This window comes from Streptomyces sp. NPDC054813 (assembly GCF_053611365.1).
This window is the reverse complement of record NZ_JBSHAF010000015.1, coordinates 73,617-128,051: the sequence shown is the minus strand read 5'-3', so window position 1 is coordinate 128,051 and position 54,435 is coordinate 73,617. Positions and strand designations below refer to the sequence as shown.

Below are 54,435 nucleotides of genomic sequence, written 5' to 3'. Positions count from 1 at the left end.
GCTGCTGCTGATTGCCGGGCACGAGACCACCGCGAACATGATCGCGCTGGGCACCCTGGCCCTGCTGCGGAACCCCGGCCAGCTGGCCCGGCTGCGCGAGAGTGACGACCCGAAGCTGGTCGCTTCGGCGGTCGAGGAACTCCTGCGCCACCTCACCATCGTGCACAGCGGACGGCGCCGGGTGGCCCTGGAGGACATCGAGGTCGGCGGCGTGACCATCTTGGCCGGCGACGGGTCGTCCTCGCCAACGACGTCGCCAACCGCCAGGGGAGCGAACAGGGGGACGAACAGTGAAGCGCATCGCCGTCGTGGGAGCCTCGGCCGCCGGCCTGGCCGCGGCCGAGACCATCCGCCGCCGAGGCTGGGGCGGCACCCTCACGCTGATCGGTGCGGAGTCCCGTCCGCCGTACGACCGGCCACCGCTGTCCAAGCAGATCCTGACCGGCGCCGCCAGGTGCGCACGCTGCGCCGTCTGGTCGTCGACCGCACGCCTTGGACAGCGTTCCGGGCCGCCCCCGCGCGCAGTCCGGCCATCGTGAACTGACCGCCGGTTTCTCATAGCACCACGCTCGGCGTGCTGATCGCGAGCATCAACACCTCGATCGCTCTGATCTCACTGCCCGCTACTCGCCCTTGGTGAAAGTGCGCCGGTAGTCGCTCGGCGTCGTACCGAGGATCCGCTGGAAGTGGAGGCGCAGATTCGCCCCGGTGCCGAGACCGACGTCGTCGGCGATCTGCTCGACGCTCCGCTCCGACCGCTCCAGCAGTTCCCGGGCCAGATCGATCCGGGCGCGCATCACCCACTGCATCGGTGTGTACCCGGTGTCCTCGACGAACCGCCGCGAGAACGTGCGTGCTGACACCCCCGCATGCCGGGCGAGTGCGTCGAGGGTGAGCGGCTCGCCGAGCCGGTGCAGTGCCCACTCGCGGGTCACTGCGAACCGCTCACCCAGCGGCTCGGGCACACTGCGCGGCACGTACTGCGCCTGGCCGCCGCTGCGGTAGGGGGCCGCGACCAGCCGCCGGGCCGCGTGGTTCGACGCGGCCACCCCGAGGTCACCGCGCAGGATGTGCAGGCACAGGTCGATGCCCGAGGCGGCGCCGGCCGACGTCAGCACGCTGCCCTCGTCGACGAACAGCACGTTCTCGTCGACCTTGACCAGCGGATGTCTCTCGGCGAGCGCGCGCGTGTAGTGCCAGTGCGTGGTGGCGCGCCGGCCGTCGAGCAGTCCCGTCGCGGCGAGCGCGAAGGCCCCCGTCGAGATGGCTGCCAGCCGCGCGCCCCGCTCGTGCGCGGCGAGCAGCGCGTCGACGACCGCCCGCGGCGGGTCCTCCCGGTCCGGGAACCGGTAGCCGGGAACGAACACGATCTCCGCCCACTCCAGCGCGTCGAGGCCATGAGCGACGTGGTACGACAGCCCGTCGCCGCCGGTGACCAGACCGGGCGCCGCACCGCACACCCGTACCTCGTACGGCATGCTCGCCCGGGTCGTGAACACCTGCGCCGGGATACCGACGTCGAGGGGCTTCGCCCCCTCCAGCACGAGGACGGCGACATGATGCAGGCAGGTGGGGGGCACGTCGAACAGGGTACGAGGACGCGACCGACGCCCGGTACGGCCCGCGCACCGGGCTCGACCGAGTCAGAGCTCCTCGTCCATCCGGATCACCTTGCGCAGCTCCGCCGCCGCTTCCTGCGGGGTGTCGCCCGCACGCTGATCGAGCAGCGCGGCGGCGATGCTGTCGAGCTTGCGCTGGATGGCGTGTTCCGCGCGGCGCTCGGAGTTCTTCAGCAGGGCGAGCAGCAGCAGGTTCAGGGAGGTCATGACATCACCGACGAGGAGCTGCCAGCTCAGGTCGAGGCCCGCGACATGGACGGCGACGAAGGCCGCGACCAGAGCCAGGCAGAGACACATGAACAGCAGGGAGCTGGTGACGTTCGAGGCCACCTCCGCCAGCCGCTCGAACCAGCCCCGCCCGTTGCGGGTGCGCTCGGCAGGATGCGTCGTGGACATGGGGGCTGCGATGCCTGACCTTCCACGTCCGTGCGGTGCCGGTCACCGCGTTCGGCGGCCGGGTACCCCGCACCGCGTACCTCACCCGCCCCTCGGCCGCCGCGCCACGAACTCGAACTCCCGCCCCGGCGCGTCGGGCGCACCCCGAACCCCGCCGACCTCGATGCCCTGATCGGCGAGGCGCTGATGGGTGAAGCGCTCGTCAGCCACGATCGCGAACGCCGGTGCAGCCGGCCTCCTGCGCGGCCACGACCTCGTCACCGTGCTCGAATGCCCACGCCCCGACGGCGTCGATGGGCCCGAGCAACGACCGCCCCAGGCCCGTCAGACCGTACTCCACACGCGGTGGCGCCCCGGTCATGGCCCGCCGCGTCACCAGCCCGTTGAACTGTAGGCGCCGCAGGGGCTCGGTGAGCACCTTGGAGCTGATGCCGCCGATCTGCTCGCGCGGTTCGACCGGACGTCGGTGCCACGCCCGACGCCCCGCGAGCACGGCCGACCGGTACCGCCTGAGCCGGCCGGGGAGCCGATGCGACGGCGGGTCATCCGCGGCCCGGTGAACTGCGCGGCGGCGCGGTGCTGTCCCTGACCACCAGACGGGCCGGGACGAGATCGGTGCCGGGACGGGAGTCGTCCCGGGTGCGGATCTGGCGCAGGACGCCCTGGACGCAGCGGCGGCCGACCTCGGCGAAGTCCTGGTGGACGGTGGTCAGCGGCGGGATGAAGAAGGCTGCGTCGGGCGTGTCGTCGAACCCGACGACACTCACGTCGGCGGGCACGGACCGGCCCTGTTCGTGGAAGGCGCGCAGCAGACCCAGGGCCATATGGTCGTTGGACGCGAACACCGCGGTGCAGTCGGGCTCCCGGGCGAGCGCGAGCCCGGCCGCGTAACCGGACTCGGCCGACCAGTCGCCGTGCAGCGGCGCCGGAACCGGGCGTCCGGCCTCCTCCAGCTCGGCCCGCCAGGCCTGGGTGCGGCGCTGGCCCGCGTACGACGTCCCGGGACCGGTCACATGCCACACGGTCCGGTGGCCCAGCTCCAGCAGATGCCGTACGGCCTTCCGGGCGCCGTCGGCCTGGTCGGTGTCGACCACGCTGTAGCGGTCCCCGGCGTCCGAGTCCACGACCACCACATGGACGCCGGGGGGCAGTTGGACCGTGCTGGTGTCGAGCAGGTGGATCTCCATGATGACGATCACGGCGTCCACCGCCAGCTCGCCCATCCGCGTGAAGGCCCCCAGCACGTTGTCCTGCGTGGCCACGTCGATGGGGATGAGGGTGATCGCGTACCCCTCGGCCGCGGCATGGGTGGCGATCGCCTCCACGGTACGGCTGCTGCCCGTCGAGGAGAGGCTGAACAGGATCACACCGATGGTGTTGAACCGGCCGTAACGCAGGGCGCGGGCCGCGCTGTTGGGCCGGTAGCCGAGCTCCCGCATCGCGGCCAGCACCTGCTCCCGGGTGGAACTGATCACTCCGGCATGGCCGTTGGAGACCCGGGAGACCGTCTGCGAGGAGACACCGGCGAGCTTGGCGACGTCCGCCATCGAGACCCGCTGCTTCCGGCGTCCGCCCGGCACCCCGGAACCGCCCCGCTGCGCACCGCCCGTGGCCGACGGGACAGGTGCCCCCGGCTCGTTCAACTCCATCGGCTCACCCTTCAAGTCTCCTTCACGTACCGGATGTTACGGAGCGGGAAACCTTGACGGCCGCAGGAGCGGATGCCACGATTCCGACGCTTTCGAGTTTACGTAAACATCGCCGTGTGACCAGCCCGGAGGGTGATCTCCTCGCCGCGTCGCGCAGTGGATGTTCACGTAAACACGCCCGGTCGATGTTTACGTGAACATGCGACCGGGGCAACGAGCCGCCGCGCCGAGCCGCCGTCTCCTGAAAGGGCACGTTGATGCGCAAGACCCCCGCCGGAACCCGGATCACCCCTCGCAAGCGCGCCGCCCTGGCGGCGGTCGCGATCGCCGCCGTCGGTGCCACGACCCTCACCGGCAGCCCCGCCTCCGCCTCCGCCGCGGTACCGGGCCATGGCACCAGCCAGTTCAAGGGCGTCAACTGGGCCGACCCGCGCGACAACTACGCCGATGACCCGGTGGTCCTCTCCGGCCTGTCGCTCTCCGACAGCTACGCGCAGACCTACGCCAAGGCGACCCGGGTGATCGCGGCGTTCCGCGCCAACCTCGGGGCCAACACCGTACGGCTGCCCATCAACCCCTACACGGTGAACGGCTCCTACTGGAAGTCGTACCGCGGAGTCATCGACGCGGCCTCGGCACAGGGCTTCAAGGTGATCGTCTCCTACTGGGAGGGCACCGGCGCGAACAAGGACGGTTTCATCGACGACGAGGCCACCTACTGGCCGATGTGGAACACCGTCGTGAAGGCCTACCGGCACGACCCGCACGTCTACTTCGAGCCGATGAACGAGCCGCACGGCTACACCGACGCGGAGTGGGCCGACCTCGCCGCCAAGTGGCTGGCGACCTACCCGTACGTCCCGCACGACCGGGTCTTCGTCAGCGGCGCCGGCTACAACGACCACGTCACCACCGTCTGCGCCGACCCGCGCCTGAAGGGGACCTACCTCTCCCTGCACCACTACGGCTTCTGGAAGAGCTACGCCACCTATGACCAGTGGGCGGCCGACCTGAAGGAGCGGCTCGGTGACTGCGCGGGCCGGACCGTCGCCGACGAGTTCGGCGCCCCGATGACCACCGGCCTCGACTACAACGTGCCGACGCCCGACGACAACTCCGTCAACTTCATCCAGGCCGACACGGACCTGTTCCGCAAGCTCGGCATGGGCTCGGTGTACTGGCCCGGCCTGCGCACCGACGACACCTACTCGATCCAGAAGCTGATCGGCGACACCTCCCGCCCCTGGCTGGCCACCACCAACCAGTCCGGCGCCGACCGCCTCGCCTGGGCGTGGGGCCGCGGCAGGCCGGTGAGCGGCTGACGGACTCCGGGAGGGCCGCGGTGCTCACGAGCACCGCGGCCGGCCCGGCGGCGCGTCCTACCGGCCCCGGCGGCCCGCAGCCGAGGCGAACCCCAGCCAGGTGTGCCGGTTACCGGCCCAGCACCAGCCCACCTTGGGCGCGTTGCGGCGCTCACGGCCGTCCCGTCCGGTGCCGTTGCTGATCCAGATCGCCGGAGTGCGCGAGTCCAGGGCGCCGTTGGCCTTGCGCAGCCGTGAACCGATGGTCATGAAGCAGTGGTTGCGCTCCAGGACAGCGGGCTGTTGCAGCACCCAGTGGATGCCCTCGCTGAGCAGCAGCGGGGTGCGGTCCTGCGCGGTGAGCGCGGGGAGCGCCTCGTCAGGGCTCCAGTTCGCCATCCGGTCGCCCCGGTCCAGGCCGGTGAGGACGTAGAGCGGGGCGTCGGGCAGCGCGATCGTGTCGAGCGGGGCGAAGAGGTCGGCGTCGGTCATGTCGGTGACGACGAACCCCGGCCTGCCGTCGTGCCGGAGCAGCGGCGCGAGCGTGGAGGCGGGGGCGCGCTCCGGATGTACGGCGAGCAGGGCATCCTGCCCGGCAGGGGTCGCGGCGACGGCGCGGACCTCGGCCGCGGACAGCCCGGCGATCTCGTGCACCCCCGACTCGATGAGCCGCTCGGCCTGCGTGCCGAGGGACGGGAGTGCGGGGAGGACGGTGGAGGTGACGGACGCGGATGCGGGCACGATGCTCCCAGGGTCGGGGACGGGATCGGCCCCGGGACAACGAGGCGGCCCGCCGGGATGTTCCCGCAAATCCCCTACAGACGGCGCAGATACGTCAGACCGGGGAGGCCGGAGAGCCGCGTCTCGCCGGTGACGGTGAAGCCGGAGCGGGCCAGGACGGTCCGGGACGCCGTGTTGACGAGGGTGGTGGCGGCCCGCAGGAAGGTCAGTCCGTATCCGGTGGCGGCGAGGCCGCAGATCTCCCGCACGGCCGAGGTGGCCAGGCCCCGGCCCGCGGCCCGTTCCGCGATCCGGTAGCCGAGGTCGGCGCCGCCGTCCGCAACATCCACCAGATTGACCCGCCCCAGCACTTCGCCCGCATCGCCGACCACCACATGGAAGTAGCAGATCCCGGCCGCCTGTTCGGCGAGCAGCGCGCGGTGCCGCTCCTCGAACCGGGCGAAGTAGTCGTCACCGCGGTCGGGGACGGTCGCCGCGAAATAGGCGCGGTTCTCCTGCTCGAAGGCGAGGAGCGCCGGGACGTGGTCCGGACGGAGCAGGTGCAGCTCGGGCATGCCCAGGACAGTAGGCACCCCGGCCAGCCGTCCGCCAGCGTATTAACCCTTGCGCAGGTCCTTGACCCGGCGGAGTTTGCCGAGCGAACGCTCCAGGGTCTCCGGGTCGACGATGTCGACCTCCACGGTGACGCCGACACCGTCCTTGATGCCCTGGGCGATCGTCCGCGCGGCGGCCTCACGGTCGGCGGGACTCGCGTCGGGCCGGGCCTCCACACGGACGGTCATGTGGTCCATCCGGCCGCGCTGACTGATCTGGATCTGGAAGTGCGGAGCCACGGCGGGCGTGCGCAGCACGATCTCCTCCACCTGGCTGGGGAAGACGTTGACCCCACGCAGGATGATCATGTCGTCGCAGCGGCCGGTGATCTTCTCGATCCGGCGCAGTCCGGGACGCGCGGTGCCCGGCAGCAGCCGCGTCAGGTCCCGGGTGCGGTACCGGATGATGGGCAGCGCCTCCTTCGTGAGCGAGGTGAAGACCAGCTCACCGCTCTCGCCCTCGGCCAGCACCTCGTCGGTCAGCGGGTCCACCACCTCGGGGAGGAAGTGGTCCTCCCAGACGTGCAGTCCGTCCTTGGTCTCCACGCACTCCTGGGCGACACCCGGGCCGATGACCTCGGACAGTCCGTAGATGTCGACCGCGTGGATGTCCAGGCGCTCCTCGATCTCGCGGCGCATCTCCTCCGTCCAGGGTTCGGCACCGAAGATGCCGACCTCCAGGGAGGTGGAGCGGGGATCGATGCCCTGACGCTCGAACTCGTCGAGCAGGGTCAGCATGTAGGAGGGCGTGACCATGATGATCTCGGGACGGAAGTCCTGGATGATCTGCACCTGACGCGCGGTCATGCCGCCGGAGGCGGGGATCACGGTGCACCCGGCGCGTTCCGCGCCGTAGTGGGCGCCCAGACCGCCGGTGAACAGGCCGTAGCCGTAGGAGATGTGCACCTTGTGCCCTGGCCGGCCGCCGGCCGCCCGGATGGAGCGGGCGACGACGTCCGCCCACATGGACAGGTCGTTCTCGGTGTAGCCGACCACGGTGGGGCGGCCGGTGGTGCCGCTGGAGGCGTGTACGCGCCGCACCTCGGACATCGGGACGGCGAACATGCCGAAGGGGTAGGTGTCCCGCAGGTCCGACTTGGTCGTGAAGGGGAAGCGGGCGAGGTCCGCGAGGGTCCGGCAGTCCTCGGGCCGCACACCGGCCGCGTCGAACTTCTCGCGGTACAGCTCCACGTTGTCGTACGCGTGCCGCAGCGTCGCGCGCAGCCGGGTGAGCTGGAGCGCCGTCAGCTCCTCGCGGGACATCCGCTCGGCGTCGTCCAGGAGCGCCTCGGGGAGCGGCTCCCCCCGGCGGGTGGCCCTCGGCTCGGGCGCGATCACTTCGCTGCTCATCACGGCTCCTCAATCCGCGCGCGGAGGGTGCGACTGCGGCCGCGGAACTCCGCGATCACTTCGTCTCCGCGCACAACGCTCACGTCGTAGACACCGCTGCGGCCGAACCGAACGCGCTCCCGCGCCGTGGCCACCAGCACATCGCCTTCGTACGCGGGCGCGATGAAGTCGATGTCGGCGCCGGCGGCGACGGTCACGGGACCGTGGCTGTTGCAGGCACAGGCGAACGCGGTGTCGGCGAGGAGGAAGAGATAGCCGCCGTGGGCGATCCGGTGCCCGTTGACCTGCGAGGGTGCCACGGTCATCCGCAGGACGGCAGTCCCCTCGCCGTGCTCCAGCAGCTCGATGCCGAGTCCTCGTGACGCCTCGTCCGCGGCGAACATCGTCTCGACAGGGCCAGGCGTCGTTTCCGGTACCCGGGTCGTCATTTCCACCACCTTGTGGACCGACCGAACATTCGGTTAGCGTGCGGTGTGGTCAAGGTAATCCAGCGAGACCCCCGCATGTCAAGAGGTGTACCGCATGCCGCAGAAGACCCCTGAGAGGCCCGGCTGCCTCGCCCGTCACCGCACGCCGATGGAGCGTGCCGAGGGCGCCGTCGCGAGCCGCGATCACCGGTCCCCGCAACCGGAGTCACCGAGCAGATCCGTCTACGGCGAGTACGCCGCGCAGGGCAGGGAGGCCGCCTGATGCCGGACGTCTACCTGATCGACGGGGCCCGCACCCCGCAGGGCCGCTACGGCGGTGCCCTGGCCGCCGTCCGCCCCGACGACCTCGCCGCCCTCGTCGTCGCCGAGGCCGTGCGGCGCGCCGGAGCGCCCGGCGAGGCCGTGGACGAGGTCGTTCTCGGAGCCGCCAACCAGGCGGGCGAGGACAACCGGGACGTGGCCCGGATGGCGGTGCTGCTCGCCGGCCTGCCGCACACCGTGCCCGGCTACACCGTCAACCGCCTGTGCGCGTCCGGCCTGACCGCGGTGGCCTCGGCGGCCCAGACGATCCGCGCCGGGGAGGCCGGCCTGGTGGTCGCCGGGGGAGTGGAGTCCATGACCCGGGCGCCCTGGGTGATGGAGAAGCCCGGCACTCCGTGGGCCAAGCCGGGGCAGGTGCACGACACCGCCCTGGGCTGGCGGTTCACCAACCCGCGCTTCACCGCCGCCGACCGTGCCGTCCCCGGGGACGCCGGACCGGAGGCGGTCAAGGTCACGCTGTCCATGGGCGAGACCGCGGAGGAGGTCGCGGCCCTGGACGGCATCACCCGCGCCGAGTCCGACGCCTTCGCCCTGCGCAGCCACCAGCGGGCCGTCGCAGCCCAGGAGGCGGGCCGCTTCGACCGCGAGATCGTCCCCGTCCCCGTGCGGGACGGTGAGGTGACCCGGGACGAGGGCCCCCGCCCCGGCACCACCCTGGAGAAGCTGGGCTCCCTGCGGACCGTCTTCCGCGAGAACGGCATCGTCACCGCGGGCTCGTCCTCCCCGCTGTCCGACGGCGCGGCGGCCCTGACGGTCGCCAGTGCCGAGGCGGTGGAGCGCTACGGCCTCACCCCCCGGGCCCGGATCGTCGCCTCGGCCTCCGCCGGGGTGCAGCCCAACCTCATGGGTCTGGGACCGGTCCCCGCCACCGAGAAGGCGCTGGCCCGGGCCGGCTGGCAGGCCGGCGACCTGGACGCCGTGGAACTCAACGAGGCGTTCGCCGTACAGGCCCTGGCCGTCATCCGCCGTCTCAAGCTCGACGAGGACAAGGTCAACGCCGACGGCGGCGCCATCGCTCTCGGGCATCCGCTCGGCTGCTCCGGCGCCCGCATCCTGCTCACCCTCCTCGGCCGCCTGGAACGCGAGAACGGCCGCCGCGGCCTGGCCACGCTCTGCGTGGGCGTGGGCCAGGGCGTCGCACTGCTGGTGGAGCGGGTGTGACCACGTCTTCGTCGTACGACACGCTGCTGGTGGAGGAGCGGGCCGACCGGGTCGTCGTCACCCTCCACCGCCCCGAGGCCCGCAACGCCATCAGCGGCCGCATGATCAGCGAACTGCACCAGGTGTGCGAGCGACTGGAGCGCGAGCCCAGGCTGCTGCTCCTGACCGGCCACGGCGGGGTCTTCGCGGGCGGCGCCGACATCGCCGAGCTGCTGGAGCGCGGCCGCGACGAGGCGCTCCAGGGCATCAACAGCCGGCTGTTCGAACGCGTCCGGCGGCTGCCCATGCCCACCCTGGCCGCCGTCGAGGGCTGGGCGCTGGGCGGCGGGGCCGAGCTGGCCTACGCCTGCGACCTGCGGATCGCCGGCCCCGGTGCCGTCTTCGGCAACCCCGAGCCGGGCCTCGGCATCCTCGCCGCGGCCGGCGCCTGCTGGCGGCTGCCCGAACTGGTCGGGGAGTCGATCGCCAAGCAGATCCTGCTCGCCGGCCGCAACCTCGACGCCCAGGCCGCGCTCGCCGCGGGCCTGGTCATGGAGGTCGTCCCCGCCGAGGAACTGCTGGAGTGCGCCCACGCGCTGCTCGACCGCATGGCACGGTCCTCGGCCACGGCCCTGCGGCTGACCAAGCTCGTCGTCGACTCGCCCGGGGCCCACCCGGTCGCCGACGACCTGGCGCAGGCCGTGCTGTTCGAGAGCGCGGACAAAAAGGACCGCATGACACGTTTTCTCGAGAAGAGGAGTCGCGCATGACCTCGGCACCCGACACCGTCGCCGTCATCGGCGGCGGCCGGATGGGCGCGGGCATTGCCCAGTCCTTCGCCACCGCCGGCTCCGCCGTGACCGTGGTGGAGAGCGGGGCGGAGGCCGCCGCCGCGGCGCTGGAGCGGATCGGCGGCAGCCTGCGGCGGGCCGGGGAGCGCGGCCATCTGAGCGAGCCCGCGGAGCGGGTGGCCGGCCGGGTGACCGTCGTACCCGCGGTGGACGCCCTGCCACCGGGGACCGAACTGGTCGTGGAAGCGGTACCGGAGGACGCGGCGCTCAAGGCCCGCCTTCTGAAGGCCGCCGAAGAGGCTGTGGGCGACACGACCGTCCTGGCCACCAACACCAGCTCCCTGTCGGTCACCGACCTCGCCGCCGCGCTCCGACGGCCGGAACGGTTCCTCGGGATGCACTTCTTCAACCCGGTGCCCGCCTCCGCACTCGTCGAGATCGTCGTCGCCCCCGACACCGCCGAGCACACCGTGCGGGCCGCTCTGGAGTGGACCAGGGCGCTGGGCAAGCAGGACGTCGTGGTCAAGGACTCGCCCGGCTTCGCCAGCAGCCGGCTCGGCCTGGTCCTGGGGCTGGAGGCGATCCGCATGGTCGAGGAGGGCGTCGCCGCGCCCGAGGCCATCGACGACGCGATGCGGCTCGGCTACAAGCACCCCATGGGGCCGCTGCGCCTGACCGACCTGGTCGGGCTCGACGTCCGGCTCGCCATCGCCGAACACCTGCACGCCACCCTCGGCGACCGCTTCGCACCGCCGCGGCTGCTGCGCGAGAAGGTGGCCCGCGGCGAACTCGGACAGAAGACCGGCCGGGGCTTCTACGCCTGGTGACCGGCGCGGGCCGCGGCGGCACCGTGCGCGCCGTCCCCGGCGGACGGTGGCCCTGCGCGGGCGGTCGGTCTTTTGCCGGACACCGATCCGGTGCGGCCCTTGCCAGATCAGGGAGGGCATACCTTATGATGAACCGAACGAATGGTCGGTAGGGAGTGGGTGGAGATGACTGAAGCGGCCGGAAGGGACGCCGAGCACGACCTGGAGTCCCATTTCGAGGCGACGATCTCGCGCGACCAGCGGATCGAACCGCGCGACTGGATGCCCGAGGGCTACCGCAGGACGCTGGTCCGGCAGATCGCCCAGCACGCGCACTCGGAGATCATCGGCATGCAGCCGGAAGGCGAGTGGATCACCAGGGCGCCCTCGCTGCGCCGCAAGGCGATCCTGTTCGCCAAGGTCCAGGACGAGGCCGGCCACGGCCTGTACCTGTACTCGGCCGCCGAGACCCTGGGCGTCGACCGGGCTGACCTCACCCAGCGCCTCCTCGAAGGCCGCCAGAAGTACTCGTCGATCTTCAACTACCCCACGCCCAGTTTCGCGGACGTCGGGGTCATCGGCTGGTTCGTCGACGGCGCGGCCATCTGCAACCAGGTCCCCCTGTGCCGCAGCTCGTACGGGCCCTACGCCCGCGCGATGGTGCGGATCTGCAAGGAGGAGTCCTTCCATCAGCGGCAGGGCTACGAGCTGCTGATGACCATGATGCGCGGCACCGACGCCCAGCGGGAGATGGTGCAGGACGCGGTGGACCGCTGGTGGTGGCCGTCCCTGATGATGTTCGGTCCGCCCGACGACGCCTCGCCCAACTCCGCGCAGTCGATGGCCTGGAAGATCAAGCGGCACAGCAACGACGAACTGCGCCAGCGCTTCGTCGACATGACCGTGCCCCAGGCGGCCAGGCTCGGCGTCACCCTGCCCGACCCCGAACTGCGCTGGAACGAGGAGCGCGGCCGGCACGACTTCGGCACCCCCGACTTCTCCGAACTCAAGGAAGTCATCAGCGGCAACGGCCCCTGCAACGCGGAGCGGATGCAGCGCAGGCGCGACGCCCACGAGGAAGGCGCCTGGGTGCGTGCGGCCGCCGGCGCGCACGCCGCCAAGCAGGCCGCCCGGGCACGTAAGGAGGCAGTCGCATGAGCGACTCGGAGAACTGGCCCCTGTACGAGGTGTTCATCCGCGGCAAGCGCGGCCTCAACCACGTCCACGTCGGCTCGCTGCACGCCGCGGACGACGAGATGGCCCTCACCCACGCCCGCGATCTGTACACCCGGCGCAACGAAGGCGTCAGCATCTGGGCCGTGCGCTCGGACCACATCGCCGCCTCCAGCCGGGACGAGAAGGACCCCTTCTTCGCCCCCAGCGCCGACAAGGTCTACCGGCACCCGACCTTCTACGACATCCCCGACGATGTCCCGCACATCTAGGAGCCGGTGATGAGCGACGACCACGTCTACCTGTCGCTGGCCGAGGGCCACGACGAGGGCGACGCCCGCTGGGCCTTCGGCACCGGCTTCGAAGACCCGCTGTACGGCGTCGACACCGTCGTACCCGAGGGCGTCGACGCCGCCGCACTGGCCGCCCACTGCCTGGCGCTCGGCGACGACGCCCTGGTCCTGGCCCAGCGGCTCGCCGAATGGGTCACCCGCGCCCCCGAGCTGGAGGAGGAGGTGGCGCTGGCCAACATCGGGCTCGACCTGCTCGGCCAGGCACGCCTGCTGTACGCGCGCTGCGGGCAGGTGGACGGCACCGGCCGTACGGAGGACGCCTACGCCTATTTCCGCGACGCCGGCGACTTCCGCAACGTACGCCTCGCCGAACTCCCCAACGGCGACTTCGCCTTCTCCGTCCTGCGGCTGCTGGTGTTCGCCAGCTGGCGCCTCGCCCACTTCACCGAACTGGCCTCCGCACCCGACCCGGTGCTCGCGGCGATCGCGGCCAAGGGCGTGAAGGAGCTGACCTACCACCGGCAGTACGCCGCCGAATGGGTCGTACGCCTGGGCGACGGCACGGAAGAGTCCCACGCGCGCATGCTGACCGCCCTGGAATCACAGGCTCCGTACTGGGAGGAACTGTTCGCCGCACAGGACGTGCGCGAGGCGGTCCTCGCCGATCTCCAGCAGGTCCTCGACGCGGCCGGGCTCCCCGTGCCGCACACCGCACCCCTGCCCGGCCACGGCCGGCACGGCGGACACACCGAACACCTCGCCCCGCTCCTGGCCGAGCTGCAGAGCGTGGCCCGCGCCCACCCGGAGGCGACATGGTGACCGTCCTGTCCGACGTCCGGCGGGCCCGGGACCTCGCCGAACAGGTCCCCGACCCCGAGCTGCCCATGCTCACCCTGGCCGACCTCGGGGTGCTGCGGACCGTGACGATCGAGGCCGACGGCACGGTGGTCGCCGGTCTCACCCCCACCTATTCGGGCTGCCCCGCCATGGCCGAGATGCGGGCCGGGGTCGCCGCGTGCCTGCGGGACGCCGGGTTCGACCGGGTCGAGATCCGTACGGTCCTCGACCCGCCGTGGACGAGCGACTGGATCACCCCCGAAGGGCGCCGCAAGCTCGCCGCACACGGCATCGCACCGCCCGCGACAGCACCGCGGCACCCCACCGGTCCCGTCCCGCTGAACCTGTCACCGACCCGGCGCACGGTCACCTGCCCGCGCTGCGGGTCGGCCGACACCGAGGAGACCTCCCGCTTCGCGGCCACCTCCTGCAAGGCGCTGTGGCGGTGCCTGGCCTGCCGCGAGCCGTTCGAGTACGTCAAGGAGATCTGATGGCAGAGCTGATGGCACCGACCGCCGGTGCCCCCGCGACGACAGTCCGCCGGCGCCGCCCAGCCTTCCATCCCCTGCGCGTCGCCGCCGTCCAGCGCCTGTGCGAGGACGCCGTGGCGGTCACCTTCGACATCCCCGAGGCCCTGGCGGAGGAGTTCGCCTTCGGCCCCGGCCAGTCGCTCACCCTGCGTCGCGAGGTCGACGGGCGCGACGAGCGGCGCTCCTACTCGATCTGCTCGCCGGTCGGCGCACCGCCCCGCATCGGCGTCCGGGAGGTGCCCGGCGGGCTCTTCTCCTCCTGGCTGGTCCACGAGGTGCGGCCCGGCGACACCGTGCAGGTGATGGCCCCCACCGGAGCCTTCACCCCCGACCTCACGGTGCCCGGCCACCATGTACTGATCGCCGCGGGCTCGGGCATCACCCCCATGATGTCCATCGCCGAGTCCGTCCTGGCGGCCGACGACCGCTCCAGGGTCACGCTGTTCTACGGCAACCGGCGCACCGACACCGTGATGTTCGCCGACGAACTGGCCGACCTGAAGGACGAGTACCGCACCCGCTTCCACCTCGCCCACGTGCTGTCCCGTGAACCCCGCGAAGCCGAACTCCTCTCCGGCCGTCTCGACGGCGACCGCCTCGCCGCCCTCGTCGCGGGACTGATCGACGTCTCCGCCGCCGATCACTGGTGGCTGTGCGGACCGCACGGCATGGTGCTCGACGCCCAGCAGGTCCTGGCCGGGCTGGGTGTCCCCGGCGGGCGGATCCACCAGGAGCTCTTCTTCGCCGACGAGCCGATCGAACCCGTCCGTCACGAGGAGGCGGCGGCGACGGGCCCGGCCAGCGAGGTCACCGTCACCCTCGACGGCCGCTCCACCACCGCCCGGCTGCCGCGCGGCACGGCACTCCTCGACTCCGCCGCCCGCATCCGCCCGGACCTGCCCTTCGCCTGCAAGGGAGGCGTCTGCGGCACCTGCCGGGCACGGATCACGGACGGCGAAGCCGACATGCGCCGCAACTACGCCCTCGAACCCGCCGAGGTGGAGGCCGGCTATGTGCTGACCTGCCAGACGTACCCGGTCTCCGAGAAGCTGACGGTCGACTACGACAGCTGACCGGCAGCGGCCCTGGGCCGCCCGCTCCAAAATTCGTCGCGCCCCGTGCCGACGAGTCGTTAGTCTCCGTCCGGGCGTGGCAGGGCAGGAGACCGCACAGGGAGCGACGCATGGGGACCGGCCGTTCGGGCTTGCTGCTCGACCAGTTCGACCGCGCCAGGGAGTTGGCCCAGGTGCGGCTGACGGGGCTCGGCGACGAGGAGTACCTGTGGGAGCCGGTGCCCGGTTGCTGGTCGGTCCGGCGCCGGGAGGAGGCGACGACGCCAGGGGCGTACGGCCTCGGTGACTGGGTGCTCGACCAGGGCGCCCCCGACATCCCGGCCGGCGAGTACGCCGAGGTCGCCCGGCAGGTCGCCGCGGGCATGCCCGTCGCCAAGATCGCCGAGGACTGGAGCGTCGGCGTCGGGCGGGTCGAGGAGATCCTCGGCCGCACCGGTCCGCCGGAGCCCGACCGGACCCCGGTCACCACCATCGCCTGGCGGCTCGGACATCTGCATTCGGGCTTCGCCGGCCGCTGGGAGTGGACCTTCGGAGACCGGCGGCGGCACCCGAAGCTGCTGGTCGACTTCACCCCGGACGCCGCGTCGGCACTCGACCGGTTCTGGGCGACGGTGGACCGTTGGCGTACGAGCGTCGCCGCCGTCACCGACGAGCAGCTCGACACGGTCGGCTTCTCGCAGTACCCGTCCGGCTCCGACCCCGACGATCCGTTCGTCGACGTGCTGTGGGAGACCAACCTCGAACTCGTCCACCACATGGCCGAGATCGCACTCCTGCGCGACCTGTGGCAGGCCCGGTTCGGCGGCGGAGCGTAGCTCGAGGCCACCGACCCGAGGGCGATCTCGCGCTGCTGTGGGGTGAGGGACGCCGGCCCGGTGGCGCCGGTGGCGCTGGCGGACAGCCCGGTGGCCCGCAGGTTGTTGCCGGCGCGGGTCGCTCTCGAACTCCCCACCGACGTCCGAACCCCAGCCGCGACGCCACCCCGGGCATACCGCCGCGGCCGGGATCGCGCGGGCTGCCCGGATCCCGGCCGCGCGCAGGACGCCGCAGGGTCAGTGAGCGGCGGCGGCCTGCTCGATCAGGTCGGCCACCGCGTCCGGCCGCGACACGTACACGGAGTGGCTGCCGGGAACCTCGACGACGGTCGAGCCCGCCCGCTCCGACATCGCCCGCTGGGCCGGCGGCGGGATCATGCGGTCGTCGGTGGCGACGAGGTACCAGCTCGGCTTCACCCGCCAGGCCGGCTCCGACACGGCGCCGTTGAGGGCGTCGAGGCCCCACGGGACCTGCGAGTCGGCCATGAACGCCGCCAGGTCGGCGGGCACGTCACCGGCGAAGGAGTCCGCGAACTTCTCGCGGTCCAGGAACAGGAAGCCGTCCCTGGGCGGCAGGATCGGCGGCACGGGGGCGCCGGGCGGCGGGTCGGCGATGAGCGTGCTCACCGACTCGCCCTTGTCGGGCGCGAACGCGGCGATGTAGACGAGCGCCGCGACCTTCGGGTGACTGCCCGCCTCGGAGATCACGGCACCGCCGTAGGAGTGCCCCACCAGGACGACCGGGCCGTCCTGCGCGTCGAGGACCATCCGCGTCGTCGCGACGTCCCCCTCCAGCGACAGCGTCGGGTTCTGGACGATGCTGACGTCGTACCCGTCCCGCTTGAGGACGTCGTAGACCCCCTGCCAGCCGGATCCGTCCACGAAGCCTCCGTGGACGAGAACGACGTTCCGCGATTCCGCACTCATGGCTTCTCCCTCGGCGTGTCCGACCGTCGCGGCCACGCGGAGAAAGCTAGACGGCTGCCGCCAAGACCGATTCCGTCAATTGACGTAGTTCGCGGGGAGCACCGTGCGGCCTCTCGCCCCGTGCGGAGAGACGCCCAGGACACCGCTGTGCCGGTGCCCTTGCGGCTTCACGCGGATGTTGCCACGCTGGACGTTCAGGTTGTCTGCTCCAGCTCTCTGCGCGGCGTTCGCGAGATCGCCGGCCCGACCAGTCCCGGCCCGAACGTTCGTGCGCGCTGCTCTCCTCCCCGGCGCTGACGCGCGTACCCCGCGCCCACACCACAGTGACCGGCCGGACAGCCGCCGCCTCACCTGGGGAGCACACCATGGACACGAACGAGGAGGCCGCCCGCGGCCTGACCGACATCCAGGACTTCCTCTACCAGCAGGCTCACCTGCGGGCGGCACGCCGGCGGGTCGCGGACTTCACCGCGCAGGAGCCGGGGCTGACGCAGGACCAGCGGACGGACATCGAACGCTGGTACCTCGCGGAACAGACCTATGTGGCCCGCATGGTGACGGAGCACATCGCCGCGAGCATCGACGTGGTGGAACAGCGGCACCGCGCCCGCTTCGGACACTGGCTGCGCGGGACGCTGACCGCGATGATCCTGATCACCGTGACGATGGCGCTGTGCGTCACCGCGGTACTGGTCGGCGCGTCGTAAGCCGCGGCGGGCAAGGCCTGTGCAGAGCGAAAACGCGCGGGGCCGTGGAATCCGCAGGGTTCTTGAGTGCGCTCGGCAGCCGGGAAGCGGCCCCCCCTCCTCCTTCCCACGGGGGCCACTACCCGTCGACGCCTACCGCTGCCGCGCGAGCCAGTCGGTGAACCTGACCTCGCCGAGGCTCGCGTCCGGACCGGGCAGCAGCGTGTTCTCCCGCAGCTCGGCTCCCCAGTACCGCGCCTGCGGGTCCGTGACGACCTTGCGGGGGTCGTTCGCCGCGTCCAGCGCGATCCGGACGAACTCCTCGAGCTGGAACGCCTCGGGCCCGCCGACCTCCACCACGCCGTTGACCGGCGCGCCCACCGTGGCGCGAGCCACGGCCGCGGCCACGTCGTCGGAGACGAGGGGCTGGATCCTGGCGTCCGGCAGGCGCACGGTGTCGCCCTCGGTCACCCCGTCGGCCAGCCCCTTCGCGAACTCGAAGAACTGGGTCGCGTGGACGATGGAGTACGGGATGCCGGACGCCTTGATCAGATCCTCCTGGGCCTTCTTGGCCCGGAAGTAGCCGCTCTCCTGGAGCCGGTCGGTGCCCACCACCGACAGCGCCACATGGTGCCGCACGCCGGCGTCCGCCTCGGCCTGGAGGAGGTTGGCCGTGGAGGTGCGGAAGAAGTCCAGGACCGCCCGGTCCTCGAACGAGGGGGAGTTGGACACGTCGACCAGCACCGAGGCGCCCTCCAGGACCTCGGACAGCCCCTCCCCGGTGAGGGTGTTGACGCCGGTGCTGGGCGCGGCCGCGACCGCCTCGTGCCCGGTTTCGCCGAGCCTGCTGACGAGCTTCGAACCGATGAGTCCGGTGCCACCGATCACGACGACCTTCATGACGGAGTTCCTCTCGGAGACTTTCTGGTGTCTGCACCAGAAGAGACCGGGCAGCCCTTCCGCCTGTGACAGCCCGTCCGGGAAGTCGAGGAAAATCATCTGTTGCCGCGTCGGGATGCGGCCTGTTGGGCGAGTGGCTCAGTTCTCCAGCGAAGCCACGTAGGGGGCCAGCTTGGCCGGGTTCATCACCCACATGATGCGTTCGATGCCACGCTCCGACACATCGACCGACAGCAGCGCCACCGGGTTCCCGCCGGTCGAGATCAGTGCCGCCGGCCTGCCGTTGGCCTCGACCCAGCGGACGTCCGTCCGGGGCCAGAAACGCGGTGCGAAGGCGACGAGGTACCGGGAGACATGCGGGAGCCCGATGACCGGAATCCTGGACGCTCCGCGCATTCCGCCGCCGTCGGCGTAGCTGACCACGTCCTCGGTGAGAACCTGTTCGAGCACCGAGAGGCGGCCGTTCTGCGCGGCGGCGAGAAACACCTCCAGGAAACGCCGGTGCTCGGCGGAGTCCACCGGTTCCCGGCGCTCCGCCGTCAGATGCCTGCGGGCACGGCTCACCAGCTGGCGAGCGTTGGCCTCGCTGGTCTCCACGATGTCCGCGATCCGCCCGTACGTGTAGTCGAAGGCTTCCCGCAGCACGTAGGCGGCCCGCTCCACCGGGTTCAGCTTCTCCAGGACGAGGAGAACCGCCAGGTCGAGTGCCTCCGCGCGTTCCGCGCCCAGCTGTGGGTCCGTGCTCGTGTCGACGGGCTCGGGAAGCCAGGGGCCGACGTACGACTCCCGGCGTACCTTGGCGGACTGGGTGAAGTTGATCGCCAGCCGGGTGGTGACCGTGGCCAGGAACGCGGCCGGCTCACGGATGCCGGCCCGGTCGGTGTTCTGCCACCGCAGCCACGCCTCCTGGACGATGTCCTCCGCCTCCACGGCGCTGCCGACCACGCGATAGGCGATACCGAAGAGCTGGGGACGAGCCGCGAGGAATTCCTTCGTCGCCTGGTCGAGGGAGCCCGAGCCCCCGTTCTCACCGCCGCGCATGGATGTCCTCCAGAGTTGGATCAGCATGCTACAAGCTGGCACCTCGCAGAACGGCACGAAGGGGTACGAACCGCTCCCGCCGTGTCACAGATCCAGCATGTCCTCGGTCATCCGTGGCGAAGGCCGGTACCGAGGGACGACGAATCCATGGAGGTGCCCCACCATGTCGGACAAGAACGCAGCGCACGGGCCCGGCGGGCAGCCCCGTCCGGAGGGGTGGAAGACGGCGGTGACGGTGTTGCAGGACGCCGCACCGATCACCGTCCCCGAGGGGGCCTCGGCGATGACCATCTACGTCGAGTGGGAGCCCGGAGACCCGGGAACCCCGCCGCACCGCCACTCGGGACCCGCGTTCGGGTACGTCATGGAGGGCGCCGTCCGCTTCGAGCTGGAGGGCGAGCCCGAGCGGGTGGTCGAGGCCGGCGGGACGTTCTGGGAGCCGGGCGGTGACGTGATCCACTACCAGGACGGCAACGCCCTCACGGACGCGCGGACCCGGTTCGTCGTGACCATGATGTGCGCGCCGGGCAAGCCGATGCTGGAGCTGGTCGACGAGGGCGAACTGGCCGAGCGGGCCCATCTGCGCGCCCCACGCCCCACCGCGGGCTGACGGGACGACGGACCGGCTGTGCCTTCCCCCTCCCGCGGAGGGGGAACGCGCAGCCGGCCCGCTGGCGGGCGCCGGTCACCCGAACTGGCCGGGCTGGTAGTCCCCGGCGGGCTGCTGGTTGATGACGTTGATGCGGTTATAGGCGTTGATGACGGCGACCAGGGAGATCAGCGCGACGAGCTGTTCCTCGTCGAAGTGCTTGGCGGCGTTGGCCCACACGTCGTCGGAGACGCCCCCGGCCGCGTCGGCGGTCCGGGTGCCCTGTTCCGCCACCTCCAGCGCGGCACGCTCCGCCTCGGTGAACACCTTCGCCTCACGCCAGGCCGCGACCAGGTTGAGGCGCTGCACGGTCTCCCCGGCCACCGCGGCGTCCTTGGTGTGCATGTCGGTGCAGAAACCGCAGCCGTTGATCTGGCTGGCGCGGATCTTCACCAGCTCCTGGATCGTGGCCGGCAGCGTCGAGTCCGAGACCGCCTTGCCGGCCGAGTTGATGTGCCTCAGCACCTTCCCGGCGAGCGGGTGGCCGAAGTAGTCGAGTCGCGATTCCACGATGATCTCCTTGCTGTGCGGCGGTTGCACACGATTGACCGGAGCGGACCGCGATGTGTGACAGGAAGCCGTGTGTGACATGGGTCTCACCTGATTGGCTCGGGGGAGCGGGATCGGTCAAGACCAGGGCGGCTTCCGGTAAAGGCGAGGGCATGGGCCGGTCTTGGCGACCTGATGCCTGACGCGTGATGGCCGTGTGGTCATGTGGTGTTCATGTGGGGGCAGTTGGGCTGGGTCAGGGTGCGGTCGTTGTCAGCTCAGCTGTTCGTCGGGAGGGCGTCATGACCACACAGGCAGACTCAACAGAGGACAGATCGGCGGAAGGTTCGGAGGGGTTCAGTCGTCGTCACGCGCTGGGCCTGCTGGGGACCGCGGGGGCGGGCACCGTCGCCGCCGGGCTGCTCGGCGCGGGTGCGGCACAGGCCGCACCGTACGCCGCTCCGGCCTTCCACCTCACCGCGGACTCCTCCGGCGCGCCTCCCGTCCAGGGCCTGCACCTGACCTTCGGGGCCGACCCGCGCACCCAGATGACGGTGTCGTGGATCACGGACCGGCCGGTGACCAAGCCCGTCGTGCGCTACGGCACCCTGGAGCACGGCTTCGGCTCCAGCAAGAAGGCCGAAACCGTCACCTACGTCGACGGCACCTCGGACCGCACCGTCTACGTCCACCACGCCCTGCTCAAGGGGCTCGCCCCGGACACGGACTACCTCTACCTCGCCACGCACGAGGGGGCGACCCCCGACAGCGGTACGTTCCGCACGGCTCCGCAGGGGCGCAGGCCGGTCACCTTCACCAGCTTCGGCGACCAGTCCGCCCCGCAGGTGACGTGGTCGGCCGACGGCACCGTCGCCCTGGACGCCAACTCCACGCCCGCGACGAAGGACATCGTCACCGGTATCGAGCAGGTCGCCCCGCTGTTCCACCTCCTCAACGGCGACCTCTGCTACGCCAACCTGGACGTCGACCGGGTGCGGACCTGGAACAACTTCTTCACCAACAACACCCGTTCGGCGCGCTTCCGTCCCTGGATGCCGGCGGCCGGCAACCACGAGATAGAGAAGGCCAACGGCCCGATCGGCCTCGGCGCCTACCAGACCTACTTCTCCCTGCCCTCCACCGAGACGGACGCCGAACTCGCGGGCCTGTGGTACGCGTTCACGGCCGGCTCGGTGCGGGTGATCGTGCTGCAGAACGACGACAACTGCCTGCAGGACGGCGGCGACGTCTACATCAGCGGCTACTCCGGCGGCCGCCAGCTCGCCTTCCTGGAGAGGGAGTTGAAGGCGGCACGCTCCTCGAAGGACGTCGACTGGGTGGTCGTGGCCATGCACCAGGTCATGATCAGCTCCTCGGACGCGAACGGCGCGGACCTGGGACTGCGCGAGAAGTACGGCCCGCTGTTCGACCGGTACGACGTCGACCTGGTGCTCTGCGGCCACGAGCACAACTACGAGCGTTCGCTGGCCGTGCGCGGTGTGGTCACCGGAAGCGAGACCCTCACCCCCAACCCGGTCTCCCGGGCCACCGACGACATCGACGCCGCCCTGGGCACCGTGCACATGATCCTCGGCGGCGGCGGCGTCTCGGGAACCACCAACCAGAGCTTCTTCAAGGACGGCACGGCCAAGGTGATCACCGCGGTGTCGGCGACCCCCGGCTCCAACGGCAAGCGCACCTCCACCTATGTCAAGGAGCAGGCGGTGTGGACGGGCGTCCGGGACACCGAACACCCCTACGGCTTCGCCGCGTTCACCGTCGACCCCGGCCGGCACCCCGGTGACACCACCCGGATGCACGTCACGTACTACAACGTGAACAAGCCGCACGGCGAACTGACCGTCTTCGAGAACTTCACCCTGCACCGCAAGCGCTCCGACGGCCACGGCCGCTGACCCCGAGCCCGGCGGGCCGGTCGGCATCCGCCCGGCCCGCTCAGGGCTTCCCCACGGCGAGTCCACACTGGCCGAAAACCGACGAACTCCCGTCAGATCGGCAGGGATTGTACCGAAGCGCGCACTGGAAATACTTGGTTAAGCAAGTATATGCTCGCCTGCGGGGGCGGTCGGGGGACGGAACCGCATGCCGACTTGGGAACTGCCGCGCCGTAGCGCATGATCGGTGTCCCGGTTCAACAACATGACAAGCTTGTGGAAGGAAGTGCCGTGGCACCGGTGCTGGTCGGACTCGAAGGTCTGCTGGCGGGGGAGCGCATCCCGGTCCTGGACACCCGCGTCACCTTCGGACGCAACTCGGAGAACACCGTCGTCATCTCCAGCCTCAGCGTCTCCCGCTTCCATGCGGAGATCGTCTTCGACGAGGACAAGGGTTACGTGCTGCGTGACCTGGAGAGCAGCAACGGCACCCTGGTCAACGGGGAGGAAGTGGAGTCCCGGCTGCTGCAGCCCGGTGACGAGATCGCCCTGGGCGACCAGGAGTTCCGCTTCGAGGTCGCGGACGCCATGGAGACGCTGATGGCGCTCTCCCTGCCGCGATCCGTGACGCACGGCACGGAGGAGAGCGAACGCGGGCCCGTCCTGCGGGTCACCGTCGCCGGCGGCGGCCCGGTCGGCCTGTCGTTCGCCCTGCTCCTCGAGCACTTCCTCGGCCCCCAGGTGCAGATCACCGTCTACGACGGCAGGTGGCGCAAGCAGGGCCGAACCGTCGTGTGGAAGGGCCCGGACGAGGGCAACGTACGGCGTCTGCAGGTGGTGACCGTGCAGAGCCGCCAGTACCTCGCCTGGCCGGAGGAGGTCCGGGAGCGCCTCTTCGACCCGGAGCACTTCACCGAGATGTGGCCCTCCGGCCCGGACTCGGTCGGCGACAACCACCCGCGCAACATGCGCATCGCCTATATCGAGGACCGGCTGCTGGAGCTGGCGAACGAGAAGCGGGACCGGATCCGGCTCATACCCGCCCGGTTCGACGCGGAGGAGCAGCAGGAGGCGCTCGCCACCCAGCACGTGCTCGCGATCTGCGACGGCGGCCGCTCGCGCACCCGGGACCGCTTCGCCGCCCGCTTCGGCAAGGCCGACGAGTCGATCTACTCCCTCGACGGGCGCCACCTCCAGGACGTCGTCCTCGGCCTGCGGGTGAAGTCCGGTCTGACCGACCCCATGGCGGTGCTGCTGACCGTCGCCCAGAACCGCTTCCTGCTCAACTCGCTGCGTGGCGAGGGCTTCCTCAACATGCGGCTGACCGACGCCGAGGCCGCGGAGGTCATCGGCCTCGACCCGGTCCGCCGGGTCTTCGAGGAGTGCATCGCCTCCCGGCCGTGCCTGATGGACCGGGACGAGTACGGCGACTTCCAGTGCGCGACCCACGGCACGCTGTTCCTGCCCGCCCTGGTCAAGGGTTCACCGCTGTGGCGCCGGGTGCGCGAGGGCCTGCTGCTGTTCGGGGTCGAGTCCGACGACCTGTCGGCGGTCACCAGCTTCCGCCTCGACATGGTGCAACGCCCGCGTTTCTCGGCCGAGTTGCTGCCGCCCACCGCCAACTCCCCGGGCACCTACGGCTTCCTCCTCGGCGACGCCGCCAACGCCATCCACTTCTGGCCGGGCCGTGGCCTCAACAGCGGTCTGGCTTCGGCGATCTCCCTGGCCCGGTCCCTCAACGGGGCGTGGAACGGACGGCCGTTCCGGGACGCGGACTTCCTGCGGCACGAGGCGGCCATGTCGATGCTCCAGTACCGGCACAAGAGCCGGGCCTGGAAGGCGATGGTCACCACCGACGACCAGGGCGTCACCTGGGCGATCAAGGACATCATCGGCCACGGCATCGACGGGATCCCCGACGAGCCCGACCGTGAGGCGGACACCAAGACGCTGCTGGAGCGTATGCAGGCCATCCGTGCGCGTCTGGCCCTGCGGCTGGAGGGAATGCCGGACGACGAGGCGATCCTGGAGCGCCTGCGCACCCTGCAGCCCGCCACACTGCGCATGCTGGTCCTCAGCGGCGCCTGGGACACGCTGACGATGGGCGGCGAAGAGGTCGACATCGACATCTTCTACGGCGAGGACTCGTCCGCGGCCGCCGCGGCGGTGGGCGCACTGGAGCCGGCCGCCAAGCCGTAGGACGGACTCCGTTCGGCGTGCGCCGCCGAACGGACGGCCGTTCGCCCGACAGCCCGCCGCCGACCGCGGCGGGGTGTGGTGGCGTCAGGTGTGGGGGCGGTGGCCCTTCTCCTGGTGCGGGTAGCTCTGGTCGGCCTGCGGGAGCGTGGGCTTGGGGAGGGTGGCGACCTCCTCCTTCGCCTTCTCCAGCTGCTCGGCCGTGTTGTGGGGGAGGCGGGGCGGTCGCGGACGGGCCTCGCGGAACCGGAAGGCGGAGGTGAGGTCGCCGAAGGTCGCACGGCGCCAGTCGCTGACGTTCGGCTCCTCGACACCGGTGAACCGTTCGAGGAACTGCAGGGCGGAGGTGTGGTCGAAGGCCTCGGTGGCGACCCAGCCGCCCACCGTCCAGGGTGAGACGACGATGGCCGGGACCCGGAAGCCGCTGCCGATCGGCAGGCCCTGGATGAACTCGTCCTTGGTGCCGGCGGGCGGGGTCGGCGGCGCCACGTGGTCGAACAGGCCGTCGTTCTCGTCGTAGTTGAGTATGAACGCGGTCTTGCGCCACACCTTCGGGTTCGAGGCGATCGCCTCGATCTTGGAGGCCACGTAGTCGGCACCCGCGGCCGGGAGGTAGTTCGGGTGCTCCGACTGGTAGCTGGTGGGGCAGATCCACGACACCGTCGGGAGCCGGTCGTTGCGGGCGTCGTCCTCGAAGGTGCCGTGCGGCTGCGGGCGCACGCCCCGCTCGTACAGGTCGGAGCCGGGCTGCGCGTTCTTGAACGTCGCGAACTGCTCCAGCATGTTCGTGCCGTAGTCGTCCTCCTCCTGGTACACCTTCCAGCTGACGCCGGCCGCCTGGAGGCGCTCGGCGTAGGTGGTCCAGCGGTACGGAGTGGGCGCGACGTTGCTGATGATCGGGCCGCCCTGGGCGCCGCCCGGGTCGATGCTCCCGGTCATCCACATCAGCCGGTTCGGCCAGGTGGGGCCGAAGACGGAGCAGAAGTAGTTGTCGCAGATGGTGAAGGTCTCCGCGAGGGCGAACTGGAAGGGGATGTCCTTGCGGGTGTAGTAGCCCATCACATACGGGCCGTTGACGCCGTCCGCCTTGCGGTGGGCCGGCAGCCACTGGTCCATCTTGCCGTTGTTCCAGGCCTGGTGCTGCACGGACCAGGCATGGCTGGTGGAGGGGATGGCCTGGGCGCTCGACGTGTGTGTGTCGAGGTGGAAGGGCAGCAGGTAGCCCTCGGGGTTGACGGCGTCGGGCTGGTAGAAGACGGACCGCCCGTTGTCCAGCTTCAGGGCGTGCGGGTCGGCGAAGCCGCGGACGCCGGAGAGTGTGCCGAAGTAGTGGTCGAAGGACCGGTTCTCCTGCATCAGCATGACGACGTGTTCGATGTCGCGCAGCGAGCTGTTCTTCGGCGGTCCGCCGGCGACGGCCTGCTGGACGCTGGGCGGCAGCAGCGAGAGGGCCGCGGCGCCGCCGAGCGCGCCGGCGGCGGAGCCCAGGAGTCTGCGACGGGTCAACTCGGCCATGGATGCTCCTTTCTCAGGTTCTCCGGGGGGCGAGAACCTTTGCGGGAGTGACGGCAGGCCCGGCCGTGAGGACGGGCCGCCGTTCACTGTGGGCCCCGGGAGGTGGGGTGCATCAGGGGCGGCTGATGAACTCCGGGCCAACGCACGGAAGGAGTTGGGCGGGGGTTTACCTCCAACACCCCTTCGTCCCACGGGCGTTGCCGAGTGTTGAAGAACGTTGGCTGCTACCTGGGTTCTGTCACTGGCCCGGCGCGAGGATGTAGGTGTTGAGGGTGCCCACGGTCGTGAGCGGGGTGGGCGATCCGGTGTCGTAACGGTCCACGGCGAGGTAGTTGGGCTTCTTGCGGGCGGCGGGGGTGCAGAAGTTCTGGGCGCGGTTGAGGAGTTTGCTGTTGTCGGTGGCGGCCGTGGAGCTGATCGGGTAGTCCCGGAACTGGTTCATGACGAAGAGCGGGTGGAAGGCCGCCGAGTCGGTGGTGAGCGGTCTGTCGGTGCCCCAGCGGCTGTAGCAGGACCAGTCGGAGGCGCCTATGCCGCCGCCCATGGACCAGTAGTTCTCCACGGTCCATTCGCGCTGGTACATGACGCCGAAGGAGTCGCGGGTGGCCCAGCCGTCGGCGGTGTCGCTCGCCCGGGTCCGGTCGCTGAAGATCAGCAGCTGCTTGCCGCGGGCGGCGAGGTCGGCGATCGTGGGCCAGCCCTTGGTGGCCACGCCCTCCTGGTCCGGCCGGTACAGCACGTCGGAGAGGCCGTTGACCGAGGCCAGGGAGGACTTCAGCACGTCGGAGGAGGCGTAGTCCTCCAGGAAGACCGTGGCGAACTGGCCGGGGTTGGCCTTGAGGAAGTCGACCATGCGCTGGAGGTCGGTGGCGAGCGGGACGGGGTTGCTCACGCCGTCGCAGCTGTTGTGGCAGAGCACGGCCTGGCCGGAGACCGTGTAGTCGTCGAGCATGAAACCGCGGACACCGTCGGACAGCTGTCGGCCGATCCCGTAGTTCTGGTTGGGGAACAGGTTGACCGGGAACGACGCGAAGTTCCCGTCGGAGCCGTTGGCGAAGGCGTTGTGCGCGGTCAGGAAGGTGACCTGGTCCAGGGTGCGGGTGTCGGCGGAGGGCATCGTCGTGGTCGCGTAGGAGACCGGGGTGAGGTACCAGCGCGCGAGGTCGCCCGCCGAGCCGAGCTGTACGGTGCCGGAGGTGGAGCCGGTGAGGTACTGCGAGGTGCCGGGGACGGCGACGGTGTAGGTGTTGTCGGCGTCGGCCGTGATGCTCCAGGTGGTGCCGTCCGCGCCGCAGGCGGCGGTCACCGCGGCGGTGCCGCTGCGTCCCAGGCAGGTGCCGGACTCGTCGGCGTTCCGCAGCTGATAGCCGCCGCCGGCCGCGACGGCCGTCCACTGCTGGTGGTCTTCGTTGCCCTTGGGGTTGTGGGCCGCCACGGTGCCACCGGTGTCGGCCGCGTTGAGGCCGGTCACGAGGTTCTGCAGATAGACCGAGGAGACGGGGACGGCCGCCGAGGCGGTGCCCGGCAGCAGGGCGGGGGCCGACAGGGCGAGGACGGCGGAACAGCACAGGACGCGCAGGGGGCGCAGTCGCACGGGATTTCCCTTCACTCTGACACGAGGTACCAACGCTGTCAGAGGCATGAGATATCCGGTGGGACGTGCGCCGCGCCAGTGTTCCCGCTTGAATTCCTTCCCCCACAAACAGATATGACGATACGTCACCCGTCTGATGGCTCAGCGGTCCCCGGAGCCGGAGAGCGTCCGCGGCCGAGAGGGAGTCCTCGTGCCCGGTCAGGAGGCGTGCCTCGTGGGCGTTGGCGCTGAGCCAGTCGGTCCGTGCGAGAACGGGGGAGAGGACGTTCTCGGGGATGTCGGCGACCAGGGGGCCTGGGTCGAGACAGAGGGTGATCCCGGTGGGCAGCGCGGCGGTGAGGCCGGACAGCAGCGGGCCGTTACCCGGCAGGAGCCCGTATCCGGAGAGCTGGAGAAGGTCACCGGGGTGCAGGTGGGCCGCGACGGCGGCCGCGTCGGCCGGGGCCAGGGTCGCTTCGGCCCCGAAACTGGTCACGAAGGTGCGCTCGCCGCCGGAGTCGACCAGGGCCACCGTGAAGCCGGTGTCGCGGTCCGTGCGGGCCGGCAGCAGGGTCCCGATGTCCTCGGCGGCCAGCGCCGCGCGGACGAGGTCGCCGTGCGGTCCGGTGCCGTGCAGACCCGCGTAGACGGCCTCCGTGCCGAGACGGCGGGCCGCCACCAGCATGTTGAATCGGCCCCCGGCGGTCGTCTCGGTCCGGGTGCCGATGACGTCGCCGCCGCGTTCCGGCAGCGCGGGCACCTCGATCACCAGGTCGGCGATCACGTTCCCGGCGAGGACCACCCGCCCGGTCATCGGCCGGCTCCCTGGAGGCGCGCGGCGGCGGGTTCGCCGTCGCCGTCGGGGACCGGGGTGTGCCGTCGGCCGAAGAGCGCGTACACCCCGGCGGCGACAGCCATCGAGACGGCCCAGCCGAGGCCGTTGACGCTGTGCGTAGTGACTCCAGCAGGCGTTTTAGGTCAGACTGGGACAAGGCCATCGGGCCCCTCCAGGGTTGACTGGCCGTTCACCAGGGAGATTTGCGCGGTGGCCTGCCTTATGCGTAGGTAGCGGAGACCGTCACCGGATGCACGCCCCGGGCATCCGCCCGCGCACACCCGCACGGTGATCGCCTACACCATTACGCGGGACGCCATCGTGCCCGGTCCCAAGTCCGTCAACACGTATGGAAGTTGGCCGGGCAGACGGCGCCGGATGCGACCGGTTCTGTGACCGTGGACCTGGACGGCGTCCGGGTCGGGCGAGCCGGTGGCCGCACTGCTGCGGCCCGGAAACGCCGGCAGCGACACCGCCGCCGATCACATCACGACCACCCAACTGGCCCTGGCCCAGCTGCCCAAGTCCTGTCGGCGCGGGCGCCGGACGCTGATCCGCACCCCCGCGCGTCGGTCAAGTAGAGGTGGCAGCAGCGAGCCAGGTCTCAATGTGGGACTGAATCACGCTGATGAGCTCAGGGTGCTTGTAGAGGTAGAAACCGCCGCCGAAAAGGATGAGCAGGCCGAACACGTTGCTCTTGCCCGAAGGGCCCGCCTGCGACCCACGGATGTGTGCGTCACGCGCGCGGGCCGCGTTCTGAGCGGCTAGCTGACTGGCTTGCTGAGCTTGCTGATTGAACCGCTGTGCCGCGTTCGGGTCAATTGGCATGAAAAACTCCCAAATACGTGTGGTGCGTGGACGTGATGAGGGGTTCGGGGAGTGCTCCCGCAAGCCGCAAGGGCGCCCCGGTAAGCGTCGGCGAGGGCTATGGCGTCCTGGTCCCGGATCTCATGGGCGGTGCCGAAGTGGACTGAAGCAGGGGTGTGCAGGCTGATCCCGGAGTGCTTGTGCTTGTACTCGTGGTTGTGGTGGCTGATGAATGCGTCCATCCACTCCCTCGCGTGCGCCAGGGTGTAGAAGTGTTCGGGATAATCGGATGCGTATTTGGTGGTGCGGAACCGGCTTTCACTGAAGGGGTTGTCGTTGCTCACCCTGGGAAGAGAACGCCCCGGAGCCATGGAACCCGGCGCCCACCGGATGCGATAGTCGGGCCATCCATATGCCCGTTGCCGCCCCGACAACCTGAAACGGCACACCAGAAAATCGGCGGACCGTCACGAAGAATCGAGGCTTAGGGAGTACCGATCACCTCGTAGGAGGTACTTACTGATCGCCCCGACTCCTGGCCAGTGGCCGTGACGGAGATGGTGGATGTGTAGTCAGTTCCCACCACGCCGAAGCCGCACGGTTGCTCTATTCTGCCCTTTTTGTCGGACCAGGAGTAGTTGTCGAGTGACCCGCCACTCAGACTGGAAGAACAGGCAACGTGGACCTCCTCTTCAGGCAGGAAGCCGGTCCCCGTGATCGTGCAGCTGTAGCCGGCCTCAATGGTGGGTGCGCACGGCTGCAGGCTGAGCGGCCCGATGGGTGTCCTTGTGATTGGCGGCGGCTGCGGTTTCCCCTTGGTGGGGCTACTTTTCGAAGTCGGATGGGATCCTGACTTCTTGCTCGGCGACCTGGTCTGCGACGGAGGCGTCCCCGAGTTCTTTTCGCACGACGTGCTGCCCATCAACGTCAAGGCGGTCACGGCAGCGGCTCCACCAATGAGCATCCGACGTACGCGCATGTCCCCTCCTGTGTCGGCAAAACCAGTACGCGAGCGGTCCGCTGACCTGCTTGCTGCCCTTGGCCGATTCCCTCCGCACCCCACCGAATTGATTCCAGGTCACGAGAGCCGGAATATTCCCTTTCTCGGCGCATGGTTCTGGCTTGCTCATCGACGGCTTCGACTCTGATCACTTGCTATCGGTGGTCCTGCTCCTGACAGCGAGCGTCGGCAGGTGTCGCTTGCGAGGGTGGATCACAGTGCTGACCTCCGGTCGTCTCCTTCCGGATCCCCGCATCTGCAGCCGCCCGATACCGACACGCTGTCAGCTCTCATCCGCTCCGGCCAGAGCAGCGTGTCACTCAGTGACCCGGCGCTGCTCTTCCTGAAATGTCCCGGTCCCGGCCTGCGGTTGTGGTGCCATGCTGGAGAGAGCTCATGGCAGAGCGAACACGGGGGGCGAGGGTATGGACGACCACACGGTGATAGGTCGGATGACGGCGATACTGGAAGTGGTCGCAGGCCCGCGACCGTGCTCGCTGGCGCAGCTGGCCGCCGAGACAGGTATCCCCAAACCAACCGTACGACGGATCGCCAACCAACTCGTCGCCGAGCGAATCCTGTCCCGAGACGCGCACGGATACCGCCTGGGACTGCGCCTGATCGAGCTCGGCAATTCGGCGACCAATCAGATCGGCACTGCGGAGGCAGCAGCGCCCTTCGTTCAGGAACTCCACGAACGCACACGCCAGATCGCCTGGGTCGCGGCCTTCGACGACGACGGGCTGGTCACCCTCGACACCGCCTACCCGCTGGAACATGCGGCGCTGATGGCCGCGACGTGGCGATCGCGCTGGGCAATCGGTCCGGCAGCGGTCACAGCTGCCGGACACCTGATGCTCTCCCTGCGGCCGGCCGAGGCGGACCAGGTCCTGCGCGGCGGCCTGACCCGGTTGACACCGCACACCGTGACCAACCCTCGACTGCTGCACGGGCGACTGCAGCGCGTCGCCGACACCGGCATCGCCTACGAATGCGAAGAGACCAGACTGGGCTGGTGGTGCGGAGCAGCGCTGGTGCACGCTCCTGCCGGGAAATACGCCTTCGGTCTGATCTCACCGGTGCGAGCAATTCCCGTGGCCCGCGGCATCACCCAGCTCCAACGCGCCGCCGAACGCCTTCAACGCGAACTCACAACCCGCACCGGCCCGCACCGGACTGGCCGAAGGAGGCTTTCCCAGTAACCGCTCGTCGCGCTGTGTGACCGGGGTGCTGGTGTGGTGGCTCGTGGTGTCCCCGAGTCCGGGCAGGTGCAAGGCCCCTGCTTCGAGACCGTCGAGACGCTGTACACCTCACCCGACCCCGGAGTCTGGGACGTGCTGCAGTGCCGCCGCTGCCTCTACACCTGGCGCACCACCGAACCCGCCCGCCGCACCCGGGCCGACGCCTACCCCGAGGCCTTCCGCCTGACCCCCGAAGCGATGGCGAACGCCCCGGAGGTCCCCGCCGTCCCGCCCCTGCGCGACCGGGCGTAGCGGCACTCGGCCGCAGCGGTGGTGACGCAGGTCACCCCGTTGTTTGAGCCGATCGCGGAATGCACACCCGGTCCGTCTCGCTGCAACGTTCTTGGGGGTGTGCTGGGCAAGGGCGCTCGGCGCGACGGGCCCCGGAGGCCGAAAACACCTCCCGGTCCGTCCCGCTCCCCGTCCCCCGGACCGCCGTCCCCGAAAGGTTCGCTCACCCACCATGCCTTTGGCTCTGCTTGCCCTTGCCGTCGTCACGTTCGGTATCGGCACCACCGAGTTCGCCACCATGGGCCTGCTGCCCCAGATCGCGGACGGGCTCGGTGTCTCGGTACCGCACGCCGGCAACCTCGTCTCCGCCTACGCTCTCGGCGTCGTCGTCGGCGCCCCCGTGCTGACGGGCATCGGCGCGCGGGTGTCCCACAAGCGGCTGCTGCTCCTGCTGACCGGGCTGTTCGTGGTGGGCAACACGGCGTCCGCGCTCGCTCCGAACTTCGGCCTGCTCTTCGCCGCCCGCTTCCTGGCCGGACTGCCGCACGGCGCCCTGTTCGGCGTGGGCGCCGTCGTCGCCTCCCGGCTGGTGGCCCCGGAGCGTGCGGCACGCGCCGTCTCCAGCGTGTTCCTCGGCCTCACCGTCGCGAACATCGTCGGCGTCCCCGCCGGTACCGCCCTCGGCCAGCATCTGGGCTGGCGGTACGCCTACTGCGCGGTCGCCGTCATCGGCCTGGTGGCGCTCGCCGCGCTCGCCCTCCTGGTGCCCCACCAGCCGCGCGGGCCGCAGGCGGGCATCCGGCGGGAACTGCGGGCGATGGGCAACCGGCAGGTCTTCATCGGCCTCGGCACCGCCGTCGTCGGGTTCGGCGGCTTCTTCGCCGTCTACAGCTACCTCGTCCCCATGCTGACGCACCTGACCGGCATCTCCGACTCCTCGACCACCGCGGTCCTCGCCCTCTACGGAGTCGGCATGACCCTCGGCACCCTGGCCGCGGGTCCCCTCACCGACCGGGCCCTGCGCCCGACGCTGTACGCCGGGATCATCCTGCTGGCGGCCGCGCTGGTGACGTTCTACTTCACCGTCCACAGCACGGTGCCGGCCCTGGTGACGGTCACCTTCATCGGCGCGATGGGCGCGCTCATCACCACGCCCGTCCAGATGCTGCTGATGATGAACGCGAAGGACGCCCCGACGATGGCCGCGGCGTCCAACCACTCCGCCTTCAACCTGGCCAACGCGGCCGGCGCCTGGCTCGGCGGCCTGGTGATCTCGGCGGGCTGGGGCTGGGCGGCCCCCAACCTGGTCGGCGCTGCCCTCGCGATGGCCGGCCTGGCGCTGGCCGTCACCGGCGGCGTCCTGGACCGCGGCAACCGCCCCTCGAAGGTGGTCACCTCGCAGGAGACCCGCGCCTCCGTGGCCGTGGGCGAGGACATCGGGGACCGCGCTGTCGAGGGCCACCGTCCCGCCGGCTGAGCGGTGCCGGCCGGACCGCGGGATCAGGCCGGGGTGTCGCCGCGTAGTTCCACGAGGGTGGATGCCGTCAGGCGCAGGGGCGCGTCGGCCGGGTCGACGAGGACGACCGTGCAGGTCGCCGCATGGGCGAGCGCCGTGGTGAGACTGCCGTCGGCGAACTGGGCGAGCGGACCGCGCGGTGAACGCCCGACGGCGACGGCACGGGCGTGGACCTCGGCGGCGTGCCGGGCCAGTACCCGTCCCGCGGCGGCGTGATCGCCGACACTGTCCAGCACCTGGCCGGTGGCGGCGAACCCCTGGGCGGCGAGCCGGTCCAGATGGGCGGTCACGGCGGCCCGGGCCTCCTCGGCGGTCTCGGTGTCCGCGGCCTGCTCCTCGACCACGGCGGTCCGCTGGACGTGCACCACCTCCAGCGGGCTGCCGGTGTCCCGCGCGAGCCGGGCGGCCGCGTCGACGATGGCGGCGGCCCGCTCGTGGTCGCCGACGGCCACGACGACCGGGCCGGTGCCGGCCGTGACCCGCCGCCCCACGGGGGTGAGGGCCGGGGCGACCGGTTCCCCGCCGCCGAGGCGCGACTCCGCCTCGCGCAGCAGCCGATGCCCGCTGGCCAGGACCGGGATCGCCAGCAGGAAGGTGCCGGCGCCCAGGTAGAACGGCACGCTCAGATCGGTGGCGTCGGCGAGCTTCCCGGCGACGTACGGGGCCAGGCCACCGCCGATGAACCGCAGGAAGCCGTACGCGGAGGAGGCCACCGGTCGTTCCACCGGCGAGACCACCATCACCGCCTGCGTGGTCAAGGTGTTGTTGACGCCGATGAAGATCCCGCTGACGATGACGGCGACGATCACGACCGTCGGGGTGTCGACCCCGGCGGCGATGACGGCCATCACCGCGCCGAGGCCGACGAGGTTGGCGTACAGCACGGGCGCGGTGCCGAAGCGGGCCTGCAGACGCGGCGCGAAGAAGACGCTGAACGCGGCGACCAGCAGACCCCAGCCGGTGAAGACGAGCCCCAGCTGATGGGCGTCCAGCTCCATCGGGTAGGGCGCGTAGCCGAGCATCGTGAAGAAGCCCCAGTTGTACAGCAGGGCCATGATGCCCATGGTCAGCAGACCGCGGTGGCGCAGCGCCGTGATCGGTGCCAGCGGTGAGGTACGGCGTTCCGGCTTGGGCAGCGCCGGTACGAAGGCCAGCGTCGCGACGAGCGCGATCGCCATCAGGACGGCCACGCCGAAGAAGGGCCCCCGCCAGCTGATGGCCCCCAACTCGCCGCCCAGCAGGGGGCCGACGGCTATGCCGAGGCCCAGGGCGGTCTCGTAGAGGATGATCGCGCCGGCGAATCCGCCGCTCGCCGAGGCGACGATGACGGCCAGCGAGGTGGCGATGAACAGGGCGTTGCCGAGTCCCCACCCGGCGCGGAAGCCGACGATGCCGTTGATCGAGCCGGAGGTGCCGGCGAGCGCGGCGAACACCACGATGATCGCCAGTCCGGCGACCAGGGTGCGCTTGGCGCCGATCCTGCTGGACACCCAGCCGACGATCAGCATCGCGACCGCGGTCACGATCAGATAGCTGCTGAACAGCAGTGAGACCTGACTGGGGGAGGCGTGCAGACTCGTGGCCAGGGCGGGCAGGATCGGGTCCACGAGGCCGATGCCCATGAACGAGATGACACAGGCGAACGCCACGGCCCACACGGCCTTCGGCTGCCTGAACGGGCTTGCGGTCCTCGGGTGCGGAGCACTCATCAACGGTCCTCTCTCCGGATGCGGACGGACGGGACGGCTATGGGGGGAAGGAGCGGAGGGGGTCAGTCGCGGGCCCGGCGTCCCTCGATCGCTCGGGCCAGGGCGGGCAGGGCGAGCCGGACGGCCCGTTGCTCGGGCTCGGTCAGCTCCTCGATCAGTTCCCGGAGGGCGTGGGCGCGTTCGGTGCGCCGCTGCCGGAAGACTTCGAGTCCGGTCCCGGTGATCTCCACGAGGACGCCCCGGCCGTCGGTGCGGTCGGCGTTGCGCGCCACCAGCCCGGCGCGCTCCAGCCGGCCGACGAGCTGGGTCATCCCCGGCTGTGAGACGCCTTCGGCACGGGCCAGTTCGGTCAGCCGCAGCGGACCCTCCCGGCCCAGCCGGCCCAGCGCGGCGGAGGCGGCGGTGCTCAGACCGCCGGCGGTGGCGCTGTGACGCACATGGCGCACCAGCTGCTCCACGGCGATCATCAACTGCTCCGCCGAACCCGCGGGATCCTCGGCTCCCGCCGGCTCGCCGGAGCCGTCCCGATCTTCGACCCGGTTCTCCATAAGGGCATTATGCATCTAGGTGTACGGTGAAACAAAGGGTCTGGATCGGAGCATTGCCGGAGAACACCAGGGTCGGCGGGGAACACCTGCCGGGACGGGGGTGCCGGCCGAGTCCGCGGCCGGGACGGTGTCACCTCCCCGGCCGGCGGCCGCCGTTGCGAGCGGACCCGCCCGTCACAGATCCACGCGCACTCCCCACCCCTGTTCGAGCGCAACGTCATAGGCCACCCGGACCGCCGCCACGTCGAGCGCCGCGTGGCCGGTGGACTTGAAGACGGTGAGGACGTCGGCGTCACCGCCCCGCCCCGGGTGGCCGCCGTCCAGGACGGACCCGAGGAGGGTGACCGGCCGGCCGGGGGAGAGGTCCTGGAGCTCATGGGCGCCCGCGGGCGGCGGTGCGGTGGCCGCACCGGTCCACTCGGTGAACAGGACCGCGTCCCGTACCGTGCCCGGGTCCAGTTCGGGCCCCTGGGAGCCGCCGACCGAGGAGACATGGACGCCGGGAGCGAGCCACTCGCGGCGGATGACGGGGGCGGTGGCGCCGGTGCAGCAGAACACCACATCGGCCTCGCGTACGGCGTCCTCGATACCGGTGGCGACCCGCGCCCCGGGACACAGCGCGGCAGCCGCACCGGCCCGCAGCGGATCACGGCCGGCCACCGTCACCTCGGCCCCCGGCCGCACCGCCGCGAGCAGCGCCAACTGGGCGCGCGCCTGGGCGCCCGTCCCCACCACCGCCACCCGGCCGAGACCGGGGCGGGCGGCCAGGGCCAGCGCGCTCTGCGTGGCGGACGCCGCCGTGCGGACCTCGGTCAGCGCCTCGCCGTCCACCAGTGCCAGCGGCCGCCCGTCGTGCTCGTCGAACAGCGCCACCAGCCCCCGGTGGAAACCGCGTCCGGGGTGCCGGGGATCGGCGGTCACGGTCACCAGCTTGGCGGCCAGGCCGAGCCCAGGGACGTAACCGGGCATCGCGCCCAGCAGGCCGGTCGGTGTCAGGGCGGCGATCCGCGGCGGGACGGAGACCTCGTCGCGGGCGACGGCGACAAGTGCCCGGGCCACCGCGTCGAGTACGGCGTCCGGTGGCAACGCCGCAGCCGTCTGCCGACGGTCCAGCACCAGCATGCCGCTCACCGGCCGGCCTCCGCCGTGTCGGCGGTCAGAGCCGTCACCGGCTCGTCCGTGGCCGACCCGGGCGGCGTCGCGGTACGGGGTGTGACGGGCATGACAGCGGTTCTTCCCTCTCGTCCACGGTGCGGCCGCGGACCGGGGCGTCGTGATCCGCGTCCGGTGCGGTGGCCTGCCCGGCGTCCCGGCCCGCGCGCCGTCCGGCGTTCCGCCCAGCGTCGTGTTCGGCGTTCTGTCCGGTTCGGGCCTTGCGGTGATCCGTCGGTCACGGAGTACAGTACCTGCGTTTCATCACACGATACAGCTGTTACGTACAGCGTAACGGTGGACTGTCTCGCGGACCGAAGGTGACCATGACCGACCTGCCCCCGGGTGCCCCGACCCCCTGGGCCGCACCGCCCGCCGGAACCGTCACGGTCTACCGCGGCGCCACCCTCTTCGACGGCACCGGCGACCGGCCCCGTCCGGACACCACGATCGTCACGGACGGGGCCCGGATCCACACCGTCATGGGCGACGGCGATCAGCTTCCCCCGCTCGCCGCCGACGCACCCCGCGTCGACCTCGACGGGCGGTTCGTGCTCCCCGGTCTGATCGACACCCACCAGCACCTGGCCACCCCGCCCGACCGGCCCGTCGCCGAGGCGGTGCTCCGGCGCCTGGTGCACAGCGGGGTCACCGCCGTCCGTGACATGGCCGACGACCTGCGCCAGATCGGCGACCTCGCCCGGGCCACCCTGGTCGGCGAGATCCCCGGCCCCGACATCCGCTACGCGGCGCTCATGGCCGGGCCCACCTTCTTCGACGACCCGCGCACCCACGAGGTCTCCCGGGGAGCCGTACCCGGAGCCGTCCCCTGGATGCAGGCCGTCACCCCCGACACCGACCTCACGATCGCCGTCGCCCTGGCCCGTGGCACCCACGCCGCCGCGATCAAGGTCTATGCCGACCTGGACGCCGCGACCGTCGCCGCCGTCACCGCCGAGGCGCACCGTCAGGGCATCGCGGTCTGGGCGCACGCCACCGTCTTCCCGGCCGCGCCCGGCGAGGTCGTCGCCGCGGGCGTGGACAGCGTCTCGCATGTCACCCTGCTCGCCTTCGAGGACCCCACCGAGCCGTTGAGCAGCTACAAGACCAAGCCCCGGGTGGACCACGACCGTTTCGCCACGGGCGACGACCCGAAACTGGCCGCCCTCTTCGCCGAGATGCGCCGTAGCGGCACCGTCCTCGACGCCACCGCGTCCATGTGGACCAGTGACGAGCTCCGGGGGGACACCGCCGAGTCCGCCGAACGGGCCCGTCTCAACGCAGAGTTGGCGGCCGCCGTCACCGCCCAGGCACACCGCGCCGGAGTCGACGTCTGCACCGGCACGGATTTCGAGACCGACCCGGAGGACCCCTTCCCCGCGCTCTACGGCGAACTCGCCTTCCTCGTCGACCGCTGCGGCATCCCCGCCGCCGACGTCCTGCGCTCGGCGACCCTGGTCGGCGCCAGGGCCGCCGGCACCGAGGCGGACATGGGCAGCGTGGAACCCGGAAAACTCGCGAACTTCGCCGTCCTGGACGAGGACCCCCTCCAGGACATCGCCAACCTGCGCACCATCACCCTCACCGTGAAACGCGGCTGCCGCTTCGACCGCGCCGACTTCGAGAAGGACGCCAAGTGACCGCCACCCGCCCCGTGATCGTCAACGCGCTGGGACAGCTCGACAACCCCAACGCCCCCGCGGCACGGGCCGCCGCCACCCAGCTCAATCCCTCCAGCGGTCAACTCGCCGTCGACGCACGGGCGATCGCCGACGCCCACGCCTCCGGGCTGACCGCCGTCAACATCACCCTCGGCTACACCATGGGCGACCTGCCGCCGTACGAGCACACGCTCGAGGAGATAGCGGTCTGGGACGGGATCATCGACGCCCACCCGGCCGACCTGCTCAAGGTCCGTACGGCCGCCGACATCCGACGCGCCCACGACGAGCGGCGGATCGGCGTCGTCTACGGCTTCCAGAACGCGGTCGCCGTCGGCGAGGACCCCGCCCTCGTCGACGCCCGGGTCGCGGGCTTCGCGGAGGCCGGCGTACGGGTCGTCCAGCTCACCTACAACCAGGCGAACCGCCTCGGCGACGGTTCCATGGCCACCGCCAACCGTGGCCTGACCACCTTCGGGCGCCGGGTCGTCGAGGCCCTCAACGACCACCACCTGATGGTCGACCTCTCGCACAGCGGGGAGAACACCTGTCTGGACGCGGCCCGGCACTCCCGGCAGCCCGTCTCGATCAACCACACCGGCTGCCGTGCCCTGGCCGACCTGCCGCGCAACAAGACGGACGAGGAACTCCGGCTGGTCGCCGACCGAGGCGGCTTCGTCGGCATCTACTTCATGCCCTTCCTCAACCCGACCGGGCACGCGACCGCCACCGACGTCGTCGACCACATCGTGCACGCGGTCGACGTCTGCGGCGAGGACCACGTCGGCATCGGCACCGACGGCAGCGTCACCGCTGTGGACGATCTCGACGCCTATCGAGCGGCTCTCGCCGAACACGTCGCCGCCCGTCGGGCGGCCGGCGTCAGCGCGGCCGGCGAACGGGCCGACACCTACCCGTTCGTCGTGGACCTGCGCGGCGTGGACCAGTTCCGCGACCTGATCCGCCTCCTGGAGAAACGCGGCTACCATTCCGAACGCATCGAGAAGATCCTCGGCCGCAACTTCCTCGACTACGCCACCCGCGTCTGGCCGGCCTGAGCCTGTTCTTCGACGTCGCGCCTTCGGCGGCGGACGGTAGCGGGTCCGTGCGAGCAGGCGTCGTGCGCGACGCCGCCGGTCTGCGTACCGGCACAAGCTGACGTCGGCCCATCCGGGAGGGAGTGCGTGGCGGCTTCGGTCAGCGGCGTCCCGGTGCGGTCGCAACTGCGGCGTCGTCACCGTCCCCGGTACCGGACGCCGTGGCGCGCGGCCGAGTGCTGCCGGGCTCGCGCAGGGTGCCGAACAGCAGCCGGCTCAGCGCCGGCATCAGGACCAGCGGCGCCAGCGCGGTCTGCAGGGAGGTGGCGTCGGCGAGGCTGCCGAGGGCGGGTCCGGCCACGCCGCCGATGCTCACGGTCAGGCCGAGGGTGACCCCGCTGGCCGTCCCGATCCGCGTGGGCAGATAGTCCTGCCCGAGCGTCACCTGGAGCGAGAACGGCACATACAGGCCGACCGACGCCAGCGCCACGAACAGGTAGAGCGCCGGCCCCGGCACCCACACCACACCCGCGACGGCCACCACGGCCAGTACGTAGGACCAGCGGGAGACGGTCACCCGGTCCCAGCGGCCGGCCAGGGACCCGCCCAGCACGGAACCGCCCGCGCCCCCGAGGCAGAGCACCGTCAGGGCCGCGGTGCCGGCGGCGGTGCCACCGCCCGTGCGCTGCTCGGCGTAGAGCGAGATGAAGGTGCTCAGACCCACGAACGCGATCGACCGGAACACCACGGCCAGGGACAGCCGTACGAAGGACGCGACGTCGTCGGTCCCGGCCGGCACCGGCGCGGCGGTGCCGGGGGACCTGCCGGCGCGGAGCGCACGCAGCACCGGCAGGCACAGCGCGGTACCGGCCAGCGCCGGTATCACCAGTACCGGTGTCCAGCGCAGCCCGCCCGCGCCGACGACGGCACCCACCATCAGCGGTGCCAGCCCGAAGCCGATGTTGCCGCCGGTGGCGAACACCCCCATCGCGCTGTGGCTGCCCCGGCTGGCGATACGGGCGACCCGGGCGGACTCGGGATGGTAGGCGGCCACCCCCATCCCGGACAGGGCCATGAACACCAGGGTGAGCGGGTAGGAGCCGCTCACCCCGCTCAGCGCGACACCGGCACCGCTCAGCAGCGTGCTGACCGGCAGCAGCCAGGGCATCGGCCAGCGGTCGGTCAGCACCCCGAACAGCGGCTGCGCCACCGAGGAGAGTACGGTCGCCGCCAGTACGACACCGGAGGCGACCATGTAGGAGTAGCCGCGCTCGGAGACGTAGAACGGCAGCAGTGCCGCCACGGCACCTTGGTAGATGTCGACACAGGCATGGCCGGTGGACAGCAGAGTGATCGATGTATTCCTTCGCACCCCGCCATGCTCCGAGCCCGATGGCCTGTCGCGCTTCCGGTAATCTGCCAAGTGATGACGGAAATCCGCCACGAGGCCACCGCCCTCACCCACACCCGATCGCTGGCCGCGGGCCACGCCATCGACGCCCACCGGCACGACGACCACCAGATCGTCTACGCCGGCCGGGGCGTGGTGGCCGTGACGACCGGCGCGGGCTCCTGGGTCGCCCCCGGCAACCGCGCCATCTGGGTGCCGGCCGGTACCGTCCACGCGCACCGGGCCCACGGCGAACTCGAACTGCACTTCATCGGACTGCCCGCCACCGAGAATCCCCTGGCGCTCGGCGCCCCGACCGTGCTCGCCGTGGGCCCGCTGCTGCGCGAGCTGATCATCGCCTACACCCGTGGCGAGGACGACGACAGCCCCGAACGGGCCCGGCTGCGCGCCGTCCTGCTGGACCAGTTGCGGGCCTCACCGCAGCAGCCGCTGCACCTGCCCACCCCCACCGCGCCCCTGCTGCGCGACGTGTGCGCGATCCTCCAGGCCGACCCGGCCGACGGCCGCACGCTCAAGGAACTCGGCCGTGTCGTCGGGGCCGGTGACCGCACCCTGTCCCGGCTGTTCCGCGGCGACCTCGGCATGACCTTCCCGCAGTGGCGCACCCAGTTGCGCCTCCAGCACGCGCTGGTCCTGCTCGCCGAGCGGACCCCGGTGACGGCGGTGGCTCACGCCTGCGGGTGGTCGTCGGCCAGCGCGTTCATCGACGCTTTTCGGCGGGCCTTCGGCCACACCCCCGGTTCCCGGCCGGCGGAGTGACGCCGGGGACCCACCGCGGATCGGCGGCCCTCGCCGGTGCCGGCCCTCACCCGCGTGCCGGTTCCGCGTCCCGCACCCGCTGCGGCGACCGGGCCGCAGGCGTCGCGAACACGGCGGCCACCACCAGGGCGAGCACCAGGATCAGGGCGTGCCGCAGCCCGAAGTGCTCACCCAGGTAGCCGAGGGAGGGCGGGCCCACCAGGAAGGCGACGTAGCCGACGGTCGCGGCCAGCGCGACCCGGGCGGCGGAGTCGGCGCCGGAGTCGCCCGCCGCGGAGAGCGCGACGGGGAACCCGAGTGAGGCCCCGAGGCCCCACAGGACGGCGGCGGCAGCCGCCACGCCCTGGTTGTCGACGAAGATCACCAGGGCCAGTCCGGCGGCCCCGACGAGCGCGCTCCCGCACAGCGCCGCCGCCCGCCCGAACCGGTCGACGAAGCGCCCGCCGACGAAGCGTCCGAGGGTCATCGCGGCGGCGAACACCGCGTACACGGCCGAGCCAAGCGCGGCGTCGAAACCGTGCCCGTCCACCATGACCAGCGGCAGCCAGTCGTTCGCGGTGCCCTCGGCCATGGCGAGGGCGAGGATGACGCAGCCGATGAGCAGCAGCGTGGGGTCCTTCCACACCGCGGCCCGTGCGGTGCCCGGCCCGCGGCGCTCGGCGGCGGTCCGCCGGCCCACCTGGGAGGGGACGCTCCGGATCACCAGGGCTAGTGCGACAAGGACCACGGCCGCGACCGTGACGAGATGGACGAGCACGGGGAAGCCGACTGCTGTCAGACACATGCCGGCGACCGCGCCGACGACGGTGCCGAGACTGAAGAAGCCGTGCATGGCGGGCATCGTGGAGCGGCCGAGCAGCCGCTCCACCTCCGCGCCCTCCACGTTGAGGGCCACCTCGCCGCCGCCCATGCCGAGACCGAACAGACCGAGACCCAGGGTGACGCCGAGGTCGGCGCCGGCGGCGGCTCCGATGCCGATCAGCGCGGCACCGGCGGCGATCGCCGACGTGCCGGCGAGGATGACGAGCCGGGCGCCCCAGCGGGCCACCAGCGCGCCCGAGCACAGGATGCCGGCCATCGAGCCGACCGAGAGCCCGAACAGGATCAGCCCCATCTGCGCGGTGGAGGCGCCGAGCATGTCCCGCACGTCCGGGGTGCGGGTGACCCAGGAGGAGATGGTCAGGCCCGGGGCGAAGAACAGGACGAAGACGGCGGTACGGCGCCGGGCGAGGTCGGCGGTCATGGCTGCTGGCTCCAGATGTGCCCGATGGGTCCGTGCATGAGTCTGTACGAATGTACACACTGGCTTGTACATCCGTACACACTCGGTGCGTCGCAACCCATGGCAGATTGAGGGCGTGACCGGCACACGACGCGAGATCCCGAACGACCCCGGACGCAAGGAGCGCATTCTGGATGCGGCCCTCGACGTGATCGCCGAGGGCGGTGTGCACACGACCACCCATCGGAGGATCGCGGCGCGGGCGCAGGTCCCGCTCGGCTCGCTGACGTACTACTTCGACGGGATGGCGGACCTGCTGGCCCAGGCCTTCGCCCGCCTGTCGGACACCATGTCCCAGCTCTACCGGCGGACTCTGCAGTCCGCCGCGTCGACGGCGGAGGCCGAGGCGGCCGTCGTCGAGCTGATCTGCGGACCGGCGTACGCCACGGAACGCGACATGACGCTCATCTTCGAGATGTACGCCTACGCCAACCACAACGAGGCGGTGTCGGCGACCACCCGCACCTGGCTCGAACGCAGCAGGGACAGCCTCGCCCTGCACTTCACGCCCGGGGTGTCCCGCGCGCTCGACGCGCTGATCGAGGGCTGGCCGATGCACCGCGCCTTCGACGAGGCCCCCCTGGACCGGCGCCTGGTCACCGAGACCGTGCACGCGATCGTCACCGCCGCCCCGAGACTCACCGTCGACGGCCACTGAACCGCCCCCGCACGGCACGACGTCTCAGTGCACGACGTCCGTCAGGTGGGGTACGACGCGGGTCAGCCGTACCACGCCCCACGTGATCAGCCCGGCCCCGAGCGCCTCGGGCAGCAGCCACCAGCCGGTGCGCACCGACTCGCCGAACAGGGCGACGCCCAGCAGCAGGCTCACCGACGCGTCGCCGATGGTCAGCGCGGGCTGGGAGGCGACGAGCGGACCGGCCTGCAAGGAGTTCTCCAGGAGCATCAGCGCCGCGATCCCGGCGAGTGCGAAGCCGTAGGTCTGCCAGGTGGTGAGGAAGGCGGGCAGGCCCGCGTCGGCGAGCCGGCTGGTGGCCGACTTCATCAGCGCGGCCGTCAGCGCGTTGCCGATCGCGGCACCCGACGCCAGGGCCGCCGCGCGGAACAGCGGCGACGACGAGGACCGTTCGAGCAGCACGATGCCGGCGATGGCCCCCACGGTGAGGGCCAGGGCCGGGATCCAGCGCTGCATGGACGCCTGCTCCCGGCCGCCGGACGGGGCCGCCGAGCCGAGCAGGAGGGCCAGGCCGGACACCACCACCGCGATCGCCCACCAGCCCTGTGGGTTCGGGCGCCGGTGCATCAGCGGCATGGCGATGAGCAGGGCGAACGGCAGCTCCAGCATGAACAGCGGCTGGACCAGCGCCATCGGGCCGTTCACCAGGGCCAGCGCCTGGAACACCGCGGCCCCCACGACACCGGTGATCCCGATGGCCCAGGCGGGCCGCCGGGCCAGGGCGAGCAGCAGGCGCACCCCGCCCCCGCCGGGCAGCGTCGACGCGGCCTTCCGCTGGAAGGCCGTGCCCGTCGCATTGCTGACGGCGCCCAGGACGGCGAAGAGCACGGCGAGCACCATCATGGTTCCAGCATGCCGTGAGCGGGCCCGGCGCTCTCTCCGAGGGCGTCACGCGGGCCGCCCCCGGCCGCTGCGGTCTCCCGCATGCCGGTAGGTGAGTTCCGAGGACCGGGATGCCGGGTCGCCACAGGTCCCCGGCTGCGTCGGTCAGGCCACCTGCCCACCGTGCAGCGCGGTATAGACACCGCCCCGGTGCAGCAGTTCCTCGTGGGTGCCGATCTCGCGGATACGGCCGTCGTCCATCACCACGATGCGGTCGGCGCCACGGACGGTGGACAGCCGGTGGGCCACCACGAAGGTGGTACGACCGCGCAGCAGACGGGTCAGGGCCTGCTGCACCAGTGCCTCGGAGCGGGTGTCCAGCGCCGAGGTGGCCTCGTCCAGCACCAGGACCCGTGGATCACGGATCAACGCCCGAGCGATGGCGAGGCGTTGGCGCTGGCCGCCGGAGAGCCGGGCGCCGCGCTCGCCGACCACGGTGTCCAGGCCCTGGGGCAGCTCGTCCACGAACTCCAGCGCGTTGGCGTCGCGCAGCGCCGCGCGCACCGCCCCCTCGTCGGCCTCGTCCTCCATGCCGTAGGCGACGTTCTCCCGGATGGTGCCGTCGAAGAGGATCGACTCCTGCGGCACGACCGAGACGAACCGCCGGTAGGTGCGCAGATCGAGGCCGCTCATGTCGGTGCCGTCCAGGAGCAGCCGGCCTGCGGTGGGCCGGATGAAGCCGATGACGAGGTTGAGCACGGTGGACTTGCCGGCACCCGAGGCGCCCACCAGGGCGACGGTCTCGCCCGGCACCACATCGAGGGTGAAGTCGGCCACCGCCGCGCGGTCGGTGTCCTCGTAGGCGAAGCCGACCCGGTCGAACACGACGGCACCGCGGACGGCGGTGACCTCCGCCCTGCCCTCGTTGTCCTCCAGCTCGGGCGCCTGCAGCACCTCACCGACCGAACGCACCGACTCCAGCCCCTTGGTGACGACCGGCGCCAGACTCGTCAGCGTCGTCGTGGAGTTGGTGAGGGTGGTCAGGAAGGCGCTGAGCATGACGACGTCACCGGCGGAGACGCCCCACACGCCGTAGTACGACACCAGCGCGGCGGCGGCGAGCACGGCGACGCCGATCACGTTGAGGACCACCCAGGCCAGCGAGCCGAAGCGGCCGTTGACCAGGTCCAGGCGCATCCCGGAGGTGAGCAGCCGGCTCAGGGTGCCGTCCATGCGGCGCAGTGCCTTGCCCTCCAGACCGTGGGCGCGGGTGACCGGGATGAGCCGCGTCATCTCGGTCACCCGGGAGGACAGGGTCTCCACCTCGTGCCGGAAGTGCTCGTTGTGGGTCCGCAGCCGCGACCGGAGCCGGGCCACGATCAGGGTCGCGCCCGGCACCACGACCAGGAAGACAGGCAGGAACTCCGGTGTGCGGACGGCGATGATCACCAGCCCGCCGGTCAGCACGGTCAGCGCGCCCAGGCCCTGTTCGGCGGTCTGCTGGACCATCTGCTCGACGGTCTCGACGTCCCGCACTACCTTGGCCTGGAGGACACCGGCGCTGACCCGGGAGTGGTAGCCGATGGACAGTTGTTGCATGCGGGTGCACAGCGCCGAGCGCAGCGTGGTGCCCATCCGGCGCACGCTGCCGTAGAGCAGCCGCACATACAGCACATGCAGCGGGTAGTTGACCAGCAGGATCGCCATGATGATCCCCACGGCCGTCCAGAGCCGGGATATCTCCCGGTGCTGTACGACCGTGTCCACGACCGAGGCGGTGATCAGCGGCAGGAGCCAGATGGGGCTGTGCTTGACGGTGAACACGAGGACCGCCGCCGTCAGGCTGCGGCGGTCGGCGCGTAGGAGGTACCGGAGGGTGCGGATGGGGTGTTCGCCCCGGTAGCGGTGGTCGAGCGGTCGTTCCGACGTCGACGCCATCGGCGGTGGTCCTCCCTGCGCTTCCGGCTTGCGGCAACCGCTTTCCGCCGGTCACCGTACACCCGGCGCCCGACGGCCAGGCAGGTGCGGTCGACCGACCGATGCGGCTGGGGGCCGAGTGGGAGAAGGTGGGGGAGAGGGGCGGACGAAACGGCGAGCGTCCCGTCGTAGGGGTGATCCGCCCCCGTCGCCAGGAAAGAGGCAGCCATGACAGGACCAGAGGCCGAGGCCGAGAAGCAGATACTCGGCCGTATCACGGAAATGATCAGCCAGGAGAAGGACCTGCGTGAGCGCCTGGCGCAGGAGGAGATCGACGGAACGACCGAGCACGCCCGCCTGGCTCACCTGGAGACCGAGCTCGACCAGTGCTGGGACCTGCTCCGGCAGCGCCGGGCCAGGGTCGCGGCGGGGCAGGACCCGACCGAGGCGAACGTCCGCTCGGCGTCCGAGGTGGAGGGCTACCTGTCCTGAGGACCGCACGGGCCTCGGCCTGATGTGCCGGGAGGACGGCCCCCGCACGACGGGGTGCCGCCCTCCCGCCCGCACGGTGGACGGACCGTGGGCGAAGACCCTGGACTCGGCGTTCACCAGCACCGATCGTGGGGGTATGAACGATCACCGCGCAGCCTCCGCCGGCCCCGCCGAACCGGTCCCCGTCCAGGCACCCTCCGACCGCCCGGGAGTACCGGTGCCGGGCGATGCCACCGGCGCGCCGGAGGGCATGAGCGAGGCGGCCGCGCGCGCGGAGGCCGCCGAGATCCGCCGTTTCCGGGAGCGGCTCGGACTGACCGGACTGGTCGACGTCCACACGCACTTCATGCCCGAGCGTGTCCTGCACAAGGTCTGGAACTACTTCGACACGAACGGCGAGTCGCTCGGCGGACTGGAATGGCCGATCACCTACCGGAAGGAGGAGGCGGAACGCACCGCCCTGCTCCGGGAGTTCGGTGTCCGGGCCTTCACCGCGATGCTCTACCCGCACAAGCCCGGCATGGCGACGTGGCTGAACGCGTGGGCCGCCGACTTCGCCCTGCGCACCCCCGACTGTCTGCACACCGCGACCCTGTACCCCGAACCGGGCGTGGAGACGTACGTCCGCGAGGCCGTCGAAGCAGGCGCCCGGGTCTTCAAGGCGCATGTCCAGGTGGGGGCGTACGATCCGGCCGACGAACTCCTCCAGCAGGCGTGGGGACTGCTGGCCGAGGCCGGGATTCCCGTGGTGATCCACTGCGGTTCCGGTCCCACGCCCGGCGAGCACACCGGCCCCGAGCCGGTCGAACGGGTGCTGGCGCGGCATCCGGGGCTGCGGCTGATCGTCGCCCACATGGGGATGGCGGAGTACGAGGACTTCCTCGGCCTCGCCGAACGGTTCGAGGAGGTGCGGCTGGACACGACGATGGCGTTCACCGACTTCACCGAGCGGTTCATGCCGTTCCCCCGCGGCGCCCTGTCCCGGGTCGCCGACCTGGGCGACCGCATCCTGCTCGGATCCGACTTCCCCAACATCCCCTATCCGTACGTGCACCAGCTCCATGCCCTGGAACGTCTGGACCTCGGACAGGAGTGGCTGCGGGCGGTGTGCCACGACAACGCGGCCCGGTTGTTCGGGCTGTGACCGGGCCGCGGTCACCGCGCCCGGTCAGGCCGGTGGAGGTACCGGCGCGGCGACGACGGCGACGCCCGCCTCCTGCCTCTCGAAGAGCCCGATCGGCTCCGGCAGGGCGACCGGGCCGCCGGTGTGGTCGATGTCCGGGATCACTTCCCGGGAGTCCGGGTCGCGTGAGGGAATCGCGCTGATCCACATGCGGGCGGAGCCGTCCATGGCCGGCATTCGAGCACACCGCTCCCGGGCTGTTCCCGGCGCCGGACTAAGGCAGTTCGACGCTGATGAGACCGCGCAGCAGCTTGCGCAGGTGGTCCGGCATGTCGATGTCGTCCGGGCTGAGCAGCCACTGGATCTGCAGGCCGTCGATGAACGCGATCAGGTCCGCCGCCAGCCCCGACGCGTCCACGTGGGGGCGCAGCAGATCGCGCCGTACCAGGTCGTCGACGGCCAACTGCATCTGCCGGCGGGTGCGTTCGTAGCGGGCGACGAAGTACGGGCGTGCCGGGTGGTCGGCCGCGGTCGCCTCGCTCGACAGGACGGCGAACAGGCTCACGATCAGCGGGTTGGCCTGGTTGTGCGCGACGAGCCGGATCATGCTGGCGAAGTACTCCAGGCCGTCGTGGTTCACCGCGCCCGAACGGAAGAAGTGCGCGTCGTCCTGGCGCTCCCGTTCCTCCAGAACCGCTTCGAGCAGTGACTCCTTCGTCGGGAAGTGGTGGAGCAGGCCGGCGCGCGAGACATCGCAGGCCGCGGCGAGCTGGACCATGCTCGCGTTGCGGTAGCCGACCTGCCCGAACGCGGTGAACGCGGCCTCGATGATCTGGGCGCGCCGGCGTTCCCCCTTGGGGTAGTTCCGTGGGGCCGTCCCCTGCCGCGCGGTCGCCTTTGCCATACGGAGATGCTAATCGCCCTCTAGAAACCAGCACCCCTGTCGGTATTCTGTTGTGCGGTCGCCCGCATCGAGAGGAGCCCAACATGTCGACACCACGGATGTCGGTGCAGCTCTACTCCGTCCGTCACGCTCTGGAAGCCGACGAGGACGCGGCCCTGGGCCGCCTCGCCGCCCTGGGACTGAGCAAGGTCGAGGCCTTCGGCTTCGTGCACCGCGCCGGCGAACTGGCCGACGCGCTCGCCCGGCACGGCCTGTCCGCGCCGACCGGACACGCCGGTTTCCTCTCCCCGGAACGCGCCACGGCCGAGGGGGCACCCGCACCCACCCTTGACGAGACCTTCCGGGCCGCCCGCCGACTGGGCGTGGAGATCCTCTTCGACCCGTTCGTCCCCGCCGCCCGCTGGGCCGACGAGACGGAGATCGCCCGTACCGCCGGGCTCCTGAACGAGGCCGCGAAACGGGCCGCCGACCACGGGCTCCGCGTCGGGTACCACAACCACTCGCAGGAGTTCGTCCACACCGTCGCCGGCGTCAACGCCTTCGACCGCTTCGCCGACCTGCTGGCCCCGGAAGTCGCCCTGGAAATAGACCTGTTCTGGGCCTCGGCCGGCGGCTACGACGTCGTGTCGCTGCTGAACCGCCTGGGTTCCCGGGTGCGCGCCCTGCATGTGAAGGACGGCCCCGTCATCGACGACCCGTTCACCTCCGGCGCCCCCTTCGACGCCGCCGACACCCGCCAGGTACCCGCGGGCCGGGGGGAGATACCGCTCGACGCCTCGCTGGCCGCGGCCCCGGACGCCGAGTACGCCGTCATCGAGTTCGACCACTACGACGGTGACATCTTCGAGGGCATCGCGGCGGGCGTCGCCTACCTCAACGGGAAGGGCATCGCCTGATGGCGGCACAGCACCCGGTCGGCGTCGGCCTCGTCGGCGCCGGCAACATCAGCGACCAGTACCTGACCAACCTCACCCGCTTCCCCGACCTGCACGTGGCCGTCGTGGGCGACCTCGACACCGAGCGCGCCGAGACCCAGGCCCGCAAGTACGGGATCGAGGAGTGGGGCACCGCCGCGGACGTCCTCGCCCACCCGGACGTCGACATCGTCGTCAACCTGACCGTCCCCGCCGTCCACGCCGAGGTCAGCTCGGCGATCCTCGCCGCGGGCAAGCACGTCTGGTCCGAGAAGCCCATCGCCGTCGACCGGGCCGACGCCCGCGCCCTGCTCGACCGGGCGGCCGCTGCCGGGCTGCGGGTCGGAGTCGCCCCCGACACCGTGCTCGGCCCCGGACTGCAGACCGCCCTGCGGGCCGTCGCCCGAGGGGACATCGGCACCCCGCTGTCCGCACAGACCGTCATGCAGTATGCGGGACCCGACCTCTGGCACCCCGACCCCGAGTTCCTGTTCGCCAGGGGCGCCGGTCCGCTCTTCGACATGGGGCCCTACTACCTCACCGCCCTGGTCTGCCTGTTCGGCTCGGTCAGCCGGGTCGCCGCGGTCGGTTCCACCGCCCGGACGGTGCGCACGGTCAGGAGCGGCCGGCGGGCGGGCACCGAGTTCGCCGTCGCCGTACCCACCCATGTCTCCGCGCTCACCCAGTTCGAGAACGGCGGGGTCGGCCAGAGCGTGTTCAGCTTCGACTCCCCGCTCACCCGCACCGGGTTCGTCGAGATCACCGGCACCGAGGGCACGCTGGTGCTGCCCGACCCCAACACCTTCGCGGGAGAGGTGCGGATCACCCGGGTCCAGCAACGCGGCCAGGATCCCGTGTGGGAGACGGTCCCGCCGGTCGGCATCGAGGCCGGCCGCGGACTGGGCGTCCTGGACATGGCCCGGGCCATCCGCGGCGGACGCCCCCACATCGCCTCCGGTGACCTCGGCTACCACGTCCTGGACACCATGATCTCCGTCGACGAGTCCGTCACCTCCGGCCAGACCGTCCAAGTCGCCAGCGCCGCGGGCGAGATACCGCTCGTCCCCGAGGACCGGGACCCCTACGGAGCCACCCTGTGAGCCGCCCGCTGCGCGCCGGATTCATCGGCGGCGGCTTCATGGCGGCCGTGCACACCCGCGCGAGCCGGGCCGCCCGCGGCCGGCCGACCGCCCTCGCGAGCTCGACCCCCGAACGCGGCAAGCGGGCCGCCGAGGCCCTCGGCGTCGAACGCTCCGAACCGGACGCCCGCAGCCTCACCACGGCCGGCGACCTCGACGTCGTCCATGTGTGCAGCCCGAACCGCCTGCACACCGAACACACCCTGGCGGCACTGGCCGCGGGCGCGCACGTCATCTGCGAGAAGCCCCTGGCCACCACCGTGGCGGACGCCGAACTACTGGTCCGGGCCGCCCGAGAGGCCGGCCGGGTGGCGGCGGTCCCCTTCGTCTACCGCTACCACCCGATGGCCCGGCAGGCCCGCGCCCTGGTGGCGGCCGGCCGGCTCGGCACCGTCCTCACGCTGGACGCCGGCTACCTCCAGGACTGGCTCCTGGACCCCGGCGACACCAACTGGCGCGCCGACCCGGAAGCGGGCGGCGCCTCCCGGGCCTTCGCCGACATCGGCTCACACCTGTGCGACCTCGTCGAGTTCGTCTCCGGACAGCGCATCCACCGCCTGGCCGCCCGTACCCGGACCGTCTTCGCCGAGCGCGGCGGCACCCACGTCACCAACGAGGACACGGCCGCCCTCCTCGTCGAACTCGGCAACGGGGCACTGGGCACCCTGCTCGTCAGCCAGCTCGCCCCCGGCCGCAAGAACAGCCTCACCCTGGAACTCCACGGCACCCGGCAGAGCGTGCGCTTCGAACAGGAACGCCCCGAAGAACTGTGGATCGGCGGACGTGACGGATCGCAGCTGCTCCTGCGCGACCCCGGGACCGCCGCCCCCGACTCGGCCCGCCTGTCGGTGCTGCCTCCCGGCCACGCCCTCGGGTACCAGGACGCCTTCACGGCGTTCGTCACCGACGTCTACGACGCCGTACGGGGAAAGCACCCCGAGGGGATGCCGACGTTCGCCGACGGACTGCGCGCCGCACGGCTCACCGAGGCCGTCCTGGCCTCCGCCGCCGGACACGGCACCTGGATCGAGACCGCACCCGAGACGATCGGGACCGCACCCGCGACGGAGGACCGCACATGACCGCAGCCACCCACCCCGTCACCCTGTTCACCGGACAGTGGGCCGACCTCCCCTTCGAGGAGGTGGCCCGCCTCGCCGCGCAGTGGGGCTACGACGGACTGGAGATCGCCGCTTCGGGCGACCACCTCGACCTGCAGCGTGCCGACGAGGACGACGCCTACGCGGCGTCACGCCTGGAGATCCTCGACCGGCACGGCCTCAAGGTCCACGCCATCTCCAACCACCTGGCGGGCCAGGCCGTCTGTGACGCGCCCATCGACTTCCGCCACCAGGCGATCCTGCGCTCGTACGTCTGGGGCGACGGAGAGGCGGAAGGGGTACGGCAGCGCGCCGCCGAGGACATGAAGCGCGCCGCGCGGGTGGCCCGCAAACTGGGCGTGAACACAGTCGTCGGCTTCACCGGCTCCGCCATCTGGCCCTACGTCGCCATGTTCCCGCCGGTGCCGGCCACCGTCATCGAGGCCGGCTACGAGGACTTCGCCACCCGCTGGAACCCGATCCTCGACGTGTTCGACGCGGAGGGAGTGCGCTTCGCCCACGAGGTGCACCCCGGCGAGATCGCCTACGACTACTGGACCAGCGTCCGCACCCTGGAGGCGATCGGCCACCGCGAGGCCTTCGGCTTCAACTGGGACCCCAGCCACATGATGTGGCAGAACATCGACCCGGTCGGGTTCATCACCGACTTCAAGGACCGCATCTACCACGTCGACTGCAAGGACACCCGGCTGCGCCCGCGCAACGGCCGGGCCGGCGTCCTCGGCTCCCACCAGCCGTGGGGCGATCCGCGCCGGGGCTGGGACTTCGTCTCCACCGGCCACGGCGACGTCCCCTGGGAGGACGCCTTCCGCGCCCTGGAGTCCATCGGCTACGACGGCCCCATCTCCGTCGAATGGGAGGACGCCGGCATGGACCGCCTGCACGGCGCCGCGGAGGCGGTGACCTTCGTACGCTCGCTGCTGTGGCCCGTGCCGAAGGCATCCTTCGACGCCGCGTTCAGCAACCAGTAGCCGGGCCGCGGCCCGGCGAGTCCAGGACGGCCCCTGGCGCCGTCGGTGGGGTGCGGTACTGAGGGGAAAGCGGGGCGTCGACTCAGAACCGGGCGGGCTGCGGTCCGGTGTTCCGCCAGACGGTACCGCGGCGCTCATGGGCGAACAGCTCTTCGACGGCGTGCGCGACCCGTGGTCCGACCTCGCGCTCCAGCAGGTACAGGCCCAGGTCGAGCCCGGAGGTGACACCGGCGCCGGTGACGACGTCGCCGTCGTCGACCACGCGCGCGTGCACGGTGTGCGCGCCGGTGGCATCCAGCAGGTCGAGGCCCATGTGGTGCGTGGTGGCATGGCGTCCCTCCAGCAGACCGGCCATCGCCAGGACGACCGAGCCACCGCAGACCGCGGTGAGGGTCACGTCGGGATTGTCCGCCGCCGCCTTCAGCAGGGTGGGGAGGCCGGTGCTCAGCGTGCGGCCCAGCAGTTCGGGGACGGTGGGGTCCTCGCGCACCTCCGCGGCCCCGGCCTCGTGCTCGGGTACGTCACCGGGATCCCCGATCCGGCCTGCCGCACCCGGGATCAGCACCAGTCCAGCGCGGTCCGGGTCGAGTACGGCGGTGGCGCGCAGCGCGATCCCGGCGACGCCGCTGACCACGTCGCGCGGCCCTTCGGCGGAGACGAGCTCGACGGTTACTGCTTTGTCCGTGGCGGCGCCGCCGGCGGACAGCACCTCGTAGGGGGCGATGACATCGAGCGGATCGAAGCCGTCGAACAGGACGATCTGGGCGTGCATGCGGGCCCCTTCGGAGTGCGGAACACCCGGCCGCTGCCGGGCACGCACCGAACGTAACCAGCGGCCTCTTCACCGCCCAGTGGCATGGGTGACACCCTTCGACGGAAAAATGCCGCGGCCGGGAAGTGGAAGAGGCCCCTGGCCCGCGCCCGCGCTCAGCTCAGACTGAACTTCTGTGCGGTGGAGCTGTTGCAGTCCCAGATCTGCAGGCGGGTGCCGTTGGCGGTGGCGCCGCTGGGGGAGTCGAGGCAGCGTCCGGACTGGGGGTTGAGGAGGGAGCCGTCGGTTTGTTGGACCCATTTCTGGCCGCCGACCCCGTTGCAGTCCCACAGCTCCACCTTGGCGCCGTTGGCCGTGCCGTTGTTCTCGATGTCGAGGCACCGCCCCAGCGTGGCGAGCGAGTTGTCGGACCCGTGATACCAGTGCTGGTCGACCGCGTACGACTGGCAGCCCCACAGCTGTACGGCGGCCCCGTCGGTGCCGGTGTCGTCGGCGGCGACGTCCACGCACGTGCCGCCCGGACCCTTGACCGGCCCTCCGCCGTTCACCGAGAACTTCTGTGCGGTGGAGCTGTTGCAGTCCCAGATCTGCAGGCGGGTGCCGTTGGCGGTGGCGCCGCTGGGGGAGTCGAGGCAGCGTCCGGACTT

General features: G+C 71.3%; 55 protein-coding genes and 5 pseudogenes (1 of these 60 cut by a window edge). 31 read left to right on the top strand and 29 right to left on the bottom strand.

The features are described 5' to 3' along the window. Nucleotides 1–264 (top strand): annotated as a pseudogene (locus ACWGJB_RS28780) (cytochrome P450) (its annotated part extends 233 nt beyond the left edge of the window); the annotation flags it as partial. Between the two features lie 26 nt (nt 265–290). Beyond that, nucleotides 291–449: pseudogene (locus ACWGJB_RS28775) on the top strand (FAD-dependent oxidoreductase); the annotation flags it as partial. A gap of 174 nt (nt 450–623) precedes the next feature. On the opposite strand, the gene ACWGJB_RS28770 reads toward ACWGJB_RS28775, so the two are convergent. The 5 genes and pseudogenes from ACWGJB_RS28770 to ACWGJB_RS28750 form a co-directional block, all read right to left on the bottom strand. Continuing rightward, a complete protein-coding gene (locus ACWGJB_RS28770; RefSeq protein ID WP_453382970.1) occupies nt 624–1,580 on the bottom strand; it encodes a GlxA family transcriptional regulator in 957 nt (318 codons plus the stop codon). Between the two features lie 63 nt (nt 1,581–1,643). Continuing rightward, entirely contained in the window at nt 1,644–2,015 is a 372-nt protein-coding gene (locus ACWGJB_RS28765; RefSeq protein WP_453382969.1) for a low affinity iron permease family protein, read from the bottom strand. An 81-nt stretch (nt 2,016–2,096) separates the two neighbouring features. Then, nucleotides 2,097–2,195 (bottom strand): annotated as a pseudogene (locus tag ACWGJB_RS28760) (SAM-dependent methyltransferase); the annotation flags it as partial. Between the two features lie 22 nt (nt 2,196–2,217). Then, nucleotides 2,218–2,628, bottom strand: a complete 411-nt coding sequence (locus ACWGJB_RS28755) for a winged helix-turn-helix transcriptional regulator (protein WP_453383057.1) — start codon at nt 2,626–2,628, stop codon at nt 2,218–2,220. After that, a complete protein-coding gene (locus ACWGJB_RS28750; RefSeq protein ID WP_453382968.1) occupies nt 2,558–3,664 on the bottom strand; it encodes a LacI family DNA-binding transcriptional regulator in 1,107 nt (368 codons plus the stop codon). Before ACWGJB_RS28750 ends, ACWGJB_RS28755 begins: the two co-directional genes overlap by 71 nt. A gap of 257 nt (nt 3,665–3,921) precedes the next feature. On the opposite strand from ACWGJB_RS28750, the gene ACWGJB_RS28745 reads away from it, so the two are divergent. Beyond that, complete coding sequence (locus ACWGJB_RS28745) at nt 3,922–4,986, top strand: glycoside hydrolase family 5 protein (RefSeq protein ID WP_453382967.1); 1,065 nt, start codon at nt 3,922–3,924, stop codon at nt 4,984–4,986. 57 nt (nt 4,987–5,043) lie between these two features. Here the strand turns inward: ACWGJB_RS28745 and ACWGJB_RS28740 are convergent, their stop codons facing one another. The 4 genes from ACWGJB_RS28740 to paaI all read right to left on the bottom strand — a co-directional run bounded on the left by ACWGJB_RS28740 (nt 5,044) and on the right by paaI (nt 8,077). Beyond that, nucleotides 5,044–5,706, bottom strand: a complete 663-nt coding sequence (locus tag ACWGJB_RS28740; RefSeq protein WP_453382966.1) for a DUF5701 family protein — start codon at nt 5,704–5,706, stop codon at nt 5,044–5,046. A gap of 74 nt (nt 5,707–5,780) precedes the next feature. Next, nucleotides 5,781–6,260 (bottom strand): GNAT family N-acetyltransferase, encoded by a 480-nt coding sequence (locus ACWGJB_RS28735; protein ID WP_453382965.1) that lies wholly within the window; start codon nt 6,258–6,260, stop codon nt 5,781–5,783. A gap of 42 nt (nt 6,261–6,302) precedes the next feature. Next, nucleotides 6,303–7,649, bottom strand: a complete 1,347-nt coding sequence (gene paaK, locus ACWGJB_RS28730; protein WP_453382964.1) for a phenylacetate--CoA ligase PaaK — start codon at nt 7,647–7,649, stop codon at nt 6,303–6,305. After that, entirely contained in the window at nt 7,649–8,077 is a 429-nt protein-coding gene (gene paaI / locus ACWGJB_RS28725) for a hydroxyphenylacetyl-CoA thioesterase PaaI (protein WP_453382963.1), read from the bottom strand. The genes paaK and paaI overlap by 1 nt, the downstream gene beginning before the upstream one ends. 94 nt (nt 8,078–8,171) lie before the next feature. Between paaI and ACWGJB_RS28720 the strand changes: the two genes are divergently transcribed. The 10 genes from ACWGJB_RS28720 (at nt 8,172) to ACWGJB_RS28675 (ending at nt 15,856) form a co-directional block, all read left to right on the top strand. Continuing rightward, nucleotides 8,172–8,339: a hypothetical protein gene (locus ACWGJB_RS28720; RefSeq protein ID WP_453382962.1), complete on the top strand. Its 168-nt coding sequence runs from the start codon at nt 8,172–8,174 to the stop codon at nt 8,337–8,339. Then, nucleotides 8,339–9,559 (top strand): thiolase family protein, encoded by a 1,221-nt coding sequence (locus ACWGJB_RS28715; protein ID WP_453382961.1) that lies wholly within the window; start codon nt 8,339–8,341, stop codon nt 9,557–9,559. The genes ACWGJB_RS28720 and ACWGJB_RS28715 overlap by 1 nt, the downstream gene beginning before the upstream one ends. After that, nucleotides 9,556–10,308, top strand: coding sequence for an enoyl-CoA hydratase/isomerase family protein (locus ACWGJB_RS28710; RefSeq protein WP_453382960.1), 753 nt, complete (start codon nt 9,556–9,558; stop codon nt 10,306–10,308). The genes ACWGJB_RS28715 and ACWGJB_RS28710 overlap by 4 nt, the downstream gene beginning before the upstream one ends. Then, nucleotides 10,305–11,156 carry a 3-hydroxyacyl-CoA dehydrogenase family protein gene (locus ACWGJB_RS28705; RefSeq protein WP_453382959.1) on the top strand — a complete coding sequence of 284 codons (852 nt, stop codon included), beginning with the start codon at nt 10,305–10,307 and terminating at the stop codon, nt 11,154–11,156. Before ACWGJB_RS28710 ends, ACWGJB_RS28705 begins: the two co-directional genes overlap by 4 nt. A 165-nt stretch (nt 11,157–11,321) precedes the next feature. Continuing rightward, nucleotides 11,322–12,293, top strand: a complete 972-nt coding sequence (paaA, locus tag ACWGJB_RS28700; RefSeq protein WP_453382958.1) for a 1,2-phenylacetyl-CoA epoxidase subunit PaaA — start codon at nt 11,322–11,324, stop codon at nt 12,291–12,293. Beyond that, nucleotides 12,290–12,580, top strand: coding sequence for a 1,2-phenylacetyl-CoA epoxidase subunit PaaB (gene paaB / locus ACWGJB_RS28695; protein ID WP_351734775.1), 291 nt, complete (start codon nt 12,290–12,292; stop codon nt 12,578–12,580). The genes paaA and paaB overlap by 4 nt, the downstream gene beginning before the upstream one ends. A 9-nt stretch (nt 12,581–12,589) precedes the next feature. After that, on the top strand, nt 12,590–13,420 hold the full coding sequence (paaC, locus tag ACWGJB_RS28690; RefSeq protein WP_453382957.1) for a 1,2-phenylacetyl-CoA epoxidase subunit PaaC: 831 nt from the start codon (nt 12,590–12,592) through the stop codon (nt 13,418–13,420). Then, a complete protein-coding gene (gene paaD / locus ACWGJB_RS28685) occupies nt 13,414–13,929 on the top strand; it encodes a 1,2-phenylacetyl-CoA epoxidase subunit PaaD (RefSeq protein WP_453382956.1) in 516 nt (171 codons plus the stop codon). Before paaC ends, paaD begins: the two co-directional genes overlap by 7 nt. Nucleotides 13,930–13,940: 11 nt before the next feature. Further along, complete coding sequence (gene paaE / locus ACWGJB_RS28680; RefSeq protein WP_453383056.1) at nt 13,941–15,041, top strand: 1,2-phenylacetyl-CoA epoxidase subunit PaaE; 1,101 nt, start codon at nt 13,941–13,943, stop codon at nt 15,039–15,041. 110 nt (nt 15,042–15,151) lie between these two features. After that, complete coding sequence (locus ACWGJB_RS28675) at nt 15,152–15,856, top strand: DinB family protein (RefSeq protein WP_453382955.1); 705 nt, start codon at nt 15,152–15,154, stop codon at nt 15,854–15,856. Between the two features lie 237 nt (nt 15,857–16,093). Here ACWGJB_RS28675 and ACWGJB_RS28670 read toward each other — a convergent pair whose 3' ends face one another. Then, nucleotides 16,094–16,783, bottom strand: coding sequence for an alpha/beta fold hydrolase (locus ACWGJB_RS28670; RefSeq protein ID WP_453382954.1), 690 nt, complete (start codon nt 16,781–16,783; stop codon nt 16,094–16,096). A gap of 365 nt (nt 16,784–17,148) precedes the next feature. Here ACWGJB_RS28670 and ACWGJB_RS28665 point away from each other — a divergent pair, with 365 nt between their 5' ends. After that, nucleotides 17,149–17,490, top strand: a complete 342-nt coding sequence (locus ACWGJB_RS28665; protein WP_453382953.1) for a hypothetical protein — start codon at nt 17,149–17,151, stop codon at nt 17,488–17,490. A 132-nt stretch (nt 17,491–17,622) separates the two neighbouring features. Here ACWGJB_RS28665 and ACWGJB_RS28660 read toward each other — a convergent pair whose 3' ends face one another. Both ACWGJB_RS28660 and ACWGJB_RS28655 read right to left on the bottom strand, forming a co-directional pair. After that, nucleotides 17,623–18,369, bottom strand: a complete 747-nt coding sequence (locus ACWGJB_RS28660; protein WP_453382952.1) for an SDR family oxidoreductase — start codon at nt 18,367–18,369, stop codon at nt 17,623–17,625. Nucleotides 18,370–18,507: 138 nt separating this feature from the next. Beyond that, nucleotides 18,508–19,437 (bottom strand): RNA polymerase sigma-70 factor, encoded by a 930-nt coding sequence (locus ACWGJB_RS28655; RefSeq protein WP_453382951.1) that lies wholly within the window; start codon nt 19,435–19,437, stop codon nt 18,508–18,510. Between the two features lie 136 nt (nt 19,438–19,573). Between ACWGJB_RS28655 and ACWGJB_RS28650 the strand changes: the two genes are divergently transcribed. Next, nucleotides 19,574–20,020: a cupin domain-containing protein gene (locus ACWGJB_RS28650; protein ID WP_453382950.1), complete on the top strand. Its 447-nt coding sequence runs from the start codon at nt 19,574–19,576 to the stop codon at nt 20,018–20,020. A gap of 75 nt (nt 20,021–20,095) precedes the next feature. Here ACWGJB_RS28650 and ACWGJB_RS28645 read toward each other — a convergent pair whose 3' ends face one another. Next, nucleotides 20,096–20,569 (bottom strand): carboxymuconolactone decarboxylase family protein, encoded by a 474-nt coding sequence (locus tag ACWGJB_RS28645; RefSeq protein ID WP_453382949.1) that lies wholly within the window; start codon nt 20,567–20,569, stop codon nt 20,096–20,098. A gap of 281 nt (nt 20,570–20,850) precedes the next feature. On the opposite strand from ACWGJB_RS28645, the gene ACWGJB_RS28640 reads away from it, so the two are divergent. Together ACWGJB_RS28640 and ACWGJB_RS28635 are read left to right on the top strand one after the other, a co-directional pair. Next, the gene (locus ACWGJB_RS28640; RefSeq protein WP_453382948.1) at nt 20,851–22,464 is read left to right on the top strand and encodes a purple acid phosphatase family protein; all 1,614 of its coding nucleotides are present in this window, start codon (nt 20,851–20,853) and stop codon (nt 22,462–22,464) included. A 270-nt stretch (nt 22,465–22,734) separates the two neighbouring features. Next, nucleotides 22,735–24,642: an FHA domain-containing protein gene (locus ACWGJB_RS28635; protein ID WP_453382947.1), complete on the top strand. Its 1,908-nt coding sequence runs from the start codon at nt 22,735–22,737 to the stop codon at nt 24,640–24,642. A gap of 84 nt (nt 24,643–24,726) precedes the next feature. Here the strand turns inward: ACWGJB_RS28635 and ACWGJB_RS28630 are convergent, their stop codons facing one another. The 3 genes and pseudogenes from ACWGJB_RS28630 to ACWGJB_RS28620 all read right to left on the bottom strand — a co-directional run. Then, on the bottom strand, nt 24,727–26,154 hold the full coding sequence (locus tag ACWGJB_RS28630; RefSeq protein ID WP_453382946.1) for an alkaline phosphatase family protein: 1,428 nt from the start codon (nt 26,152–26,154) through the stop codon (nt 24,727–24,729). Nucleotides 26,155–26,392: 238 nt separating this feature from the next. After that, nucleotides 26,393–27,796, bottom strand: coding sequence for an RICIN domain-containing protein (locus ACWGJB_RS28625; protein ID WP_453382945.1), 1,404 nt, complete (start codon nt 27,794–27,796; stop codon nt 26,393–26,395). Nucleotides 27,797–27,920: 124 nt separating this feature from the next. Continuing rightward, a pseudogene (locus ACWGJB_RS28620) lies at nt 27,921–28,541 on the bottom strand (PfkB family carbohydrate kinase); the annotation flags it as partial. Between the two features lie 438 nt (nt 28,542–28,979). On the opposite strand from ACWGJB_RS28620, the pseudogene ACWGJB_RS28615 reads away from it, so the two are divergent. Further along, nucleotides 28,980–29,159 (top strand): annotated as a pseudogene (locus ACWGJB_RS28615) (IS1380 family transposase); the annotation flags it as partial. Here ACWGJB_RS28615 and ACWGJB_RS28610 read toward each other — a convergent pair. Together ACWGJB_RS28610 and ACWGJB_RS28605 are read right to left on the bottom strand one after the other, a co-directional pair. After that, on the bottom strand, nt 29,136–29,390 hold the full coding sequence (locus ACWGJB_RS28610) for a hypothetical protein (RefSeq protein ID WP_453383060.1): 255 nt from the start codon (nt 29,388–29,390) through the stop codon (nt 29,136–29,138). The pseudogene ACWGJB_RS28615 and the gene ACWGJB_RS28610 overlap by 24 nt on opposite strands. Further along, nucleotides 29,327–29,740: an integrase core domain-containing protein gene (locus tag ACWGJB_RS28605; protein WP_453382944.1), complete on the bottom strand. Its 414-nt coding sequence runs from the start codon at nt 29,738–29,740 to the stop codon at nt 29,327–29,329. The genes ACWGJB_RS28610 and ACWGJB_RS28605 overlap by 64 nt, the downstream gene beginning before the upstream one ends. Nucleotides 29,741–30,794: 1,054 nt before the next feature. On the opposite strand from ACWGJB_RS28605, the gene ACWGJB_RS28600 reads away from it, so the two are divergent. The 3 genes from ACWGJB_RS28600 (at nt 30,795) to ACWGJB_RS28590 (ending at nt 33,318) form a co-directional block, all read left to right on the top strand. Further along, nucleotides 30,795–31,571 (top strand): IclR family transcriptional regulator, encoded by a 777-nt coding sequence (locus ACWGJB_RS28600; RefSeq protein WP_453382943.1) that lies wholly within the window; start codon nt 30,795–30,797, stop codon nt 31,569–31,571. 36 nt (nt 31,572–31,607) lie between these two features. Then, nucleotides 31,608–31,862 (top strand): non-oxidative hydroxyarylic acid decarboxylases subunit D, encoded by a 255-nt coding sequence (locus ACWGJB_RS28595; protein WP_453382942.1) that lies wholly within the window; start codon nt 31,608–31,610, stop codon nt 31,860–31,862. Between the two features lie 211 nt (nt 31,863–32,073). After that, a complete protein-coding gene (locus ACWGJB_RS28590; protein WP_453382941.1) occupies nt 32,074–33,318 on the top strand; it encodes an MFS transporter in 1,245 nt (414 codons plus the stop codon). Nucleotides 33,319–33,341: 23 nt separating this feature from the next. Here the strand turns inward: ACWGJB_RS28590 and ACWGJB_RS28585 are convergent, their stop codons facing one another. The 3 genes from ACWGJB_RS28585 to ACWGJB_RS28575 form a co-directional block, all read right to left on the bottom strand. Beyond that, complete coding sequence (locus ACWGJB_RS28585) at nt 33,342–35,066, bottom strand: MFS transporter (protein ID WP_453382940.1); 1,725 nt, start codon at nt 35,064–35,066, stop codon at nt 33,342–33,344. Between the two features lie 62 nt (nt 35,067–35,128). Further along, nucleotides 35,129–35,533, bottom strand: a complete 405-nt coding sequence (locus ACWGJB_RS28580) for a MarR family winged helix-turn-helix transcriptional regulator (protein WP_453383055.1) — start codon at nt 35,531–35,533, stop codon at nt 35,129–35,131. 255 nt (nt 35,534–35,788) lie between these two features. After that, on the bottom strand, nt 35,789–36,736 hold the full coding sequence (locus ACWGJB_RS28575; protein ID WP_453383054.1) for an ornithine cyclodeaminase family protein: 948 nt from the start codon (nt 36,734–36,736) through the stop codon (nt 35,789–35,791). 356 nt (nt 36,737–37,092) lie between these two features. Between ACWGJB_RS28575 and ACWGJB_RS28570 the strand changes: the two genes are divergently transcribed. Then, on the top strand, nt 37,093–38,406 hold the full coding sequence (locus tag ACWGJB_RS28570; RefSeq protein ID WP_453382939.1) for an amidohydrolase family protein: 1,314 nt from the start codon (nt 37,093–37,095) through the stop codon (nt 38,404–38,406). Continuing rightward, entirely contained in the window at nt 38,403–39,485 is a 1,083-nt protein-coding gene (locus tag ACWGJB_RS28565) for a dipeptidase (RefSeq protein ID WP_453382938.1), read from the top strand. Before ACWGJB_RS28570 ends, ACWGJB_RS28565 begins: the two co-directional genes overlap by 4 nt. 139 nt (nt 39,486–39,624) lie before the next feature. Here ACWGJB_RS28565 and ACWGJB_RS28560 read toward each other — a convergent pair whose 3' ends face one another. Beyond that, nucleotides 39,625–40,836, bottom strand: coding sequence for an MFS transporter (locus ACWGJB_RS28560; protein ID WP_453382937.1), 1,212 nt, complete (start codon nt 40,834–40,836; stop codon nt 39,625–39,627). A 54-nt stretch (nt 40,837–40,890) separates the two neighbouring features. Between ACWGJB_RS28560 and ACWGJB_RS28555 the strand changes: the two genes are divergently transcribed. Beyond that, complete coding sequence (locus ACWGJB_RS28555) at nt 40,891–41,634, top strand: AraC family transcriptional regulator (RefSeq protein WP_360477911.1); 744 nt, start codon at nt 40,891–40,893, stop codon at nt 41,632–41,634. Nucleotides 41,635–41,680: 46 nt separating this feature from the next. On the opposite strand, the gene ACWGJB_RS28550 is transcribed toward ACWGJB_RS28555, so the two are convergent. Continuing rightward, nucleotides 41,681–42,877: an MFS transporter gene (locus ACWGJB_RS28550; RefSeq protein ID WP_453382936.1), complete on the bottom strand. Its 1,197-nt coding sequence runs from the start codon at nt 42,875–42,877 to the stop codon at nt 41,681–41,683. Between the two features lie 115 nt (nt 42,878–42,992). Between ACWGJB_RS28550 and ACWGJB_RS28545 the strand changes: the two genes are divergently transcribed. Beyond that, nucleotides 42,993–43,574 carry a TetR/AcrR family transcriptional regulator gene (locus ACWGJB_RS28545; protein ID WP_453382935.1) on the top strand — a complete coding sequence of 194 codons (582 nt, stop codon included), beginning with the start codon at nt 42,993–42,995 and terminating at the stop codon, nt 43,572–43,574. Between the two features lie 24 nt (nt 43,575–43,598). Here ACWGJB_RS28545 and ACWGJB_RS28540 read toward each other — a convergent pair whose 3' ends face one another. Both ACWGJB_RS28540 and ACWGJB_RS28535 read right to left on the bottom strand, forming a co-directional pair. Beyond that, nucleotides 43,599–44,456 carry a DMT family transporter gene (locus ACWGJB_RS28540; RefSeq protein WP_453382934.1) on the bottom strand — a complete coding sequence of 286 codons (858 nt, stop codon included), beginning with the start codon at nt 44,454–44,456 and terminating at the stop codon, nt 43,599–43,601. Nucleotides 44,457–44,600: 144 nt separating this feature from the next. Next, nucleotides 44,601–46,373 (bottom strand): ABC transporter ATP-binding protein, encoded by a 1,773-nt coding sequence (locus tag ACWGJB_RS28535; RefSeq protein WP_453382933.1) that lies wholly within the window; start codon nt 46,371–46,373, stop codon nt 44,601–44,603. A 207-nt stretch (nt 46,374–46,580) separates the two neighbouring features. Here ACWGJB_RS28535 and ACWGJB_RS28530 point away from each other — a divergent pair, with 207 nt between their 5' ends. After that, on the top strand, nt 46,581–46,844 hold the full coding sequence (locus ACWGJB_RS28530; RefSeq protein WP_453382932.1) for a DUF2630 family protein: 264 nt from the start codon (nt 46,581–46,583) through the stop codon (nt 46,842–46,844). A gap of 136 nt (nt 46,845–46,980) precedes the next feature. Further along, nucleotides 46,981–47,988, top strand: a complete 1,008-nt coding sequence (locus ACWGJB_RS28525; RefSeq protein ID WP_453382931.1) for an amidohydrolase family protein — start codon at nt 46,981–46,983, stop codon at nt 47,986–47,988. Nucleotides 47,989–48,012: 24 nt separating this feature from the next. On the opposite strand, the gene ACWGJB_RS28520 is transcribed toward ACWGJB_RS28525, so the two are convergent. Both ACWGJB_RS28520 and ACWGJB_RS28515 read right to left on the bottom strand, forming a co-directional pair. Next, complete coding sequence (locus tag ACWGJB_RS28520; protein ID WP_453382930.1) at nt 48,013–48,195, bottom strand: hypothetical protein; 183 nt, start codon at nt 48,193–48,195, stop codon at nt 48,013–48,015. A 46-nt stretch (nt 48,196–48,241) separates the two neighbouring features. Continuing rightward, nucleotides 48,242–48,871, bottom strand: coding sequence for a TetR/AcrR family transcriptional regulator (locus ACWGJB_RS28515; RefSeq protein WP_453382929.1), 630 nt, complete (start codon nt 48,869–48,871; stop codon nt 48,242–48,244). Between the two features lie 83 nt (nt 48,872–48,954). Between ACWGJB_RS28515 and ACWGJB_RS28510 the strand changes: the two genes are divergently transcribed. The 4 genes from ACWGJB_RS28510 to ACWGJB_RS28495 are packed head-to-tail and all read left to right on the top strand — an operon-like array spanning nt 48,955 to nt 53,016. Continuing rightward, nucleotides 48,955–49,767: a sugar phosphate isomerase/epimerase family protein gene (locus ACWGJB_RS28510; protein WP_453382928.1), complete on the top strand. Its 813-nt coding sequence runs from the start codon at nt 48,955–48,957 to the stop codon at nt 49,765–49,767. Beyond that, the gene (locus ACWGJB_RS28505) at nt 49,767–50,885 is read left to right on the top strand and encodes a Gfo/Idh/MocA family protein (RefSeq protein ID WP_453382927.1); all 1,119 of its coding nucleotides are present in this window, start codon (nt 49,767–49,769) and stop codon (nt 50,883–50,885) included. The genes ACWGJB_RS28510 and ACWGJB_RS28505 overlap by 1 nt, the downstream gene beginning before the upstream one ends. Continuing rightward, nucleotides 50,882–52,006 (top strand): Gfo/Idh/MocA family protein, encoded by a 1,125-nt coding sequence (locus tag ACWGJB_RS28500; protein WP_453382926.1) that lies wholly within the window; start codon nt 50,882–50,884, stop codon nt 52,004–52,006. The genes ACWGJB_RS28505 and ACWGJB_RS28500 overlap by 4 nt, the downstream gene beginning before the upstream one ends. Then, entirely contained in the window at nt 52,003–53,016 is a 1,014-nt protein-coding gene (locus ACWGJB_RS28495) for a sugar phosphate isomerase/epimerase family protein (RefSeq protein WP_453382925.1), read from the top strand. Before ACWGJB_RS28500 ends, ACWGJB_RS28495 begins: the two co-directional genes overlap by 4 nt. An 82-nt stretch (nt 53,017–53,098) precedes the next feature. On the opposite strand, the gene ACWGJB_RS28490 is transcribed toward ACWGJB_RS28495, so the two are convergent. Together ACWGJB_RS28490 and ACWGJB_RS28485 are read right to left on the bottom strand one after the other, a co-directional pair. Continuing rightward, nucleotides 53,099–53,788 carry a DJ-1/PfpI family protein gene (locus ACWGJB_RS28490; protein WP_453382924.1) on the bottom strand — a complete coding sequence of 230 codons (690 nt, stop codon included), beginning with the start codon at nt 53,786–53,788 and terminating at the stop codon, nt 53,099–53,101. Between the two features lie 155 nt (nt 53,789–53,943). After that, the coding region (locus ACWGJB_RS28485) for a ricin-type beta-trefoil lectin domain protein (RefSeq protein ID WP_453382923.1) at nt 53,944–54,435 on the bottom strand (492 nt) is incomplete at its 5' end.

Bases quoted from the DNA above. Each gene is read 5' to 3' on its own strand.
- ACWGJB_RS28510 (WP_453382928.1), top strand. From the start codon at position 48,955: ATGTCGACACCACGGATGTCGGTGCAGCTCTACTCCGTCCGTCACGCT.
- ACWGJB_RS28735 (WP_453382965.1), bottom strand. From the start codon at position 6,260: ATGCCCGAGCTGCACCTGCTCCGTCCGGACCACGTCCCGGCGCTCCTC.
- ACWGJB_RS28550 (WP_453382936.1), bottom strand. From the start codon at position 42,877: ATGACCGCCGACCTCGCCCGGCGCCGTACCGCCGTCTTCGTCCTGTTC.
- ACWGJB_RS28540 (WP_453382934.1), bottom strand. From the start codon at position 44,456: ATGATGGTGCTCGCCGTGCTCTTCGCCGTCCTGGGCGCCGTCAGCAAT.
- ACWGJB_RS28505 (WP_453382927.1), top strand. From the start codon at position 49,767: ATGGCGGCACAGCACCCGGTCGGCGTCGGCCTCGTCGGCGCCGGCAAC.
- ACWGJB_RS28745 (WP_453382967.1), top strand. From the start codon at position 3,922: ATGCGCAAGACCCCCGCCGGAACCCGGATCACCCCTCGCAAGCGCGCC.
- paaC (WP_453382957.1), top strand. From the start codon at position 12,590: ATGAGCGACGACCACGTCTACCTGTCGCTGGCCGAGGGCCACGACGAG.
- ACWGJB_RS28665 (WP_453382953.1), top strand. From the start codon at position 17,149: ATGGACACGAACGAGGAGGCCGCCCGCGGCCTGACCGACATCCAGGAC.
- ACWGJB_RS28515 (WP_453382929.1), bottom strand. From the start codon at position 48,871: ATGGCAAAGGCGACCGCGCGGCAGGGGACGGCCCCACGGAACTACCCC.
- ACWGJB_RS28660 (WP_453382952.1), bottom strand. From the start codon at position 18,369: ATGAAGGTCGTCGTGATCGGTGGCACCGGACTCATCGGTTCGAAGCTC.
- ACWGJB_RS28625 (WP_453382945.1), bottom strand. From the start codon at position 27,796: ATGCCTCTGACAGCGTTGGTACCTCGTGTCAGAGTGAAGGGAAATCCC.
- ACWGJB_RS28670 (WP_453382954.1), bottom strand. From the start codon at position 16,783: ATGAGTGCGGAATCGCGGAACGTCGTTCTCGTCCACGGAGGCTTCGTG.
- ACWGJB_RS28590 (WP_453382941.1), top strand. From the start codon at position 32,074: ATGCCTTTGGCTCTGCTTGCCCTTGCCGTCGTCACGTTCGGTATCGGC.
- paaE (WP_453383056.1), top strand. From the start codon at position 13,941: ATGGCACCGACCGCCGGTGCCCCCGCGACGACAGTCCGCCGGCGCCGC.
- ACWGJB_RS28765 (WP_453382969.1), bottom strand. From the start codon at position 2,015: ATGTCCACGACGCATCCTGCCGAGCGCACCCGCAACGGGCGGGGCTGG.
- ACWGJB_RS28610 (WP_453383060.1), bottom strand. From the start codon at position 29,390: ATGCCAATTGACCCGAACGCGGCACAGCGGTTCAATCAGCAAGCTCAG.
- ACWGJB_RS28580 (WP_453383055.1), bottom strand. From the start codon at position 35,533: ATGATCGCCGTGGAGCAGCTGGTGCGCCATGTGCGTCACAGCGCCACC.
- ACWGJB_RS28520 (WP_453382930.1), bottom strand. From the start codon at position 48,195: ATGGACGGCTCCGCCCGCATGTGGATCAGCGCGATTCCCTCACGCGAC.
- ACWGJB_RS28490 (WP_453382924.1), bottom strand. From the start codon at position 53,788: ATGCACGCCCAGATCGTCCTGTTCGACGGCTTCGATCCGCTCGATGTC.
- ACWGJB_RS28605 (WP_453382944.1), bottom strand. From the start codon at position 29,740: ATGGCTCCGGGGCGTTCTCTTCCCAGGGTGAGCAACGACAACCCCTTC.
- ACWGJB_RS28535 (WP_453382933.1), bottom strand. From the start codon at position 46,373: ATGGCGTCGACGTCGGAACGACCGCTCGACCACCGCTACCGGGGCGAA.
- paaA (WP_453382958.1), top strand. From the start codon at position 11,322: ATGACTGAAGCGGCCGGAAGGGACGCCGAGCACGACCTGGAGTCCCAT.
- ACWGJB_RS28630 (WP_453382946.1), bottom strand. From the start codon at position 26,154: ATGGCCGAGTTGACCCGTCGCAGACTCCTGGGCTCCGCCGCCGGCGCG.
- ACWGJB_RS28650 (WP_453382950.1), top strand. From the start codon at position 19,574: ATGTCGGACAAGAACGCAGCGCACGGGCCCGGCGGGCAGCCCCGTCCG.
- paaD (WP_453382956.1), top strand. From the start codon at position 13,414: ATGGTGACCGTCCTGTCCGACGTCCGGCGGGCCCGGGACCTCGCCGAA.
- ACWGJB_RS28575 (WP_453383054.1), bottom strand. From the start codon at position 36,736: ATGCTGGTGCTGGACCGTCGGCAGACGGCTGCGGCGTTGCCACCGGAC.
- ACWGJB_RS28655 (WP_453382951.1), bottom strand. From the start codon at position 19,437: ATGCTGATCCAACTCTGGAGGACATCCATGCGCGGCGGTGAGAACGGG.
- paaB (WP_351734775.1), top strand. From the start codon at position 12,290: ATGAGCGACTCGGAGAACTGGCCCCTGTACGAGGTGTTCATCCGCGGC.
- ACWGJB_RS28530 (WP_453382932.1), top strand. From the start codon at position 46,581: ATGACAGGACCAGAGGCCGAGGCCGAGAAGCAGATACTCGGCCGTATC.
- paaK (WP_453382964.1), bottom strand. From the start codon at position 7,649: ATGAGCAGCGAAGTGATCGCGCCCGAGCCGAGGGCCACCCGCCGGGGG.
- paaI (WP_453382963.1), bottom strand. From the start codon at position 8,077: ATGACGACCCGGGTACCGGAAACGACGCCTGGCCCTGTCGAGACGATG.
- ACWGJB_RS28715 (WP_453382961.1), top strand. From the start codon at position 8,339: ATGCCGGACGTCTACCTGATCGACGGGGCCCGCACCCCGCAGGGCCGC.
- ACWGJB_RS28525 (WP_453382931.1), top strand. From the start codon at position 46,981: ATGAACGATCACCGCGCAGCCTCCGCCGGCCCCGCCGAACCGGTCCCC.
- ACWGJB_RS28585 (WP_453382940.1), bottom strand. From the start codon at position 35,066: ATGAGTGCTCCGCACCCGAGGACCGCAAGCCCGTTCAGGCAGCCGAAG.
- ACWGJB_RS28720 (WP_453382962.1), top strand. From the start codon at position 8,172: ATGCCGCAGAAGACCCCTGAGAGGCCCGGCTGCCTCGCCCGTCACCGC.
- ACWGJB_RS28640 (WP_453382948.1), top strand. From the start codon at position 20,851: ATGACCACACAGGCAGACTCAACAGAGGACAGATCGGCGGAAGGTTCG.
- ACWGJB_RS28495 (WP_453382925.1), top strand. From the start codon at position 52,003: ATGACCGCAGCCACCCACCCCGTCACCCTGTTCACCGGACAGTGGGCC.
- ACWGJB_RS28600 (WP_453382943.1), top strand. From the start codon at position 30,795: ATGGACGACCACACGGTGATAGGTCGGATGACGGCGATACTGGAAGTG.
- ACWGJB_RS28555 (WP_360477911.1), top strand. From the start codon at position 40,891: ATGACGGAAATCCGCCACGAGGCCACCGCCCTCACCCACACCCGATCG.
- ACWGJB_RS28705 (WP_453382959.1), top strand. From the start codon at position 10,305: ATGACCTCGGCACCCGACACCGTCGCCGTCATCGGCGGCGGCCGGATG.
- ACWGJB_RS28675 (WP_453382955.1), top strand. From the start codon at position 15,152: ATGGGGACCGGCCGTTCGGGCTTGCTGCTCGACCAGTTCGACCGCGCC.
- ACWGJB_RS28570 (WP_453382939.1), top strand. From the start codon at position 37,093: ATGACCGACCTGCCCCCGGGTGCCCCGACCCCCTGGGCCGCACCGCCC.
- ACWGJB_RS28750 (WP_453382968.1), bottom strand. From the start codon at position 3,664: ATGGAGTTGAACGAGCCGGGGGCACCTGTCCCGTCGGCCACGGGCGGT.